Origin of the sequence: Dactylosporangium sp. NPDC049742 (assembly GCF_040674675.1) — a bacterium.
Taxonomy (GTDB): domain Bacteria; phylum Actinomycetota; class Actinomycetes; order Mycobacteriales; family Micromonosporaceae; genus Dactylosporangium; species Dactylosporangium maewongense.
The window spans coordinates 1-57,671 of record NZ_JBFANF010000046.1; the positions used below are offsets into that span (position 1 = coordinate 1).

At 74.1% G+C, this 57,671-nt stretch carries 47 protein-coding genes (1 of these 47 running past the window's edge); 30 read left to right on the top strand and 17 right to left on the bottom strand.

Features of this window, described 5'->3' with window-relative positions; all coding sequences use genetic code 11:
* The 5 genes from AB0J72_RS40245 to AB0J72_RS40265 all read left to right on the top strand — a co-directional run.
* A partial coding sequence (locus AB0J72_RS40245; RefSeq protein ID WP_363409020.1) for a lantibiotic dehydratase occupies positions 1 to 829 on the top strand: 829 nt, incomplete at its 5' end.
* Complete coding sequence (locus tag AB0J72_RS40250) at positions 826 to 1,767, top strand: lantibiotic dehydratase C-terminal domain-containing protein (protein WP_363409023.1); 942 nt, start codon at positions 826 to 828, stop codon at positions 1,765 to 1,767. The genes AB0J72_RS40245 and AB0J72_RS40250, both read left to right, overlap by 4 nt.
* Positions 1,764 to 4,304 (top strand): thiopeptide maturation pyridine synthase, encoded by a 2,541-nt coding sequence (locus AB0J72_RS40255; protein WP_363409026.1) that lies wholly within the window; start codon positions 1,764 to 1,766, stop codon positions 4,302 to 4,304. The genes AB0J72_RS40250 and AB0J72_RS40255 overlap by 4 nt, the downstream gene beginning before the upstream one ends.
* A complete protein-coding gene (locus tag AB0J72_RS40260; RefSeq protein WP_363409029.1) occupies positions 4,295 to 4,624 on the top strand; it encodes a hypothetical protein in 330 nt (109 codons plus the stop codon). The genes AB0J72_RS40255 and AB0J72_RS40260 overlap by 10 nt, the downstream gene beginning before the upstream one ends.
* A gap of 110 nt (positions 4,625 to 4,734) precedes the next feature.
* Positions 4,735 to 5,796 (top strand): tetratricopeptide repeat protein, encoded by a 1,062-nt coding sequence (locus AB0J72_RS40265; RefSeq protein WP_363409032.1) that lies wholly within the window; start codon positions 4,735 to 4,737, stop codon positions 5,794 to 5,796.
* A 37-nt stretch (positions 5,797 to 5,833) separates the two neighbouring features.
* Here the strand turns inward: AB0J72_RS40265 and AB0J72_RS40270 are convergent, their stop codons facing one another.
* Positions 5,834 to 6,628: an alpha/beta hydrolase gene (locus AB0J72_RS40270; RefSeq protein ID WP_363409035.1), complete on the bottom strand. Its 795-nt coding sequence runs from the start codon at positions 6,626 to 6,628 to the stop codon at positions 5,834 to 5,836.
* Between the two features lie 40 nt (positions 6,629 to 6,668).
* Positions 6,669 to 10,508 carry an MBG domain-containing protein gene (locus AB0J72_RS40275; RefSeq protein WP_363409037.1) on the bottom strand — a complete coding sequence of 1,280 codons (3,840 nt, stop codon included), beginning with the start codon at positions 10,506 to 10,508 and terminating at the stop codon, positions 6,669 to 6,671.
* Between the two features lie 254 nt (positions 10,509 to 10,762).
* On the opposite strand from AB0J72_RS40275, the gene AB0J72_RS40280 reads away from it, so the two are divergent.
* Both AB0J72_RS40280 and AB0J72_RS40285 read left to right on the top strand, forming a co-directional pair.
* Positions 10,763 to 11,440: a hypothetical protein gene (locus AB0J72_RS40280; RefSeq protein ID WP_363409040.1), complete on the top strand. Its 678-nt coding sequence runs from the start codon at positions 10,763 to 10,765 to the stop codon at positions 11,438 to 11,440.
* A gap of 76 nt (positions 11,441 to 11,516) precedes the next feature.
* The gene (locus AB0J72_RS40285) at positions 11,517 to 12,779 is read left to right on the top strand and encodes an ammonium transporter (RefSeq protein WP_363409043.1); all 1,263 of its coding nucleotides are present in this window, start codon (positions 11,517 to 11,519) and stop codon (positions 12,777 to 12,779) included.
* A gap of 77 nt (positions 12,780 to 12,856) precedes the next feature.
* Here AB0J72_RS40285 and AB0J72_RS40290 read toward each other — a convergent pair whose 3' ends face one another.
* Positions 12,857 to 13,558, bottom strand: a complete 702-nt coding sequence (locus AB0J72_RS40290) for a TetR/AcrR family transcriptional regulator (protein ID WP_363409046.1) — start codon at positions 13,556 to 13,558, stop codon at positions 12,857 to 12,859.
* A gap of 67 nt (positions 13,559 to 13,625) precedes the next feature.
* Here AB0J72_RS40290 and AB0J72_RS40295 point away from each other — a divergent pair, with 67 nt between their 5' ends.
* The 8 genes from AB0J72_RS40295 (at position 13,626) to AB0J72_RS40330 (ending at position 21,474) form a co-directional block, all read left to right on the top strand.
* Positions 13,626 to 14,816 (top strand): FAD-dependent monooxygenase, encoded by a 1,191-nt coding sequence (locus AB0J72_RS40295; protein ID WP_363409049.1) that lies wholly within the window; start codon positions 13,626 to 13,628, stop codon positions 14,814 to 14,816.
* A gap of 63 nt (positions 14,817 to 14,879) precedes the next feature.
* On the top strand, positions 14,880 to 16,709 hold the full coding sequence (locus AB0J72_RS40300; RefSeq protein ID WP_363409052.1) for a glycoside hydrolase family 15 protein: 1,830 nt from the start codon (positions 14,880 to 14,882) through the stop codon (positions 16,707 to 16,709).
* A complete protein-coding gene (locus AB0J72_RS40305; RefSeq protein WP_363409055.1) occupies positions 16,709 to 18,049 on the top strand; it encodes a glucose-6-phosphate dehydrogenase in 1,341 nt (446 codons plus the stop codon). The genes AB0J72_RS40300 and AB0J72_RS40305 overlap by 1 nt, the downstream gene beginning before the upstream one ends.
* A 2-nt stretch (positions 18,050 to 18,051) precedes the next feature.
* Complete coding sequence (locus tag AB0J72_RS40310) at positions 18,052 to 19,791, top strand: IlvD/Edd family dehydratase (RefSeq protein WP_363409058.1); 1,740 nt, start codon at positions 18,052 to 18,054, stop codon at positions 19,789 to 19,791.
* A complete protein-coding gene (locus AB0J72_RS40315; protein WP_363409061.1) occupies positions 19,778 to 20,806 on the top strand; it encodes a C-terminal binding protein in 1,029 nt (342 codons plus the stop codon). The genes AB0J72_RS40310 and AB0J72_RS40315 overlap by 14 nt, the downstream gene beginning before the upstream one ends.
* 50 nt (positions 20,807 to 20,856) lie before the next feature.
* A complete protein-coding gene (locus AB0J72_RS40320) occupies positions 20,857 to 21,003 on the top strand; it encodes a hypothetical protein (protein ID WP_363409064.1) in 147 nt (48 codons plus the stop codon).
* A 28-nt stretch (positions 21,004 to 21,031) separates the two neighbouring features.
* Positions 21,032 to 21,223, top strand: a complete 192-nt coding sequence (locus tag AB0J72_RS40325) for a hypothetical protein (protein ID WP_363409067.1) — start codon at positions 21,032 to 21,034, stop codon at positions 21,221 to 21,223.
* Positions 21,220 to 21,474, top strand: coding sequence for a hypothetical protein (locus AB0J72_RS40330; RefSeq protein WP_363409070.1), 255 nt, complete (start codon positions 21,220 to 21,222; stop codon positions 21,472 to 21,474). The genes AB0J72_RS40325 and AB0J72_RS40330 overlap by 4 nt, the downstream gene beginning before the upstream one ends.
* Positions 21,475 to 21,677: 203 nt before the next feature.
* Here the strand turns inward: AB0J72_RS40330 and AB0J72_RS40335 are convergent, their stop codons facing one another.
* From AB0J72_RS40335 to AB0J72_RS40350, 4 genes are all read right to left on the bottom strand, one after another.
* Positions 21,678 to 22,271 (bottom strand): hypothetical protein, encoded by a 594-nt coding sequence (locus AB0J72_RS40335; protein WP_363409073.1) that lies wholly within the window; start codon positions 22,269 to 22,271, stop codon positions 21,678 to 21,680.
* A 431-nt stretch (positions 22,272 to 22,702) separates the two neighbouring features.
* Positions 22,703 to 24,991, bottom strand: a complete 2,289-nt coding sequence (locus tag AB0J72_RS40340) for an EAL domain-containing protein (RefSeq protein WP_363409076.1) — start codon at positions 24,989 to 24,991, stop codon at positions 22,703 to 22,705.
* A 92-nt stretch (positions 24,992 to 25,083) separates the two neighbouring features.
* Positions 25,084 to 25,800 (bottom strand): DUF1963 domain-containing protein, encoded by a 717-nt coding sequence (locus tag AB0J72_RS40345; protein ID WP_363409079.1) that lies wholly within the window; start codon positions 25,798 to 25,800, stop codon positions 25,084 to 25,086.
* A 7-nt stretch (positions 25,801 to 25,807) separates the two neighbouring features.
* A complete protein-coding gene (locus AB0J72_RS40350; protein WP_363409082.1) occupies positions 25,808 to 29,449 on the bottom strand; it encodes a helix-turn-helix domain-containing protein in 3,642 nt (1,213 codons plus the stop codon).
* A gap of 565 nt (positions 29,450 to 30,014) precedes the next feature.
* Between AB0J72_RS40350 and AB0J72_RS40355 the strand changes: the two genes are divergently transcribed.
* Positions 30,015 to 31,709 carry a hypothetical protein gene (locus AB0J72_RS40355; protein ID WP_363409085.1) on the top strand — a complete coding sequence of 565 codons (1,695 nt, stop codon included), beginning with the start codon at positions 30,015 to 30,017 and terminating at the stop codon, positions 31,707 to 31,709.
* A gap of 67 nt (positions 31,710 to 31,776) precedes the next feature.
* On the opposite strand, the gene AB0J72_RS40360 is transcribed toward AB0J72_RS40355, so the two are convergent.
* The gene (locus tag AB0J72_RS40360) at positions 31,777 to 32,496 is read right to left on the bottom strand and encodes a lysozyme (protein WP_354897196.1); all 720 of its coding nucleotides are present in this window, start codon (positions 32,494 to 32,496) and stop codon (positions 31,777 to 31,779) included.
* Positions 32,497 to 32,709: 213 nt separating this feature from the next.
* Between AB0J72_RS40360 and AB0J72_RS40365 the strand changes: the two genes are divergently transcribed.
* From AB0J72_RS40365 to AB0J72_RS40380, 4 genes are all read left to right on the top strand, one after another.
* Positions 32,710 to 33,363 (top strand): peptidoglycan recognition family protein, encoded by a 654-nt coding sequence (locus AB0J72_RS40365; RefSeq protein WP_363409088.1) that lies wholly within the window; start codon positions 32,710 to 32,712, stop codon positions 33,361 to 33,363.
* 736 nt (positions 33,364 to 34,099) lie between these two features.
* On the top strand, positions 34,100 to 35,683 hold the full coding sequence (locus AB0J72_RS40370; protein WP_363409276.1) for an ABC transporter ATP-binding protein: 1,584 nt from the start codon (positions 34,100 to 34,102) through the stop codon (positions 35,681 to 35,683).
* Positions 35,680 to 37,386 (top strand): ABC transporter ATP-binding protein, encoded by a 1,707-nt coding sequence (locus AB0J72_RS40375; RefSeq protein ID WP_363409091.1) that lies wholly within the window; start codon positions 35,680 to 35,682, stop codon positions 37,384 to 37,386. Before AB0J72_RS40370 ends, AB0J72_RS40375 begins: the two co-directional genes overlap by 4 nt.
* 114 nt (positions 37,387 to 37,500) lie before the next feature.
* Positions 37,501 to 37,932 (top strand): PaaI family thioesterase, encoded by a 432-nt coding sequence (locus AB0J72_RS40380; protein WP_363409094.1) that lies wholly within the window; start codon positions 37,501 to 37,503, stop codon positions 37,930 to 37,932.
* Positions 37,933 to 37,935: 3 nt separating this feature from the next.
* Here AB0J72_RS40380 and AB0J72_RS40385 read toward each other — a convergent pair whose 3' ends face one another.
* The 4 genes from AB0J72_RS40385 to AB0J72_RS40400 form a co-directional block, all read right to left on the bottom strand.
* The gene (locus AB0J72_RS40385) at positions 37,936 to 38,898 is read right to left on the bottom strand and encodes a hypothetical protein (protein ID WP_363409097.1); all 963 of its coding nucleotides are present in this window, start codon (positions 38,896 to 38,898) and stop codon (positions 37,936 to 37,938) included.
* 85 nt (positions 38,899 to 38,983) lie between these two features.
* On the bottom strand, positions 38,984 to 40,060 hold the full coding sequence (locus tag AB0J72_RS40390) for a hypothetical protein (protein WP_363409100.1): 1,077 nt from the start codon (positions 40,058 to 40,060) through the stop codon (positions 38,984 to 38,986).
* Positions 40,057 to 40,509 carry a DUF4188 domain-containing protein gene (locus AB0J72_RS40395; protein ID WP_363409103.1) on the bottom strand — a complete coding sequence of 151 codons (453 nt, stop codon included), beginning with the start codon at positions 40,507 to 40,509 and terminating at the stop codon, positions 40,057 to 40,059. Before AB0J72_RS40395 ends, AB0J72_RS40390 begins: the two co-directional genes overlap by 4 nt.
* Positions 40,506 to 42,032 carry a phenylacetate--CoA ligase family protein gene (locus tag AB0J72_RS40400; protein ID WP_363409106.1) on the bottom strand — a complete coding sequence of 509 codons (1,527 nt, stop codon included), beginning with the start codon at positions 42,030 to 42,032 and terminating at the stop codon, positions 40,506 to 40,508. The genes AB0J72_RS40395 and AB0J72_RS40400 overlap by 4 nt, the downstream gene beginning before the upstream one ends.
* Positions 42,033 to 42,142: 110 nt before the next feature.
* On the opposite strand from AB0J72_RS40400, the gene AB0J72_RS40405 reads away from it, so the two are divergent.
* From AB0J72_RS40405 to AB0J72_RS40415, 3 genes are read left to right on the top strand one after another with little or no spacing between them, the layout of a single operon-like run.
* Positions 42,143 to 43,753: an amidohydrolase family protein gene (locus AB0J72_RS40405; protein ID WP_363409109.1), complete on the top strand. Its 1,611-nt coding sequence runs from the start codon at positions 42,143 to 42,145 to the stop codon at positions 43,751 to 43,753.
* A gap of 39 nt (positions 43,754 to 43,792) precedes the next feature.
* Positions 43,793 to 44,644 carry a hypothetical protein gene (locus AB0J72_RS40410; protein WP_363409112.1) on the top strand — a complete coding sequence of 284 codons (852 nt, stop codon included), beginning with the start codon at positions 43,793 to 43,795 and terminating at the stop codon, positions 44,642 to 44,644.
* The gene (locus AB0J72_RS40415) at positions 44,641 to 45,303 is read left to right on the top strand and encodes a tyrosine-protein phosphatase (protein ID WP_363409115.1); all 663 of its coding nucleotides are present in this window, start codon (positions 44,641 to 44,643) and stop codon (positions 45,301 to 45,303) included. Before AB0J72_RS40410 ends, AB0J72_RS40415 begins: the two co-directional genes overlap by 4 nt.
* On the opposite strand, the gene AB0J72_RS40420 is transcribed toward AB0J72_RS40415, so the two are convergent.
* A complete protein-coding gene (locus AB0J72_RS40420) occupies positions 45,259 to 45,801 on the bottom strand; it encodes a MarR family winged helix-turn-helix transcriptional regulator (RefSeq protein WP_363409118.1) in 543 nt (180 codons plus the stop codon). The two genes, AB0J72_RS40415 and AB0J72_RS40420, sit on opposite strands and share 45 nt — an antisense overlap.
* 60 nt (positions 45,802 to 45,861) lie before the next feature.
* Between AB0J72_RS40420 and AB0J72_RS40425 the strand changes: the two genes are divergently transcribed.
* Positions 45,862 to 46,677, top strand: a complete 816-nt coding sequence (locus tag AB0J72_RS40425; protein WP_363409121.1) for an LLM class flavin-dependent oxidoreductase — start codon at positions 45,862 to 45,864, stop codon at positions 46,675 to 46,677.
* Here AB0J72_RS40425 and AB0J72_RS40430 read toward each other — a convergent pair.
* Together AB0J72_RS40430 and AB0J72_RS40435 are read right to left on the bottom strand one after the other, a co-directional pair.
* Complete coding sequence (locus tag AB0J72_RS40430; RefSeq protein WP_363409124.1) at positions 46,674 to 47,471, bottom strand: SDR family oxidoreductase; 798 nt, start codon at positions 47,469 to 47,471, stop codon at positions 46,674 to 46,676. The genes AB0J72_RS40425 and AB0J72_RS40430 overlap by 4 nt on opposite strands.
* 18 nt (positions 47,472 to 47,489) lie before the next feature.
* Positions 47,490 to 48,326 carry an alpha/beta hydrolase gene (locus tag AB0J72_RS40435; protein ID WP_363409127.1) on the bottom strand — a complete coding sequence of 279 codons (837 nt, stop codon included), beginning with the start codon at positions 48,324 to 48,326 and terminating at the stop codon, positions 47,490 to 47,492.
* Between the two features lie 56 nt (positions 48,327 to 48,382).
* On the opposite strand from AB0J72_RS40435, the gene AB0J72_RS40440 reads away from it, so the two are divergent.
* The 3 genes from AB0J72_RS40440 to AB0J72_RS40450 are packed head-to-tail and all read left to right on the top strand — an operon-like array spanning position 48,383 to position 51,377.
* Entirely contained in the window at positions 48,383 to 48,985 is a 603-nt protein-coding gene (locus AB0J72_RS40440) for a TetR/AcrR family transcriptional regulator (RefSeq protein WP_363409130.1), read from the top strand.
* A 1-nt stretch (position 48,986) separates the two neighbouring features.
* The gene (locus AB0J72_RS40445) at positions 48,987 to 50,294 is read left to right on the top strand and encodes a lanthionine synthetase LanC family protein (protein WP_363409133.1); all 1,308 of its coding nucleotides are present in this window, start codon (positions 48,987 to 48,989) and stop codon (positions 50,292 to 50,294) included.
* A gap of 33 nt (positions 50,295 to 50,327) precedes the next feature.
* Entirely contained in the window at positions 50,328 to 51,377 is a 1,050-nt protein-coding gene (locus tag AB0J72_RS40450) for a CapA family protein (protein ID WP_363409136.1), read from the top strand.
* A gap of 26 nt (positions 51,378 to 51,403) precedes the next feature.
* Here the strand turns inward: AB0J72_RS40450 and AB0J72_RS40455 are convergent, their stop codons facing one another.
* A complete protein-coding gene (locus tag AB0J72_RS40455; RefSeq protein ID WP_363409139.1) occupies positions 51,404 to 52,459 on the bottom strand; it encodes a hypothetical protein in 1,056 nt (351 codons plus the stop codon).
* 164 nt (positions 52,460 to 52,623) lie between these two features.
* Here AB0J72_RS40455 and AB0J72_RS40460 point away from each other — a divergent pair, with 164 nt between their 5' ends.
* Entirely contained in the window at positions 52,624 to 53,850 is a 1,227-nt protein-coding gene (locus tag AB0J72_RS40460; protein WP_363409142.1) for an ROK family transcriptional regulator, read from the top strand.
* Positions 53,851 to 53,898: 48 nt separating this feature from the next.
* Entirely contained in the window at positions 53,899 to 55,311 is a 1,413-nt protein-coding gene (locus AB0J72_RS40465) for a hypothetical protein (protein WP_363409145.1), read from the top strand.
* Here the strand turns inward: AB0J72_RS40465 and AB0J72_RS40470 are convergent.
* A complete protein-coding gene (locus AB0J72_RS40470; protein WP_363409148.1) occupies positions 55,308 to 56,975 on the bottom strand; it encodes a right-handed parallel beta-helix repeat-containing protein in 1,668 nt (555 codons plus the stop codon). The genes AB0J72_RS40465 and AB0J72_RS40470 overlap by 4 nt on opposite strands.
* A 108-nt stretch (positions 56,976 to 57,083) precedes the next feature.
* Here AB0J72_RS40470 and AB0J72_RS40475 point away from each other — a divergent pair, with 108 nt between their 5' ends.
* Positions 57,084 to 57,671, top strand: the 5' portion of a protein-coding gene (locus AB0J72_RS40475) for a HAMP domain-containing protein (RefSeq protein WP_363409151.1). It continues 1,299 nt past the right edge of the window; only the first 588 of its 1,887 coding nucleotides appear in the window; it begins with the start codon at positions 57,084 to 57,086; its stop codon lies beyond the right edge, outside the window.

The window sequence follows — 57,671 nt, forward strand, 5'->3', positions numbered from 1 at the left end:
CCGGTGGACGCACCTCGCCGCCCGCGCGGGCGCCACGCCGATCACGCCGGCACCGGCGGCGCCCGCCATGGACCGGCGGGACGGGCCGATCGTCGCGGAACTGGCCGGGCTGTTCGGGTCGGCGCTCAACCTGCGCACCGCCCTGTCGACCCACGAGATCTCCTACCCCGGCGCGGCGGACACCCGCCCACCCGGGCAGCGGATCGCCCTCGGCGCGCTGCGGGTCCGCCTGGACCCGGGCACCGGGCTGCTGGAACTGTTCGACGCCGGCACCGGCCGCCGGGTGATCCCAGTCCACGCCGGCATGATGGCGGACCTGCTGCTGCCGCCCGCCGCGCGGCTGCTGCTCGCCGCGTTCGGCCCGGCGTACCTCGTCCACCCGGCCTGGCCGGTGCTGTGCCCGCTGCTGGACCCTGCGACGGTGACCACGCCGACGTTCCTGCCCCGGGTCGAGGTGGGCCGGGTCGTGCTGCAACGGGCCCGCTGGCTGGTGCCCGCCGCCGCGGTGCCCCGGCAACGCCCCGGCGACACCGGCGCCGGTCACCTGCGGCGGCTGCTGGCCTGGCAACGCGACATCGGCATCCCCCGCGCGTCCTTCGTGCGGCTGTGGGACCTGGAGCAGGCGTGGGGGCAGCGGGCGTTCACGAAGGCCCGCAAGCCCGTGTACGTCGACCTCGCCAACTGGTACGCCGTGCAGAACCTCGACCGGCTCCTCGCCGACTGGTCCGGGCTGGTCACGTTCGAAGAGCCGCTGCCGGCGCCGCAGGACACCGGCGGGCGGGTCACCGAGCTCATGTTCGAACTCACCGCGGCGGAGGGCACCGGATGAGCGGCCACGACTGGCTCAGCATCCACCTGTTCCAGCGCGGCGACCTCGACCCGCTGCTCACGGGTCTCGTGCCCGCGCTGCTGGACGAGCTGCGGGAGGAGAAGCTCGCCGAGGACGCGTTCTTCCTGCGGTACTGGGAAGGCGGCAACCACGTGCGGCTGCGCGTCCGTGCCCTGCCCGGCGGGTCGCGGCGCAGGCTCGCCGCCCACGTGGGCCGCCGGTGCCGCGACCACCTCGGCGGCTGCCCGGTCACCGGCGAGGACACCCAGGCCGCGTACGCGCACCGGGCGAGGCTCGCCGCCCGATGGGAGGGCCGCTCCAGCTACGCGCGCCGGCTGCGGCCGGAGAACACCGCCCACGTCGTGCCCTACCGGCGCGAGCATGAACGCTACGGCACGGGCGCGGCGATGGACGCCGTCGAGCGGCACTTCGTCGACTCCAGCCGGCTGGCGCTGCGGGTGCTGCCCAGAACACCGCCCGCCCAGCGGACCACGGTCGCCCTCTGCGCGATCCTGACCACCTGGCTGGTCTGCCAACCGGACCCGGCGGCGCTCGCGCCCCTGCTGCGGATCATGCCCGGCCCGGTGGATGGACCCGATGACGCGTTCGCGCGGCAACACGACCGGCTCATGGCGATCACCGGACAGGTGCGGCGGGTCATCGCGGACCCCGGCGCGCTGCCGGCAGGGCACGAGCTCGGCGGGTGGGCCACCTCGATGACCCGGCTGCGGGACAGCCTCACCGCGGAGCTGACGGCCGGCCGGTTCACGCCGCCCACCCGCGGCTGGGAAGGCACCGGCGCGAGCGGCAGCGGCGTGCTACCGGTCCTCGACATCTGCGCGCACCTGCTGTGCAACCGGCTCGGGCTCACCGTCGCGCAGGAGGCGTACGTGCGGCACCTGGCGGTGCGGGCCGTGTATCAGCTGGAGGCGGCGTGACCGGGTGGCACAGCGTCCACATCCACTACCACGACGACCCGCGCGACCTGCTGCTCGACGCCGTGCGGCCGCTCTTCGCGCAGCTCGCCCCGCACGCCGGCGCCTACTTCACGCCGCACTGGCGGCAGGGCCCGCACCTGCGGCTGCACCTGCACGCACCCGCCGACGTGTTCCGTGACGTGGTCTCCCCGCTGGTCCACGACCACATCGGCGGCTACCTGCGCGACCACCCGTCACCCACGGTCCTGGACCCGGCCACCGTGCTGGACAGCCACCGGCGCCTGGCCGAGCTCGAACAGGACCCCGGTCCGCTGCTGCCGTGGCCGGCGAACAACACCATCCTCGAGGCCCGCTACGACCGGCGGCTGCACATGCTCGGCAGCGTGCCGGCCGCCGACCTGCTCGCCGACTTCCACCTGCGTACCACCGGACTCGCCTTCGACGTGCTGCAGCTGCGCCGCCAGGGCCGCCAACTCCCGGCCGTCGCGTTCGACCTGCTGATCGCCACCGCCGAGGCGCTGTGCGGGGCCGACCTCAGCTGGAGCTTCGTGTCGTTCCGGTCCCACGCCGAGGCGTTCCTGTCCACCTGGCCCGAAGGCGCCGGGCTGCGCTCCGCGTGGGACGGCTACTTCGCGGCGAACGCGGACCGGCTCACCGCCCGTGCCGAGGCCGTCGCCGCCGCCGTCCACCGCGACGGCGACGCGCTGGCGCAACGCTGGGTCCGTGCCGTCGCCCCGTTCCGCGACCGGGCCGGCGCCCTCGTCGACGCCGGCATGATCGCCCTGGACCCGCCGCCGGAGGCCCGCGCCGAACACGCGGCGCTGAGCGCGCAGCTCGGCCAGGCCAGCGCCTTCCACGCGGCGACCGCCGACAGCCCCGAGTTCGAGGCGCACGTGCGCGACACCGTCTGGTTCGCCCAGCACCGCCTGATGCTCAACTACCTGTACCTGTTCCTCACCCGGGTCGGCCTGACCCCGTCGGAACGCTTCCTGCTGTGCCACGTGGCGGCGAACGCCGCCGAACGCCTGCACGGCGTGTCCGCCGTCGACACGGCCCGGCGCAGCCCGACCGGCGCCTCGATGGGGCGGCTCGTTCCCGGGCTGCGCCCGCCGTCCGGCGGGCCGGCCGAGCTCTCGGAGCGGCTCGCCCTGCGGCTCGGCGTGCACGGGGTCACCCGCGAAGACGGCCGGCACCACCTGGTGAGCTGGCCCCGGGCGGAGCCGCTCGGCGTGCTCGACGACGGCCAGCGGGCCGTGCTGTGGCGGCTGTCGGCCGGCGGCTGCGACCCGTCGGTGCTGCCCGAGATCGCCGCCGACCACGGCTCGCCCGCACCCGTCGACGGGCTCGTCGACCGGCTGCGCGAACGGGGCTGGCTGGCCGTCACGGTGCTGTCCGGCGGTGTCGCCCAGTACACGGTGGTCCCCAAGGGCAACTGGTGGCCGGTGCCGCCGGTGCAGCCGTCCGGGCCGCCGACCCTGTCCCGGTTCGCGGTGCTGCGCCGCGACCACAACGGCCTGCAGCTCACCTCACCGCGCTCGCCGGTCGTGATCCGGATCCACGCGCCGCAGGTCGCCGCCCTCCTCGCCGGCCCGCTCAACGCTGCCGGTGCCGGCGCTGCCGGCGACGCGCTGCCGGCCCGGCTCGTCGCCGACCTCGCCCGGGCGGGGCTGCTCGCCGGCGACACCGAGCGCTTCGCCGAGGCCCAGTGGAGCCCGCACGAGCTGTGGTTCCACGACAGCAGCCGCCAGTCGTACGAGCGCGCCGGCTCGACCCGGTTCTCCCACTTCGGCGCGACCCTGTGGGCCAAGGACCGGTTCCCGCCCCCGCCCGGCCGCCCGGCACCGCAGGGGACCCGCACCGTCGCGCTGCCGCGGCCCGACCTGACCCGGCTGCACGACAGCGACCCGACCCTCACCGCGGTCCTCGAGGGGCGCCGATCGATCCGCGTGTACGACGAATCCTCGCCGATCACCGTCGACCAGCTCGGCGAGCTGCTGTTCCGCTGCGCCCGGGTCCGCGCCACCGACGACAGTCAGGGCTGGGACACCTCCGACCGCCCGTACCCCGCCGGCGGCGCCATCCACGAGCTGGAGCTGTACCTCGTGGTCCGCGCCGCGGCCGGGCTGGAGCCGGGCATGTACCACTACGACGCCTACGAACACCAGCTCGAGACGCTCGACGCCACCGAAGCGCCCCGCCGGCGGCTGCTGCAGGCCGCCGCCCGCGCCATGGGCGCCGACCAGCCGCCCCAGGTGCTGATCGTCATCGCCGCCCGCTTCGGCCGGCTCATGTGGAAGTACGAGTCGATGGCCCTCGCCCTGACCCTGAAACACGTCGGCGTGCTCACCTCGACGCTGTACTCGGTCGCCACCGCGATGCGGCTGGCCCCGTGCGCCGTCGAGGCCGGTGACACCGACGCGTTCGCCCAGGCCACCGGCCACGACCGCCTGGTCGAGTCGAGCGTCGGCGAGTTCTGCCTGGGCTCCGCACCGTCCTCGCCGTCGTCATTGTCGTCTGAGGAGGCGCCGTGTACCTGATGATCGTCGCCTGGGACCTCGCCCGCTCCACACAGACAACCACGTCCCTGCGCGACTACCTGCGCGACTATGCCGTGGACGCGTTCACCGGCCTGGACGGCATGCTGGCCAAGTTCTGGTTCTCCAACGAACCCCGCCAGGTCTGGGGCGCCGTGTACCTGTGGACCTCCCTGGCCCACGCCGACCCGGCACACCTGCCGAGCCGTGCGGTCGAACTCATCGGCTACGAACCCACGTCGGTCAGCGTGTTCGCCCTGGAGGCCGTCGCACCCGGTGCCGACTGGTCGAAGCTCCTCGACGGTGGCGTCCTGCTCCCCTGACCCGACGGCCTGATCGCTGCCAACCTGCCCTCGGCCGAGTCACCGGCCCGGAGCGCGCTGAGTCGCCCGGATCCGACCTGCTGCGCCGGGAGGGCGACGTCGGCGCGGCGATGGCGATGCTGCGCCCGCTCGCCGAAGAGGGCCAGCTCGAGGCCGTGGAGCGGCTCGGAGCGTTGTTGGTCCGGCAGGGCGAGGCCGATGAGGTGCTCGCCATGGTGCGGCGTGCGCTGGCCGACCCCCTGTTCCACCCGATCGACGTGGCGGTCGAGTTGACCCGGGGAATGGGCCGCGACGAGGAGGTGATCGGCCTCCTGCGGCCGGTGGTCGACGCCGGGCGGGGGCTGGACTGTCTGCTGGCCTCCGTGCTGGAGCGCGACGGCCGCATGGCGGAGGCCGTCGCCGTGCAGTCGGCGTGCATTCGCCGCGGCCCGTACGCTGTCGAGGACGCTGAGCAGCTGGCCGACCTCCTTGCCCGCCACGACCCGGCGGCGCTCGCCGACCTCGCCGCGGGCGGTCGCGCGTTCGCCGTGCGTCGCTTGGCGCGGTGGCATGAGGAGCAGGGCCGGATCGACGACGCGGTGGCGGTGCTGGCGCCCCTCGCTGCGCGGCTGCGCCGGAAGAAGGAGCACGGCCTGGTCCACCATGCCGTGGCTTCGTGGCTCGGGCCCGTCACCGCCGCCGCGCTCAACCGGAACGCGGCGTGGCTGCTTGCCGACCTGCTGGCCCGGCACGGCCGGGTGGAGGAGGCGCTCGCGGTCCTGCGGCCGGCGGCCTCCGCCGACCCGGCCCTCGTCCGCCCGCTGTGCCTGATGCTGATCGGGCAGGGCCGGCCGGACGAGGCGCGGGCCGCCGTGGCCGAGATCGTCGCCGAGGGCCGGCCGGACCCGGTCACGCTGCGCCTGGAGTGGATCGAGGCGCTGGTCGCCTGCGGCCGCCACGAGCAGGCGATCGCCGAGCTGCGGGCGGACCCCGAGGCGGACGGCGGGTATGCCCGCGAGCGGCTTGCCGCTCTGCTGGCCTGTCACGGCGCTCCGGACGAGGCGATCGCCATGCTCGGCCCGGACCCGGTTGGAAACGACCGGTTGCTGCTCGCGAAGGCGTTGATCCGCGCGGGCCGGCCTCAGGACGCGATCGCGATGCTGCGCGCCAGGCCGGCGACGACCTGGGTGTGAGGCCGGGGCACCAGCACGGGGCCGGATGTGGCTGCCGTCAGCGCAGGACGTCGTCGAGGAAGTCGGCGCCGGCCTCGGTGAGGGTGCCGACCTCGACGGTGGCGCCGGTGAAGACGTGGCCGGCGCCGTCGACGGGGAGGACGTCGCAGCGGACGCCCTGGGCGCGCAGCGCCTCGGCGAAGCCGGTGGCCTCCTCGAACGGGACGGTCTCGTCGTCGGTGCCGTGGACGAGCAGGAACGGCGGCGCGGCGGGGTGGATGTTGTGCAGCGGGCTGGCGTGCCGGGCGAACGCCTGCCGCTCCGCCAGGGGGCCGCCGAGGAGGATCGCCGGGAACATGAACGGGTCGTCCTGGTCCGGGACCGTGGAGAGGTCGGCCGGGGCGTACCAGAGGATGACGGCCTGGATCGCGGTGTCGCCGGTGCCGGTGAGGGCCGCGACCGCGGCGATCTGGCCGCCGGCGGACTCGCCGAGCACGGCGAAGCGGGCCGGGTCGAGGCGCAGCGCGGCGGCGTGGTGGCGCAGCCAGCGGAGGGCAGCCTCGACGTCGGCCTGCTGCGCCGGGTAGGTGGCCTCGAGGGCGAGGCGGTAGTCGACGTCGGCGACGGCGTAGCCGCGGGCCACCATCCGCTCGTGGAACCGCTGGTCGACCGTCCACACGCGACTGCCGGTCATCCAGCCGCCGCCGTGGATCCACAGCACCACGGGAAACGGGCCGTCGCCGGGCGGCACGTGCAGGTCCAGGTGCAGCGGCCGGTACCCGAGCGGCGTGGAGACCACACAGTTGGCGTGGGTGAGCGTCTTGCGGGGTTCGGGCACGGGATGGAAGGTCACGGTGCCTACCCTACGAGAACGCGCGGCGGCGGCGCTGGCCCTACGAGAACACGCCGAGCGCCGCGGCGATGCCGACGGCGACGACCGCGCCGCCGGCGAGCTCGCGGCGCCAGGTCTGCTCGCGCTCCTCGCCCTCGCGGCCGAACAGCTCGGCGAGCGAGAACACCAGGCCCGGCAGGGACAGCAGGACGAAGCCGTTGACGATCCGCGCCGCCGGGTCGTCCAGCAGCCAGGCGAGGGCCAGGCCGGAGACGGTGCCGACGAGCATCATGAAGACCGTCTTGACGACGCGCTTCGGCAGGACGCGGAAGAGCCGCGGCTTGTTCGGGAACGCGTCCTCGTACACGCCGAGGACCTGCGGCACGAGGAACAGCGCGGCACCGGCCCACAGCTGCCACGGCATGCCCAGGAACGGGACGGCCACGAACACGAACAGCCCGGTGCGCAGCCCGATCGCGGCGAGCCGCTGCACCTTGCCGGGCTTCGGCAGCTTCTCCGGCCGGACGGCGCCGAGCCGCGCCGGATACGCCCAGCCGGCGACACCCTCCAGCACGATCCGCACGGCGATGGCGGCGAGCGCGGCGAGCGCGATCCGGTCCGCGGACCCGGCGATCGGCAGCTCGTGGCCGGCGAGGCCGTCCAGCGCGCCGATGCTCTTCTGCACGGCCCAGCCGCCGGTGAGCGACGCGATGAGCACGTCGCCGCCGCGGGTCCACCAGTCCAGCCCGCGCCGCGGCGGCGGCCGTCGGAAGGGGCGCACGACGCCGGCGAGCAGCGCGATCGCGAACCACAGCGCGGTCACGCCGAGCAGCAGGCGCAGCGTGTCGGTCGAGGTGACCCCGCCGGCGGCGACGACGACCGCGCCGAACGCGACGGCCGCGGCGAGCCCGGCGAACGCGTCGAAGCTGCCGAGCACGACGAGCGCCAGCATGAGCCCGGCGGACGGCAGCGGCGAGCCGTGGCCCTGCACGCCGGCGACGGCGCCGAGGACCGCGCCGGCCGCCGGCACCGCCCACCAGGCGCCGCCGAGCATCGCCCGCAGGTAGGAGCCGTCGGTGAGGATCCTGGCCAGCAGCGGCGACTTCGGCGCGACCCGCTGCGGCAGGTCCAGGCTGCGCCGGTCGAGCCAGCCGGTCGGCAGCAGCCGCCAGCTGGCCGACTTGTCGCCGCGGCCGCTGCCGTCCCACCGCTCCTTGAAGTGCTTGGACGAGCCGGAAGCGATCTTGCCTGCTTTGCGGGATTCGGCCTTGGTACGGACGGTGCCGCCGCCCGCGACGGCCACGCCGCCCGCGCCGGCGGTGATGGCGAGGAGCGTGAATCCGGCGACGGCGGTGTTGACGACCGCGTCCGCGTGCGCGGCGGGCAGGTACGCGGGGAACTGGGCAAGCACGTCGACGGCGGCCGGGAGGGCCGGCGCCGCGACCGCGGGCCGGTCGACGCCGGGCGGTGCGACGGGCGACGCCGTCGGCGCGGAGGGGGTGTCGGCGAGCAGCAGCCCGACGCTCAGCGACCGCTGCGCGCCACCGGCGGTGACGCCGTTGACCTGCAGCGCGTGCCGCCCCGTGGGCAGCGTCGCCGGCACCGGCAGCTCCGCCGACACTGTGCCGCGCTCGTCGGTGGTCACCTGCCCGATCAGCACCGGGTCGGAGAACAGCCACACGTCCGTGCGGGTCTTCGCGGCGAACCCCGTCATCGTCACCGACACGCGGTGCCCGCGGTCCACGACGAGGTTCCCGCCGGCGTCGAGCGGCTGCCGGGCGGAGTCCGCGCTGACCGCGGCGACGGAGGCGGTGAAGCCGCTGCCGGTGAGCGTGACGCCGCCCCCGGTCGCGGGCGCGAGCGTGACGGCCGCCGGTACACCATCCATTGTGGACATCGTGGCGTTGGGCCCGAGCGAGGGCCTGGATCCGGTCGCGGGGTCGGCCACCGGTGCCGGTGCGGGCTGGGTGACGGCCAGCGTCGCGACGACGGGTGCCGCGACCCAGTCGGGGTTGTCGAGCGTGGCCACGACCCGGTAGCTGCCCGGCGCCGCCGGAACCCGGGCGCGGGCGTCGTAGGTGACGGCGGTCCCGGTCAGCCCGGCCGGCGTCGTGCTCACCCGCACGGCCCGCGGGCCGCCGTCGGACACCTGCGAGAGCCCACCCACATGCAGCGTGGCGGTGCCGGGGGAGACCGGGACGGTGGCGGTCGCGGCGGTCGCCGGCAGGTGCGACTCGTCGCCCGGCTGGGCGGCGGTCACGGTGCAGGTGCCGGTGTGCGCGGGCGTCAGCGTGGTGCCGAGCGCGCAGGGGCCCGCGACGGTGACCTGGACGGGCAGCCCGGCGCTGGACGTGGCGGTGACGGCGCCGGCCGGGCCGCCGACGGTGAGCCGCCGCGGCGCGGTCAGGGTCACGGCCTGCACGGCGCGGGCGACCTCGACGGAGCGGACCACGGCGGGCGCCGCGAGCCGGTTCGCGTCGCCGTCCTGGTGCGCGGTGACGGCGCACCCGCCGCCCCGCACGAAGGCGAGCTCGCCGGCGCGCACCTCGCAGCCGCCGGTGGCGGTGAACCGGACCGGCAGCGCCGACGAGGCGGTGGCCCGCAGCGGGCGCGGCGCGTCGCCGAACGTCGCGGCGTCCAGGCCGGCGAAGTCGACGGTCTGCGCGGCCTTCGCGACCGTCAGCGTCGCGGTGAGCGTCCCCTGGTGGTGGGCGCCGTCGACGGTGGCGACGACCCGGTAGGTGCCGGCGGCGGTCGGCGGCGTCCTGGACCCGTCATAGGTGATGTCCACGGTACCGGCGGCGGACGGCTCGACGGTGGCGGTCACCGGCCGCGGCGCGCCGCTGTACACCTGCGACAACCCGCCGAGCGTGATCGTGGCGGCGCCCTTGGCCACGGCGAACGACCGCGTGACCGGCGCGGCGGCGAGGCGGTCGGCGTCGCCGGGCTGCGTCGCGGTGACCGTGCACTGGCCGGCGCCGGTGACCGACAGGGTCGCGCCGTCCACGGTGCAGGGGCCGCCGGTGTCGAACCGGACGGGCAGCCCGGCCCCGGTGGACGCGGTGAGGAGGACGGGGCCGGCGCCGTACCTGCGGCCGGTGAGCTCCGGGAACGCGATGGTCTGCGGCGCCTTGGCGACCACGAGCGTGCCCGAGGCGGTGCCGGTGTGCGTCGCCGACGTGTATGTCGCCCGCACCGCGTAGCTGCCGGCGTGCGCCGGGGCGGTGGCGGCGCCGTCGTAGGTGACGGACATCGTGCCGGTGCCGGGGTCAGGGTCGGCGGACGCGGTGACGGCGCGCCCGGTGCCGTCGTAGGTCTGGGCGAGCCCGGCGAGGGCCACCGACACGGGCGCCTTGGCCACCTGGAAGACCCGGGTCACGGGCGGCGCCGCGGTGTACGTGCCGTCGCCGGCCTGGCTCGCGGTGAGCGCGCAGGCGCCGGCGGCGGTGACGGTCACGGTGTCCCCCGACACGGTGCACGCGCCGGCGGCGGTGAGGGTGACGGGCAGCCCGGACGACGCGGCCGCGCCGGCGGCGAACGGCGCCACCCCGTAGACGACGTCGCCCGGTGCCGGGAAGTCGATGGTCTGCGCGCCGGGCGCGCTCGGCTGCCCGCCGCGGACCCGGTGCACGTACCGTCCGCCGGACCTGTGCACCAACCCGGTGCCGGTGTTGGCGTCGACCAGGGCGCCGGCGACCCCCGAGCCCGGGTACACGTACGTGAAGGTGCCGTTGGAGTAGCCGGCGGTCAGCCCGCCGGCCGGCTCGTACGCCAGCCGGTCGTAGTTCATGACGATGTCGAAGTTCCCGGCGCCGGTGTCGGACCGGTCGACGAGGATCAGCTGCGAGCTGTTGAGCCGGTCCGAGCCGTTGTTGTAGTAGCCGACGTCGACCCAGTTCACGCAGTAGGCGGGCCGCCCGGCCCCACCCCGAGGCCGATGCCGAGGAGCACCGCCTGCGTCGCGAGCAGGACCAGCGCCAGGAAACGGTCTCGACGGGTCATAGGCGCCGTATCGGCACGCTGCCCCGCCCGCTTGATCGCCGGCCGGTTGCGCTCCTGGTGCCGCGCGGTTGCCATCACCGGGCGACGATCCGCAGGACCCGCTCACCCGCGCGGGGTGATGATCATCGGCGGCCCGCATCCGACGCTGGCGCAGTGAGTCTGAGCGATTTCGAGCGGGAGCGCCTGTTGACGGATGCACTCATGTACGAGGGGCAACAGCACTGGCTGCACTACCGGCACATCGAGCAGGAGCGCAACCAGTTCCTGGGGTACTTCTTCACGCTGCTCGTCGCGATCGTCGGGTTCTTCGTGGCGATCAGCGCGCAGATGGCGAACTGGGAGGACGTCGCGGTCGGGGTTTCCTCCATGGCCTGGGCGCTGGGCCTGGTCAGCCTGCTGATCCTCGCCAGCGTGCGGAAGTTCGGCGCGGCGCTGCGGGCGTACGACCGGGACATCGCCCGCATCCGGGCGTCCCTGTTCGCCGCCGCCGACGGGAAGCGGACCCATCTGGCGACGGACCGGGTCACCGTGGGGGGCGGGGTACGGCCCACGACGCTGCACCGGATGTTCGATCCCCAGTTCACGGCGGAGGCGATCGTCGGCACGACCATCGCCGTGGCGTTCGGTGTGCAGGTCGTCGTGGCGGCCGGCACCCTGCTGTCCGACTCCTTCACGGTCACGCAGCAGGCGTTCGCGTGCGGCCTCGTGCTCGCCAGCGTCGCCGGCGCCGTGGCCGCGGTCCGGCTCTGGATGCAGCCCGCGGAGACCTACCAGGCAGGTCGGGGGTGTGACGGCGGAAACATGTTCGAAACGCGGACGTACAACGGGTGAAACGCATTGCCGCGACGCTGCATGCCACGCGATCAACGGCGATCACGGACCGCACCCGAAGAGAGAGGGTCCGTCGATGCCGGAGGGGTTCAGCTCGGGCGACACCGCCTGGTTGCTGGTGAGCGCGGCGCTGGTGCTGCTGATGGTGCCGGGCCTGGCGCTGTTCTACGGCGGCATGGTGCGCATCAAGAGCGCCCTCAACATGCTCATGATGTCGTTCGCCTGCCTCGCCGTCGTCACCGTCGTGTGGGTCGTCGCCGGCTACTCGCTCGCGTTCGGCAAGGACACCGCCGGCGGCCTCATCGGGTCCCTCGAGCACGTGGGCATGGCCGGGATCGGCCCCACCGACCTCACCGGCTCGGTGCCGACCATGGCGTTCGCCGGGTTCCAGCTGATGTTCGCCATCATCACCGCGGCACTGCTGAGCGGGGCGATCGCCGACCGCGCCAAGTTCGGCGCGTGGGTGGGGTTCGTCGCGCTGTGGGTGCTGCTGGTGTACGTCCCGATCGCGCACTGGGTGTTCGGCGGCGGCTGGATCGCCACCCACCTGCGCATCCTTGACCTGGCCGGCGGCACCGTCGTGGAGGTCAACTCCGGTGCGTCCGCGCTCGCCCTCGCCCTGGTGCTCGGGCCGCGGCTGGGCTTCCGCACCGAGGCGATGCGGCCGCACAGCCTCCCGCTGGTGATCCTCGGGGCCGGGCTGCTGTGGTTCGGCTGGTTCGGGTTCAACGCCGGCTCCGCGCTGACCACCGGCGGCGTCGCCTCGACCGCGTTCCTCAACACGCAGGTCGCCGGCGCCGCCGCGGTCGGCGGTTGGCTGATCGTCGAACGCTGGCGCGACGGGCACCCGACCACCCTCGGCGCGGCCTCGGGCGCGGTCGCCGGCCTGGTCGGGATCACGCCGTCGTGCGGCTCCGTCAACCCGCTCGGCGCCCTCGTCATCGGCGCCGTCGCCGGCGTGGCCTGCTGCTACGCCGTCGGTCTCAAGTACAAGCTGGGCTACGACGACTCGCTCGACGTCGTCGGGGTGCACGGCGTAGGCGGCCTCATCGGCACGGTGCTCATCGGGGTCCTCGCGACCGCGGTGGTCACCGGCGGCGAGGACGGCCTCGTGTTCGGCGGCGGCGCCGGTCTGCTCGGCCGGCAGGCGCTCGCGGTGCTGGTCGTCGCCGTCTACGCGTTCGGCGCCACCTGGCTCGTCGCGAAGGCCGTCGACCGCACCGTCGGCTTCCGGGTCGCCCCGGAGCACGAGCGTGGCGGTCTCGACCTGGTCATCCACGCCGAGAGCGCCTACGAGCAGCACCCCACCACCGGCGGTCGGATCAGCCACCTCGCGTAGCTGCGGGGTCCATCGCGCCGCGCGGAGCCCGCAAGCTCCGCGCGGCGTTGGCCGTCCACTGTGGATGGCCGGGCGGTTCAGCGGCCGCGGCTGTCGATGAGCATGCCGACGCCGTCGAGGATGCGGGCGAGGCCGAAGTCGAGCGCCTGATCCTGCCCCCCGGTCGTCCGGATCGAGGCGAGGGCGGCGGTCACCGCCGGGAACCGGTCCTCCCGCCCGGCGAGCACGGCCTGCATCGGCCCGCCCAGCTCGCTCTCCAGCCCGTCCGGCGCGGACGCCGCGGACATCTGCTGAGCCAGGTTGCGGACGTGGCCGCTGAGCGTGGCCGCCACGTCGAGCATCTCGCCGCCGTGCAGCCCGGTGCCGGTCAGGGCGGCGACCGCGCGCTCCAGCCAGGTCAGCTCGCAGGGGCCGAGCACGCGCGCGCCCACGGCGGCCTCCAGCGTCCACGGGTGCTCGCAGAACCGCGCGAACAGCGCCTTCGCCCAGGCGTCGAGGGTCTCCCGCCAGCCCGCGCCCGGCACCGGGTCCGGCGGCGCGCCGACGGCGGCGTCGAGCATCAGGGCCACCAGCTCGGTCTTGCCGGGGACGTACCGGTACAGCGCCATCTTCGTCACGCCCAGGCTCTCGGCGACGCGCTGCATCGTGGTCGCCGCCAGCCCGTCGGCGTCGGCGGCGGCGATCCCCGCACCGGCGATGGCCGCCAGCGTCAGCGTCGGCCGCGGCCCCCGCCGGGGCGGCTCCGCCGGCTCCCACAGCAGCGTCACCAGATCTCGCATGGTTGCCTTCCTCTCGAAACTGTGTCTAGCATACTCTGTATCCGACGGACACAGTTTGGAGAATGCCATGTCCACCACCGCACTTCGTTCTCTCCGTGTGCTCGTCAGCGGTGCCGGGGTCGCCGGGCCCGCCCTGGCGCTCCGCCTCGCCGAGCACGGCGCCCAGGTCACCGTCGTGGAGGTCGCACCCCGGCTGCGCAGCAGCGGCTTCGCCGTCGACTTCCGCGGCCCGACCCACCTGGCCGTCCTGGAGCGGCTCGGTGTCCTGGCCGAGCTGCGCGCACGCCAGACCCACGGCGGCGCCATGACCTGCGTCGACGAGGACAACCGGGAGATCTTCACGCTGCCCGCCGCGTTCGCCGGGGGTGACCTGGAGGTGTTCCGGCGAGACCTGTCGCGCGTCCTGCACGACCGCGCCGCGGACCGGGTCGAGTACCTGTTCGGCGACACCGTCACCGGCCTGGACGACACCGGATCGGAGGTGCGGGTCCAGTTCCGGGCGGCCGGCACCCGGGCCTTCGACCTCGTCGTCGGGGCCGACGGCATGCACTCGGCCGTGCGCCGGCTCGTGTTCGGTCCCGAGCAGGACTTCGTCCACCGGCTCGGCTACCACATCGCCGGATGGGAACTGCCGAACACGTTCGGGGCGCCGGCCGGCGCGAGCCGCTACTTCACCGTGCCCGGCCGGACGGCGAGCATCTCGGCCGACCCGCACGACCCCTCGCGCGCCACCGCCCTGGTCGTCTTCCGCACCGGCGACGAACGCGACGTCGACTGGCACGACCAGGACGCGCAGAAGAAGCTCGTCGCGCACGTGTTCGCCGGCCTGCCCTGGCACGTGCCGGCCCTGCTCGACACGCTGCCGGATGCTCCTGACCTGTACTTCGACGCGATCGCCCGGGTCAGTGTCCCGAGCTGGACGCGCGGGCGGGTCGCGCTGCTCGGCGACGCCGCCTGGGGTGTCACCCTCGGCGGCATGGGCGTGGGGACGGGCCTCGTCGGCGCCCACGTCCTCGCCGGTGAGCTCGCCGCCGCCCGGGGCGAGCACCGGACCGCGCTCGCCGCCTACGAGCAGCGCATGCGGGCATACGCGGGGCGGTGGCAGAAGGGCGCCAACCCCGGCCGGTTCCTGGCACCCGCCACCGGCTGGGGGCTCGCCCTGCGCAACCGGCTCTTCGCCACCAGACCGGTGCAGCGGTCCATGGTCGCCGGCACGAAACGCCTGGCCACCGACGCCGCCCTCCCCACCTACCCGTGACGTTACGGCTCGCCGCGGGCGGGTAGTGCGGCGCCGGAACCCACGCAGCCCTGGAGGCAGGACATGGTGGATGCTGAGCCGGCGTTCCGGCCGGTGCGCCCGCGGGACGGATTCCCGGCGCTGGAGGATCTCGGTCTGATCGGGGACGGCGCGACCGCCGCGCTCGTCGGGCTCGACGGCGGCGTCGTCTGGCTGTGCGTGCCCGGGTTCGACGCGGAGCCGCTGTTCTGCGGGCTGCTGGACCGCACCCGCGGCGGGCGCTTCGAGGTGGCGCCGGACGGTGTGGTCGAGGCGCGGCAGCGGTACCTGGGCGACACCGGCGTCCTCGTGACCGAGCTGCGGACCGCGACCGGGCTGGTGCGGCTGACCGACGCCCTCGCCCTGCGCTCCGGCGCGGACCTCGCCGACGACACCCCGGCCGACCGGGGTGAGCTGGTGCGGCTCGTCGAGGTGCTGGACGGCACCGCCGAGGTGCGGGTCGACCTGGAGCCGCACGGCGGCGCCATCGCCCGGGCCGCGCTCGGCGGGCTGGAGATCCAGGCGGCGCTGCTGCCCGGCGTGCGGCTGCATCTGCGGTCCAGCCACCCGCTCAACGGCGGGCTGCGCAACCGGTACACCATGCGCGGCGGCGACCGGATGGAGCTGGTGCTGTCGTGGGGGCGGGTCCACCGCCACCACCGCCTCGACGCCGGCGAGAGCCTCGAACAGACGGCCGCGGCGTGGCGGCGCTGGATGACCGGCTTCGACTACGCCGGGCCGCAGGAGGCGCTGGTCCGCCGGGCCGCCGTCACGCTCAAGCTCTGCGACCACTGGGTCAACGGCTCGATCGTGGCGGCGCCGACGTCCTCGCTGCCGGCGCCGGTCGGCGGCGTGCGCAACTGGGACTACCGGTACACCTGGATCCGCGACGCCGCGTTCGCCGTCTTCGCGATGCGCCGCATCGGCTTCGGCGGGGAGGCCGACGCGTTCCTCGGCTGGGTCCTGGACGCGTTCGAGCAGAGCCGCCGGCCGAGGATCATGTACACGCCGGCCGGCGGGCCCGTGCCCGACGAACGGGTCGACCCGGGCCTGCGCGGCTACCGCGACTCCGCGCCGGTCCGCTGGGGCAACGGCGCCGCCGACCAGCGCCAGCACGACGTCTACGGCGAGATCCTCGACTGCGCCGACCAGTGGTCCCGGGCCGGCGGCCGGGTCGAGCCCGGGCTCTGGGACGGGCTCGCCGGCCTCGCCGACGCCGCCGCACGCACGTGGCGGCAGCCCGACCAGGGCATCTGGGAGGTCCGCAGCCAAGGGCACGTCTTCACCTACTCCGCCGCCATGTGTCAGGTGGCGCTCGACCGGGCGGTCGCCATGGCCGAGCGGCTCGACCTGCCCGGACCGGCGCCGCGGTGGCGGGCGACCGCGAAGGAGATCCGCCGCGCGATCGTCGAGGACGCGTGGGACGACCGCGCGCAGACCCTCACCGAGCACCTCGGCGACGGCGGCGGAGTCGACGCGAGCCTGCTCGCCCTGCCGCTGCGGGGAGTGATCCCGGCCGATCACCCGCGGATGGTGGCGACCACCAAGGCCGTCGCCGAACGGCTCGGCGCCGGCGGTGGGCTGCTGCACCGGTACCGCCACGACGAGTCCCCCGACGGGATCCCCGGCGACGAGGGCGCGTTCCTGCTGTGCAGCTTCTGGCTCGTCGACAACCTCACCGGCCAGGGCCGCCTGGAGGAAGCCTCGGCGCTCTACGCGTCGCTGTGCGACCGGGCCAGCCCGCTCGGGCTGCTGCCCGAGCAGATCGACCCGGCGACCGGCGAGTTCGCCGGCAACTTCCCGCAGGCGTTCAGCCACATCGGCGTGATCGCCAGCGGGGTCAACCTTTCCCGAGCCATGGCGGGAGTCTCGTGATGCTAGGTGAGCTCGTGATCCTCGGCGCGACCGGCGACCTGACCGCGCGGTTCCTGCTGCCGGCCCTCGCCGCGCTGCGCGCCGGCGGGCACCTCGGCGACGGGTTCCGGGTCACCTGCGTCGGCCGGGAGGACTGGACCGGCGACGCCTTCCACGCGTGGGCGGCCGAGCAGCTCGACCGGCACGCCCCCGACATCCCGCCGGACCGCAGGCGCGAGGTGGTGGCCGCCTCCCGGTACCACCGGGCCGACGTCACCGACGCCCACGCCCTCGCCCCCGTGATCCCGCACGACCGGCCCGTCGCCGCGTACCTCGCGCTGCCGCCGTCCATCTTCGCGGCCACGGTGTCGGCGCTGCACGCGGCCGGGACCGCGAACGGCAGCACCGTCGTGCTGGAGAAGCCGTTCGGCGAGAGCCTCGACGACGCCATCGAGCTCAACCGGCTGTTGTCGCGGCTGTACCCCGAGCGCAGCATCTTCCGCGTCGACCACTTCCTGGCGATGGGCACGGTCCTCAACCTGCTCGGGGTCCGGCTCGCCAACCGGGTCCTCGAACCGCTCTGGAGCAGCGCCCACATCGAGCGCGTCGACATCGTCTGGGACGAGTCCCTCGCCCTGGAAGGCCGGGCCGGCTACTACGACGGCGTCGGCGCACTCAAGGACATGCTGCAGAACCACCTGCTGCAGCTGCTGTGCCTGGTCGCGATGGAGCCGCCGATCAGCCTCGGCGACCGGGACCTGCGCGACCGCAAGATGGACGTCCTGCGCTCGATCCGCCCGCTGACCCTGCACGACGCCGCCGAACGGTCGCGGCGGGCCCGGTACACCGCCGGCGGGGGAGTGCCCGCCTACGTCGACGAGCCGGGCGTCGACCCGATGCACCGCACCGAGACGTTCGCGGAGCTGCGGCTGGAGATCGACAACTGGCGGTGGCGCGACACGACCTTCCGGCTGCGGACCGGCAAGGCCATGCGCACCAACCGGCAGGAGGTCGCGGTCCACTTCCGGCCCGTGCCGCACCTGCCGTTCGCCGGCGACGTCCAGGCGGTGCCCAACGTGCTGCGCTTCGGCCTCGAGCCGGAGTCCGTGTCGCTGCACCTGACCGGCACCACGACCAGCGGCGACGTGCTCACCCCGCTCACGCTCGCCGCCACGCCCGCGCCCGCGCACCTGCCGCCGTACGGGCGGCTGCTGCTCGACGTGCTCAACCGCGACCCGGCGCTGTCGATCCGCGCCGACGAGGCCGAGCAGTCGTGGCGGGTGGTCACGCCCGTGCTGGAGGCCTGGGCCAAGGACCTCGTGCCGCTGTCGGAGTACCCGGCCTTCTCCGGGGAGGTGTGACCGTGGACCTGCGGAGCCGGCAGTGGTGGGACAACCCCGCCAACCCCGACATGACCGCGCTGTACCTGGAGCGGTACCTGAACTTCGGCCTCACCCGCGCCGAGCTCCAGTCCGGCCGGCCGGTCATCGGCATCGCGCAGACCGGCAGCGACCTGGTGCCCTGCAACCGGCACCACGTCGAGCTGGCCGACCGGGTCCGCGACGGGATCCGCGACGCCGGCGGCATCCCCCTGGAGTTTCCGGTGCACCCGCTGCAGGAGACCGGCAAACGCCCCACCGCCGCCCTCGACCGCAACCTCGCCTACCTGGGTCTGGTCGAGGTCCTGTACGGGTACCCGCTCGACGGGGTCGTGCTCACCACCGGCTGCGACAAGACGACCGGGGCGTGCCTCATGGCGGCCGCGACCGTCAACCTGCCCGCGATCGTGCTCTCGGGCGGGCCGATGCTCAACGGGTACATCGGCGGCGAACGCGCGGGGTCGGGCCTCGTCATCTGGCAGTCGCGCCGCCTCCTCGCCACCGGGAAGATCGACTACGCCGAGTTCATGGACCGGGTGGCGTGCTCCGCGCCGAGCGTCGGGCACTGCAACACGATGGGCACCGCCCTGTCGATGAACAGCATCGCCGAGGCGCTCGGCATGTCGCTGCCCGGCTGCGCGGCGATCCCGGCACCGCACCGGGAGCGGGGACAGATCGCGTACGACACCGGACGCCGCGCCGTGGACCTCGTCAGGGACGACGTCACGCCGCGCTCCATCATGACCCGGGAGGCGTTCGAGAACGCGATCGCCGTCACCGCCGCCATCGCGGGCTCCACGAACTGCCCCATCCACCTCAACGCGATCGCCCGCCACACCGGGGTCGACCTGACGAACGACGACTGGGAGGCCGTCGGCGGCGGCGTGCCGGTCCTCGTCAACTGCGCCCCGGCCGGGACGTACCTCGGCGAGGACTTCCACCGCGCCGGCGGCATCCCCGCGGTGATCCACACCCTGCTCGCCGCCGGGCGCCTGCACGCCGACGCTCTGTGTGTGAACGGCCGGACGATCGCCGAGAACGCCGTCCCTTCCTCGGACCCGTCCGTGATCGCCACCTCCGCGGACGACGCGTTCTCGCCGCGCGGCGGCTTCCTCGTGCTGCACGGCAACCTCTTCCGCTCGGCGATGATGAAGATGTCGGTGGCCTCGTCGGCCTTCCTGCCCGCACCCACGGTGACGTGGCGCGCGGTCGTCTTCGAGGGGCCCGAGGACTACCACCGGCGCATCGACGACCCGTCGCTGGACATCGACGAGGGCTGCCTGCTCGTCGTGCGCAACACCGGGCCGATCGGCTACCCCGGCTCCGCCGAGGTGGTGAACATGCAACCGCCCGCCGCCCTCATCATGCGGGGCGTCCAGGCGCTCGCGACGCTCGGCGACGGCCGGCAGAGCGGCACGTCCGACGCCCCGTCGATCCTCAACGCCAGCCCGGAGGCCGCGATCGGCGGCAACCTGGCGATCCTGCGCACCGGCGACCGGGTCACCCTCGACATGCCGGCCCGCAGGCTGGACGCCGAGCTCACCGACGAGGAGATCGACGAGCGGTGGAGCGCCTACGTGCCGCCGCCGCGCGTCGACCAGACACCCTGGCAGGAGCTGTTCCGGGCACACACCGGCCAGATGGACACCGGCAGCTGCCTGGACTTCGCCGTCGAGTACCAGGACATCGTGCACACGAAAGGACTGCCCCGTGACTCCCACTGACTTCGCCCCCGGCACCTCGGGTGCATCGGGCACGATCATGATCGCGGACTCCGACTTCGGCGACGTCTCGATCGAGCGCGACATCGCCTCCTCGGCCGGCTTCCGCCTGGAATCGCGCCAGTGCAAGACCGAGGAGGACGTCATCCGCTACGGCCGAGACGCCGACGGCATCCTCACGCAGTACGCCCACATCGGCGCGACCGCCATGCAGCACCTGCCCAACTGCCGCGTCATCGCCCGCTACGGCACCGGCGTCGACATCGTGGACGTCGACGCCGCGACCCGCCTCGGCATCCAGGTCACCAACGCCCCCAACGACTGGTGCGCCGACGAGGTCGCCGACCACGCCATCGCCCTGTGGCTGTCCGCTGTACGAAACATCGTCTCGTACTCGGAAGCGACCCGCGCCGGCACCTGGCAGTGGCAGTCCGGCGCCCCGATCTGGCGCCTGCGCGGCCGCGTCTTCGGCATTTTGGGCTTCGGCGCCATCGCCCAGCTGATCGCCGACCGTGCCCGCCCGTTCGGCGTCGAGCTCATCAGCCACGACCCGTTCGTGGAAGCCGAGGTCCTGCGCGCCGCCGGGGTCCGCCCGGTCGCATTCGACGAGCTCGTCGCCGACTCCGACTACCTCGTCATCCAGGCCCCGCTGACTCCCCACACCCACCACCTCTTCGACGAGGCGACCCTCGCCCGCATGAAGCCGACCGCCGTCCTCGTCAACACCGCCCGCGGCCCCATCGTCTCCGACACGGCCCTGGCCCACGCCCTCACCAACCACACCATCGCCGCGGCCGCCCTCGACGACCTGGAGGAGGAGCCGGCCAAGCAGCGCGACTGGCAACCCGACAACCCCCTCCTGCACCTGCCGAACGCCATCGTCACCCCGCACGCCGCCTACTACTCCGAACAGTCCATGCGCGCCGTCCGCACCTTGGCCACCGAGGAGGCCGTCCGCGTCCTGACCGGCCAGCGCCCGCACTCCCCGGTCAACACCCTGGGCCCCAACGAACTGTGAACCCGGCTCCGGCGCCAGCGCTTTGTGGTGCCGGGCCGTATGCTGCATCGGTGCCGATCAAGACGTTGCTGCCGGTCCAGTGGCTGCTCGTCGTCGCGTACCTGTACGCGGCCGTCGCCTACCTCACCACCGACGCGCCGTACTTCCCCGAGCAGTCCCCACCCGGCTGGGCCCTGTTCGACTGGTACGTCGACTGACTACCGGCCGTATGACATGGTGCGAGGCTTGATCGTGCGGTCGAGGCCCGCGGAGAAGCCCGGCCGCACGGTCCCCGCCGACCGCTACGAGCAGCCCGGGATCGCGGCCTTCCTGCCGCGCCCGGAGCGGATCCTGGAAACGGGCCTGTCGGTCCCGACCGTGGACCGCCGGGACAACTGGTACGCCGTCCCGGACGCCCGGCGGCTGTCGGCGCGGTGACGACCCCACCGACGGCGATCCTCGTGGCCGAGTCAGCGGCGGGTCTGGCCGCCCTGGAGTCGCGGGTCACGGCCGAGGGTGTGCGCGTCGTCGCCCGCCTGGTCCGACCGGGCCGGCTCCGCCTGACGCTCGCCTGCCGCCGGCTGCAGCCGGACTTGGTGGTGCTCGAACGGGCCTTGACGGCCGAAGACATCACCCGCCTGTCCACCCGGCTCCACTGCCCCGTCCTTGGCATCGACGACGGCCCCTAGACCCTTGCGGGTCAGCAAGCGATCGCCGTAGAGCTGGGCCGATCTGGTCCCCAGAACGCCAACTTGGGCCGATCCAAGAGGTGGATCAGCCGTCCGACCTGCGTCGGGACGGCGGGATTCGAACCCACGACCCCTTGACCCCCAGGACGTCGGCCAGCAAGCCTGCGCCAATCACCGCAGGCCGGCAGCTCCACCTCGGCAGACTAATGAGGAGGTGGCAGCGGTTGGACGGCTGCATCGGGAACCCACCAGCGGTCCTGAACTCCGTAGTAGATGAAGCCCGCCCAGTACTCCGGCGTCTCGTGATACGCGAGGTCCAGACCCACAATCCAGACCCGTGGCGTCCGGCCACCATCATCGATCCCGGACCACTGGCGGTTGACGCGCGCGACCGCCTCAGTCTCCGGGATCCCGTAGACGCGGACCATCTCCTGCGCAACCTCACGACAGAACGCCAACGCCTCGGCATCACCGGCACAAGGAAACTCCCCGTGCGAACGCAGCAGCGACACATGCACCAGATACTCGATCTCCACCCTGCCGCGCCCGGGCAACAATACCGAGCCGACCGGAACCTCCCGAGTCCTGACCAACCCATCCACCGCCGCGGCGCCCAAGCCGTACTCGGCAAGCAACCGCTCCAGGTACCCCGCCGGCCCCACCGCCACGAAACTCGCACTATCCGCCACCGCGACATCATGCACCCGAACCGCAAACGGTGGCGCCATCTCACCAGACGCCCAACCGGCGCCGTAAGGTAACCGACCTGCAAAGGTCAACCCAAGAACCTGGGCCACCTGTCCAGGGTGACCCCGGTTGCCATCCGTGGCCTGTGTCGTACCTTGCCCGACATACGTGCTGTGATGTCAGTCGGGGATTTCGTTGACCTCGCCGGGTCCTTCGGCTGGCGGCAACGGCGCGAGGTCGAAGGGGCGGACCACCCGCCGGTGCGCGATGCGCCAGAGTCCATCGTCGTAGTGGTATTCATCGTCTTGATCAGTGCTGTCACGGTGGATGCTTGACGTCGGCGTCCCAGTAGCTGCTTGATGACACGAAGGTCGCAGCCCTGTCACGCGATCCTGCGTGGCCTGTAGCCAAGAACGAGTCCGTCCATCGCTTGCGGCATGGAACCACAGGTCGCCAGCCAGTCACCGCGCCTCGACTGAGCCGACGTCGGTCAGCACAGTCTTGGTGCGGTGAGTGGTGGGCGCGGCCGATGTCGAGGGGGTCAGGAGGGGGAGACGAGGTCGCGCTGGGTGGACAGGAGCTGGGTCATCTCGGTGGCGGGCATGGGGCGGGCCAGGTGGTAGCCCTGGCCCAGGGAGTAGCCCAGCTCGATGAGGCGGTCCGCCTGGGCGGCGTTCTCGATGCCCTCGGCGACGGTGTCCAGGCCGAGGGCCAGGGCGAGCTGGACGACCGCGCGGGCGACGGCCTGTCTGGCGTCGGCTTCCGGGGAGCCTGGCGGGTCGAGTTCGATGCCGTCGACGAAGGACTTGTCGAGCTTGATGATGGCGGCGGGGAAGGCGCGGAGCAGGCTGAGGGACGACTCCCCGGTGCCGAAGTCGTCGAGGGCGAGGCGGACGCCGAGGGCGTGCAGGCGGAACAGGGCGCGGGAGACCTGCGGGCCGCGCAGCACCGCCGACTCGGTGAGTTCGAGGACCAGGCGGTTGGCGGGCAGCCCCGAGTCGGCGAGGGCGGACTGCACGTCGGACACGAAGTCGGGGTCGTGGAGCTGGCGGGCGGAGACGTTGGGGCCGAACTTCTGCAGGGCGTCGGGGCCGAACTCGGCCAGCCAGGCGGCCGCCTGGCGGCAGGTCTCGCGCAGGACCCAGCGGCCCAGGGGGACGATGAGGCCGGTGCTCTCCGCGGCGGGGATGAACTCGGCCGGCGAGATCATGCCGCGGGTGGGGTGCTGCCAGCGGGCGAGGGCCTCGACGCCGACGATGCGGCCGGTGCGGATGGCGATGATGGGCTGGTAGTGGACGGTGAACTCGCCGGCGTCGAGGGCGCGGCGCAGCTCGCCGCCGAGCTGGGCGTGGCTGGCGACGGGCTGGGCCATGCCGTCGTGGTAGCGGACCCAGTTGGCCTTGCCGCGTTGTTTGGCGGCGTACATGGCGACGTCGGCGTCGCGCAGGAGGCGGTCCAGCGGGGTGCCGGCGGGTGCGGTGGCGATGCCGACGCTGGCGTGCACGAGGAGCCGGTGCTCGCTCAGCGGGCCGGTGAAGGCGTCCAGGACGCGCTGCGCGATCGTCTCGCCGAGCGCGGTCGGGTCGGTGACGAGGACGGCGAACTCGTCGCCGCCGAGGCGGACGGGCAGGCCGTCGGTGCCGGTCTCGCGGCGCAGCACGGCGGCGACCGCGATGAGGAGGTGGTCGCCGACGTCGTGGCCGAGGGAGTCGTTGATCGTCTTGAAGTCGTCGAGGTCGACCAGCAGGACGGTGGCGTCGCCGCGGTCGAGCTGGGCGGCGAGCCGCCGCCGGAACAGGGCGCGGTTGGGCAGGCCGGTCAGGCCGTCGTGGGTGGCGTCGTGCTCGAGGCGTTCCTGGGAGGCGCGCTTGTCGGCGAGCAGCCGCGCGTTCTCCCGGAACGCGACGAACTGCCGGACGGTGACCAGGCCTGTCACCAGTACCGACGCCGCGATCACCAACCGGTCGGCCGTGGTCAGCTCGTCGGGAATGACGGCGATGAGCGGCACGTCGACGGCGGCGACGGCCAGGTAGGGCAGCCACGCGCCGGCGCGGCCACGTCCGGCGGCGGTGTGCTGCCACTGGCGGCGCACGGCGAGGGCGCCGAGGACCGCCGCGAACGGCATGACCACCGCCTGGTCCGCCACCGAGCCGGCGTCGCCGCCGTGGATGAGCAGCAGCGCGACGACGGCGCCGGTCAGGCCGGTCGAGCCGATCAGGCGCAGCGCGGACCGGTCGATCGGGCCGCCGCGGATGTAGGCGACCTTGGTGATGCCGCCGGCGGCGAGCGCGAGCGACAGCCCCAGCAGGACGACCGTCTGCGTGCTCCACGGGGTGGCGGCCGTCATCACCGGGGCGAGGCCGAAGTGGAACAGGACGGTGCCGCAGCCGAGGAAGGCGATCGCGCGATCCAGCCACTGCCGCCAGCGTTCGCCGGGGCTGGCGATGCCGAGCGGGACCCGCACCATCGCCCACATCGCGGCGAGGAAGCCGGCGCCGGCGAGGGCGGCCGCCGGGAGCGGCATCGGCGGCAGGATCGACGTGTCGCGGAACCCGGCGACGGCGAGGACCGTGTACCCGGCGCCGACGAGACCGAACGCGACCAGCATCAGCCGCCAGAACCGGACGGCCGGAGGGGTGAGCGGGGCGCGGCGCAGCAGGTCGAGGACCGCCGCGGCGGCGCCGGCCGCGGCGAGGGGCAGCGGCAGGTAGGACACGGTGGCCGGGCCGATGCCGGTGACCGTCCACAGCACGTACCAGAGCGTGCCCGCGGCCGTGACGCCGAAGGTGGCGACGACGTGGCGCAGCGGGGCGCGATGGTCGGCGGTCACGCCGGGCACGATCGGCGGTCCGGCCGGCACCTGAATGCGCGCACCCGAGTTGCGCCGCGATGGCAACCCGGCGCTGCAAGGCCGGCGAGCGGTCAGGCGACCTCGTAGGTCATCCGGACCCGGTCGAGCCGGCCCTGCCGCAGGTCGTCGTCGGGGACCACGAACGCGAGCCGGACCAGCTCGCCCCACGCGGTGCCGTCCTCGCCCTCCAGCTGGAGCAGCGGCCTGGTGCCGGGCCGCTGCGGGTGGTACCCGTCGCCGAGCCGGCCCAGGACCTGGTGCGGGGTGTGTTCCGGTGCGAGCGCCCGGAGCACGTCGATGAGCGCCGGGCCCGTCGCGTGCAGCAGGGTGCGCAGCGCCGGGTCGTCGAGCTCCGGCACGGACCGGACCGGCCACGCGCCCAGCGGCTGCGGCGGGACGACCTCCGCGTGCTTTGGCGCCCGCTGTACCGGCGCGGCATCAGGAACGTGGAGCACCCTGCCGGCGTCGGGCTCGTCGCGCCAGACCGCGGCGAAGAACAGCAGCAGGCCGTCGCGGGGCAGCGTCCACTCCTCGCCCAGCAGGCCGGCGAGGGCGTCGCAGCGCAGCTGGGCGAGGAGGGTGAGCGGCTCGCCGCCGACGGCCGGCCAGTCGACGCCGGGCGGAAGGTGCGGCAGTCCGCCGTAGCTGCCGGCGTACCGGCCGCCGTCGGCGATCTCGTCGTCCTCGTGCTCCCAGTCCTCGAGCACCGCCAGCTCCAGCGCGGGCCGGGTGAGGGCCAGGACCGCCGCGACGATCGACGGATCCAGCTCGGCGTCAGGGCCTGTCATCCGGTGCTCACCGGCCGCAGGTCGGGCGGAACGGGGCCGACGGCAGGTGCGTGGCCCACTCCTGCCGGGTCAGCGCGCGGCCGGCGCAGATGCGGTCCCGCGCGGCGGCGACGTCGAACGACCAGCTGACGATCCGGCCGTCCTCGGCGCCGGAGACGAGCGTGCCGGCGGCGGTGAACGCGAGCCCGCGGACCCGCGCGGTGTGGCCGGTCAGGGTGGCGAGGGGCCGCCGGCCGGCGACGTCCCAGACGATGACGGAGTGGTCGTCCCCCGCGGACGCGAGCCGGCGGCCGTCCCGGTCGAAGGCGAGCACCTGCACCGGCGCGGTGTGTCCACTGAGGACGGCGAGCTCCCGGCCGGTCGCGGTGTCCCACAGTTTGACGGTCCGGCTGTCGCCCGCCGTCGCCAGCAGACTGCCGTCCGGGCTGACGGCGATGTCCTGCACCGCGCTCTGCCCGGTGTTGACCCGGCTCAGCAGCCGGCCGGTCGCGGTGTCCCACGTGTTGACGTAGCCGCCGGCGCTCGCGCCGACCAGGCGGCGGCCGTCAGGGGTGAACACCAGCGACGTGACGATCCGCGGGTCGAGCGACGCGGTGCGGTCGACCGGCGCTCGGACGTCCCGCACGTCCCACATCGAGGGGCCGAGGGTCGCCGCGGCGAGGAGCCCGCCGGTGGCGTCGAAGGCGAGGTCGGTGGTGACCCCCGACCCGTTGGTGCGCAGCGGCGCCGTCACGGGTTTGCCCAGCCGGACGTCCCAGATGGTGACGGTGTTGGTACGGGTGACGGCGGCGAGAATCTGTCCGTCCGGGTGGAACGCGACGGCCTGGACCTCGTCGCCGTGTCCACTCAGGACGGTCGACGCCTTCCCGGCGGTGTCCCACAGCCGGACCGTCCCGTCGCTGCCGGCGGACGCGACGGTGGCGCCGTCGGGGCTGGCCTTGACGTCGTGGACCCGGGCGGTGAACCCGCCGAACGGCCGGGCGGCGAGGTCGTGCAGCACGATCGTGCCGTTGAAGCCGGCGGAGGCCAGGTACGTGCCGTCCCGGCTCAGCACGACGGTGACCGTCTCGGTGCGGCCGCGGTCCTGCAGCGTCTCGAGGGGTTCGCGGCTGCGCAGGTCCCAGACGGTGATGGCGCCGTTCTCGTCGGCGACGGCGAGCCGCCCGCCGGCCGGTGCGGAGATGGCCCACGAGTACCCGCCGTTGCCCGGCAGCGCCGGCAGGGCCGTGGCCCGCCCGCCGGTGACGTCCCACATGGTGACGCCCCGGTCCTCCGAGGAGGCGGCCAGGGTGGACCCCTCCTCGGCGAACGCGACGGAGAACACGTGCTGCACGGGGAGCTCTGCCACGACCGTGCCCGCGGCGACGTCCCACACCTTGGGCGCGTGACCGCCGGCGGCGGCGAGCAGCGACCCGTCGTGACTGAAGGTCAGCGACGCCACGGGGTGCCCCAGTCCGGTGAGGACAGTGGTGCCGCCGGTACCGACGTGGAACAGCGCGATGGTTGCGCCCTTGGCGACGGCGACGGTGCCGCCGTCGGGGCTGAACGCCATCGCCGAGCCGAGGCCGTCGGCGTCGAAGCGGTGCAGCTGCCGCCGGGTGGCGGTGTCCCAGACGATGACGGAGCCCTTGGCGCCGTCGATCCCGACCGACGCGAGGCGGGTGCCGTCGCCGCTGAACGCGACGCTCGCCGCCCGCCCGGTGTGCCCGGTCAGCGTGCCGGTGCGGGTGCCGCGGACGGGGTCCCACAGGCCGATCGTGCCGTCGCCGGCGGCGGAGGCGAGCAGCGTGCGGCCGGGGTCGAACGCGACGGCGTAGATCGACGGCCCGCCGACGTTGAGCTCGCGCCGGCGCGGTGCCACGGCGGCGCTGAGCACGGCGCCGCGGGACTCGGTGGTCGAGTGCAGGCGCTCCGCCTCGACCGCGAGCAGCCCGGCGAGCTCGGGGTCGGTGGCCAGCAGCGACCGGGAGCGCAGGGACACCTCCTCGGCCAGCGTCGCCACCTGCTGCCGGCGCGCGTCCTGGCGCTGCCGGGTGGCGACGGCGCCGCCGAGCACGGCGAGCACCAGGAGCACGGCCATCCCGGCGACGAGCCGCTTGAGCCGGCGCGCCTGCCGCCGGACCCCGGCCTGCTCGGCCTCGGCCAGGTCGTTGCTCTCCTTGAGGAACGCGGACTCCAGCTGGTTGAGCCCGGTCAGGCCCTGCGCGGCGGCGAGCTGCGCTCCCCGGTACAGGGCGCCGCTGTCACGGTGCAGCGTCCGCCACGTGTGGGCGGCGTCGGTGAGCCGCCGGTGCGCGACGAGAGCGGCGCGGTCGTCGGTGAGCCAGCGGTGCAGCCGCGGCCAGGCCCGGATCAGGGCCTCGTGCGCGACCTCGACGGTGCCGTCGCCGAGGACGACCAGGCGGGCGTCGGTGAGCTCGTCCAGGACCACGGCGGTGACGCCCGGGTCGGCGACGCCGTCGAGCTCGGCGCGGGCGATCGGCCGGCGGGTGTCCTCGGTGCCGTCGCCGAGGGCGGTGAGCCGCTGGAAGATCCGGCGGGCCGCCGCCTGCTCGGCCGGGTCGAGGCGGGCGTGGACCCGCTCCGCGGTCTGCGCGATCGCGCCGCGGACCCCGCCCCCGGCGTGGTACGCGGCGAGGGTCAGGGTGGCGCCGTCGCGGCGCTGCCAGGTCTCCAGCAGCGCGTGCGAGACGAGCGGCAGCGCGCCGGGCTCGTCGGCCGCGTCCGCGAGGACCGTGGTGACCAGGTCCGGCTCGACGGTCAGCCCGGCCAGCGCGGCCGGCCGGGTGATGATCTCCCGCAGGTCGCCGCCGGTCACGGGCCCGACGAGCAGCTGCGCCTCGTCGCGCAGCGCGTCGACGAGGTCCGCGTGCCGGCTCAGGTGTGCGAGGAAGTCGGCGCGCACGCCCAGCACGACCGTGGTGCGGCGGTCGTCGCCGTGGGCGGCGTCCAGCAGCGCGGCGATGAACGTGCGGCGCTCGTCCGGGTCGGCGCACAGCGTGAACACCTCCTCGAACTGGTCGACGACGAGCACCGCCCGGGCGTCCGGCGGCGCGGCCGCGAGCGCGCCGCGCACGGCGATGTCCAGGGCGGCCGGGTCGCTGCCGAGGTCCTCCCGGACGCGGTGCCGGTCGGCGCCGGACAACTTCGTGACCAGGTCGGACAATGCGTCGAGGGGGTGTTCGGTCGGGGTCATCAGCATCGTGCGCCACGTCTTCGGCTGGGTGCCGATCAGGCCGGCCCGCAGCAGGGAGGACTTGCCGCTGCCGGACGCCCCGAACACGCCGACGACCGGCCGGCGGCCGATCTTCGCCCGGAGCCGTTCGACCAGCTCGGCCCGGCCGAAGAACCACTCGGCCTGCTCCGGCTGGAAGGCGGCGAGTCCCCGGTACGGGCACTGCTCCTCGACCCGTTCGGCCCGCGCCGGCCGGTCCGCCTCGGCGGCCTCCCAGCGGGCGTTCCACTCGACGGGGTCGCCGCCGCACGCCTCGGCGTAGGCGACGGTGACCTCCCGCGACGGCAGCCGGTCGCCCTTCGCCGCCTCGGCGAGCGTGCTGGCCGAGTAGTGGGCCCGGCGGGCCAGGGCCCGGTAGCTCGGGCTGCCCGCCTGCTCGCGCAGCTGCCGCAACTGCCACGCGAGTCGCTGCACCGGACCGGCCTGAGGATCCACCGGCTTCTCGGGTCGGCCCACCATTGCACCTCCGCGATCTGGGGTCAGCACGATACCGCGGGTTGTCCGGCGTTGTTTGTCCGGCGCCCGGTGCACTGTCGGTCAATTCCCGCACCGTCCATGGTGGACGAGGCAAGGCAATCCGCTCACCAGGGCATTGCCGTCCACCGGCAGGGAAAGGTGTTGATGCTTCGACGGATCGCAGGAGGCGTGCGCCGCGGTGGCGGGGGTGCCACCGCGCACGCCGATCAGGGCTGGGACTGGTCCGTGCCATCCGCAGCAATACGGGGGCTGGTGTGAGGGCAACGGACCGGACCGGAAGTACCGCGGTGTCGAGGTCTGTCACAAGAACGTCCTGAAGGCAACCGATCCGTGAGGAGGAGCGTTCCTATGTGACGAGGCTCGGCACGCCGGCGGACGCCGCGCCGTCACCCAGGACGGCACGGGCGTCAGCCCCGGCTGAGGCATTACACCCCCTCCAGGCCGGTCTCCGCCCGCAGGTCCCGCGGGCGGGGGCCGGCCGCACCGTCCATCAGGGAGCATCATGCGGAACGTCGCGCGGCGGCTGGTGGCCGTCGTGCTCGCGGCGGCGCTGCTGTCGGGCTGCGACGCGGGCGGACCGCCGCCGGGGCCGGCGAGCGCACCGTCCAGGCTTTCCGCGGCGCTGCCCGAGCGTCCGGCGGCGCCGGCCGTGGCGGAGGTGCGGGCGCAGCTCGCCGACTCGTGGGTGACCGACGGGCGGCGCGGCTACTTCGTCGACGACGCCTGGAGCGACGCCCGGTCGCCGTTCTCGCTCTACGACACGTACTGGCAGCTGCGGCTCGCCCGGTCGGACCACCCGGACGCCGCCGTGCTGGACCGGGCCGCCGTCGCCCGCTGGCTGCCCGCGGCGCTGCGGGGAACCCACGACGGTGGTTCGCTGCCGGCCATGGCGCAGATCGGCTACGCCGTCGACATCGCCGCCATGCTGGGCCTCCCGGCCGGCGGGGCGGGCGGCGCGATCGAGGGGCTGCGGGCCGGCGACCGGTACCGCGCCGGCCCCGGCTCAGCGCCGGACTGGGGCAGCACCGCCCTCGCGGTGGAGGCGCTGACCACCGCCGGCCTGCCCGTCCCGGCCGCCGTCACCGCGGCGGTGCGGTCGGGCCTGACCACCGGCGCCGACGCTGAAGCTCTCCTGCCGCAGCTGCGGGCCGCGGCCGCGCTGGCCGGCGCGGGACTGCCACGGGAGCTGCTCGCCGCCCGGGTCGGTGCGGCGTTCGCCGGGCTCGGTGAGGTGCCCGACGAGGCGCCTGACGAGGCGCTTGACGTGGCGTGGCTGGACGCGCAGGCGCGGCTGCGGACCGCCGCCCGGCGGCTCGGCGTCGCGGTGCCGGCGTTTCCCGTGCGGGCGTGCGACGGCGTGCCGGGCGGGCCGGCACCCGACCCGCGGCTCACCTTCTACGCCCGCCACCTCGGCTGCGCGCGGACCGTCGTGCCGCCGGCCCCGCCCCACTCCCGCGCCGGCTGGCCGGCCCCGGACCAGATCCGGGTGGCGCAGGCGTCCAGCCTCGCCGGGCTGCGGCTGGCGCGGACCCTCGGCGCTCCCGATCCGGCGACCGCCGACCGGCTGCGCGCGACCCTGTTCGACGTGTGGCTGCCGGCCGTCGCCGGTACCGAAGGCGTCGCCGGTGCCGAGCGGACGCTGCTGGCGTCGCGGCTGCGGGCCCTGGCCGCGATGGTGGCACCGGCGGAACGGGCACGGGTCGACCTCGCCCTCGCCAGGGTCGCCCCCGACCGCTCCGACGACCTGCAGCGGCTGCTCGCCCTCGCGGACGCCGCGCTCCTGCCGGCCGGCCCGGACCGGCGGGCGGCCGTGCTGCGGGTCGCCGACGCCGGCTGGTCCGCGCCGCACACCGGGTCGATCTTCGCCGCCGCGTCCGACGAGCTCGCGTCGCGGCTGCTCGGCGGGGACACCGCCCTGCACCTGTCCGCGATGGCGACGGCCGACTCGTTGCGGCTGTCCGGCGGCCTGTACCGGGTGCGCGGCGACGGCGGCGGGTCGCTCACGGCGACCGTCCTGGCCGCCTGGATCGGCGGGACGAGCCTGCCGCCGGACTCGTGGGTGGCGCTCGGCCTGTGCCGGTCGGGCCGGTGCGGCGACGACGCGGACCCGCCGGACGGGACGTCACTGCGCGTCCTCGGGCTGATCTGGGCCTGCGCCGAGCCCCGCTGCGGCGAGGAGGTCCCTCTGCCGCTGTGACGCGGTGGCTCGGCGCAGGTCCGGTGCGGTCAGGCGTCGGCGTTCCTGCCGTGCGCGGGCGCTGGGCTCAGCAGGGGCCGTTGCAGGCCAGGACCTTGAGCCGGTCGAGGGCGCCGTTCCACTGGTTCGAGTCGCCGGCGAACGGGCCGGTGCTCGAGTACTGCCAGAACGACCACGTCGGCGCGCCGGCGGGCAGGGTGCCGGGGCTGCTGCTGTACCGGGCGAGCCACAGCGGCGAGTTGGCCCAGAAGCCGCTGTAGTTGCCGGTGCAGGTGACCCACCAGTCGGTCGTCGTGTAGATGGTCGCCCAGCGGCCGGTCCTGGTGTGGTACTGGTTGAGGAACGCGCGGATCCAGCTCACCATGCTCGCCTGCGACAGCCCGTAGCACGTTGCGCCGTAAGGGTTGTACTCGATGTCCAGCGCGCCGGGCAGCGTCTTGCCGTCCTTGGACCAGCCCCCGCCGTGCGCGACGAAGTAGTCGGCCTGCGCGGCCCCGCCGCCGCCGTTCGGGATCGCGAAGTGGTAGGCGCCCCGGATCATGCCGATGTTGTACGAGCCGTTGTACTGCTGGGCGAAGTACGGGTTCGTGTAGTAGGTGCCCTCGGTCGCCTTGACGTACGCGAACCGCGAGCCGGCGTTCCACTGCGCCGCCCAGTTGACGTTGCCCTGATGGCCCGACACGTCCTGGCCGTAGGTGACGGTGGCGGCAGAGGCCGGGCTGCCGGTGAGGACCGTGGTGACGAGGGCGGCCGCCAGGGACAGTGCCGCCAGGGCTCTCTTGGACACGATGTGCCTCCTTGCTCCGGGGGGTGTGGCAGATAGCTTCGCCGATTAGCTCACGATGGTGGGAAACTTTCAATAGGCATCCATCTAAATTTGTCGTGACAGACTTCGATGGACACAGCTCGCTGAGCAGGTGTAATGTGCCGCGATGCAGGAAGTTTACGAACTTCTATGGATCCGGTAAGTTAGCACCGACGTTCCCGGGAGGCTCGCGCCATGGCCCGTCTCACCCGTCGCGACGCCCTGCGCGGCGCCGTCCTGCTCGGCGGCGCCGCGGCGCTGCTGTCCGTCGCCGACCCTTCCGCCGGCGCGGCGCTGGCCGCGCCCGACCAGCCGTCGATCGACAGCTGCGGCGCCTGGAGCGCCCGCCCACCGGCCGGCCCGCTCACCATCGTCCAGCACCGCCCGAACAAGATCATCGTGCACCACACGGCGCTGGCCAACTCGACCGACACGTCCCGCGCGCATGCCTTCGCCGCCTCCCGCGAGATCCAGGACCTGCACATGGACGGCAACGGCTGGATCGACAGCGGCCAGCACTTCACCAACAGCCGCGGCGGCTGGCTCACCGAGGGCCGCCACGGCAGCCTGTACGCCCTGCTGCACAGCCAGACCATGGTCCAGGGCGCCCACTGCGTCGGCCAGAACGACCAGGCCATCGGCATCGAGAACGAAGGCACCTACCTCACCGAACAACCCCCGGCCGCGCTGTGGTCGAGTCTGATCGCCTTCTGTGCGTTCACCTGCCACCAGTACGGCATCCCCGCCACCGAGATCTACGGCCACAAGGACTTCAACAACACCCAGTGCCCAGGCCTGCTCCACGCCCGCCTCCCAGAACTCCGCACCGCCGTAGCCGCCCGCCTCTGACCCAAGCGTCCTGCCGAAGCCTGACGACAGCACGTCAACGGGTGATCGTGCTGGCGGGTCGACGCCGGGCAATCGCCCGAGCGGCTCGCCCGTCTGCTACTGATCCTCACGAACACCTGTCATGTGCTCGCAGAGGAGGCGATGCGCCGCTGGGCGGCTCAGCCGCCGACCGAGCCCGCCGACGCGTACGTCCAGGCGCTGCGCGACGCGAGCGAAGGCGGCTGGTTCGTCGACCACGAAGGCAACCGGCGGGACCTGTGCGGCACCGTCGCATACGAATGGATCCCGCACCCCTCCGAACAACCTGCTGACACGCCGGCCTGCCCGTGGTGCTCGTCGATGCTGTGGACGGTCGCCGACCTGGACACCGCCGATCCCGTGGTCGGTGCGGCGCTGGTGCACACCGGCTGGACCGGCCGCCTCGTGGTGCGAACTACCAGCAGAGCTGACCGCGGCACGCACGCCCAGACCAAGCGGCGCCCAGACTCCACAGGAACAACACCGCGACCAGCATTCGCTCGAAGAGGACCGTGCCGGCCTCGTGATGAGCCAGCTGCTCGGCGGGCGCGCGTCCACTGTGGGCGGGGGCGGTGGGCGGGATATCGCTGACCGCGAACGTCTCGGGCGGGCGGTGTACGGGGGCATGGGGCAGCATGGAGGGGTGGAGGTCGGGGGGTCCGCGGGGTTTCTGGTCCGGCTCGGGTGGCGGATCAGGGGCAGGGTCGCGCTCGGGGCGATGTTCGGGTCGCTGTGGTTCATGGGGCTGGCGTTCATGCCGTTCCTGATCTCGCAGGCGATCGACAGGGGGTTGCAGGAGCGGCGGCCGGTGGCGTTGGCGGGGTGGGCCGGGGCGGTGCTGGTGGTGGGGGTGGCGAGCGCGGGGCTGGGGATCATGCGGCACCGGAGCATGACGAAGCTGCGGATGGCGGCGGCGCTGCGGACGGCGGATCTGGTCATGACGCATGCGACGCGGCTGGGGGCGGCGCTGCCGCGTGGGGTCACGGCGGGGGAGGTCGTCACGATCGGCATCTCCGACGTGTGGACGATCGGGCGGGCGATGAACGTCGGTGGGGTCGGGGTGGCGTCGACGCTGGCGTACACGGTGGTGGCGGTGCTGCTGGCCCGGACGTCGGGGACGCTTGCCGTGGTGGTGCTCGCCGGGGTGCCGGTGCTCGTGCTGCTCGTCGGGCCGTTGCTGCGGCGCACGCAGCGGGCCGGGCTGCGGTACCGGGACCGGCAGGGCGAGCTCAACGCGCGGCTGGTCGACGTGCTGGGCGGGCTGCGGATCCTCAACGGCCTCGGCGGCAAGGACGTCTACCACGGGCGCTACCAGGTCGGGTCGGCGCGGCTGCGGGACCAGGGGTACCGGGTCGGCGGCCCGTCCAGCTGGATCGGGGCGCTCGGCGGCGGGCTGCCGGTGGTGTTCCTCGGGCTCGTCGTGTGGCTCGCCGCGCGGCAGGCCGCAGCCGGGGAGCTCACGGCCGGTGAGCTGGTCGCGGTCTACGGGTACACCGCCATGCTCGTGATCCCTGTCGATGTGATGATCTTCTGTGCGTTCGATGCGACGCGGGGGCTCGTCGCGGCGCGGCGGGTGGTGGACTTCCTGAAGCTGCCCGTCGACGACCCGGGCGGGAAGGCCGCGCCGGACGGGCCGGCCACGCTGCGGGACCCGGAGTCCGGGGTGGTCGTGGAGCCGGACCGGCTGACCGCGCTGGCCGGGGCGCGACCCGAGGAGTCGGCGGCGGTGATCGACCGGCTCGGGCGGTACGGGCCGACCGACGTCACCTGGGGCGACCGGCGGCTCGCCGAGATCGCGCAGGCCGAGGTGCGGGCCCGGATCCTGGTCGCCGAGCACGACGCGGACCTGTTCGCGGGGCCGCTGCGGGAGGTGGTCGCCGGGCCCGACGAGCCCGACGACGACCTGGTGAGCGCGGCGATCCGGACCGCGGTCGCGCATGACGTCGCCGCCGAGCTGGACCGCAGGGTCGAGTGGGGCGGCCGGAACCTGTCCGGCGGGCAGCGGCAGCGGGTGCGGCTCGCCCGCGCCGTCCACGCCGACCCCGAGCTGCTGCTGGTCGTCGAGCCGACGTCCGCGGTCGACGCGCACACCGAGGCGGCCATCGCGGAGCGGTTCACGGCCGCGCGGGCCGGGCGCGGCACCGTCGTGGCCACCACGTCGCCGGTGCTGCTGGACCACGCCGACGTGGTGCACTACCTCGTCGACGGCAGGGTCGCCGCATCCGGTACGCACCGCGCGCTCCTCGCGACCCAACCCGGCTACCACGCCCTGGTGACCCGCGCGTTCGGCGACGACGCATGACGACGACCCTGCCGATCGCGAGCCAGCGGATGGTCGGGCGGGCGGCGCTGCGGCTGCTCGCGGCCGACCGGCCGTCCGTCGTCGCGATCCTCGTGCTCAACTCCCTGGCGGCGGTCGCCGGGCTCGGCGCGCCGTGGCTGCTCGGCCGGATCGTCGACACGGTGACCGGCAAGGGCGGCGCCGTCGACCTGCTCGCGCTCGCGGTGCTGGCGTGTGCCGTCGCGCAGCTGCTGCTCACCCGGTTCGCGCTCGCGATCGCGTACCGGTTCGGCGAGCGTACGGCGTTTCGCATCCGGGAGGACTTCCTCCGGCGCGCCCTCGCCCTGCCGGCGGCGGTCGTCGAGCGGGTGCCGGCCGGTGACCTCGCCGCGCGGGGCACCACCGACATCGACGCCGTCGCGTCGACGCTGCGCGACGTGCTGCCGGGCATGGCCGTCGGCGCCGTGCAGATCGTGTTCATCTGCTCGGCGCTGCTGCTGATCGACCCGCTGCTCGGTGTCGTCGGCGTGCTCGGGCTGTCCGGGATCTGGTTCGTCACGAGGTGGTACCTGCGCCGGGCCCGCGCCGCGTACCTCGCGGAAGGGGCGGCCAACTCGGTGCTCGCCGACGAGCTGAGCGCCACCACGGCCGGCGCCCGCACGATCGAGGCGTTCGCGCTGCGGGAGCGCCGCCTCGCCGCCGGGCACGCCGCGATCGCCGAGACCCACCGGACCCGCCTGGCGACGCTCGGGCTGCGGACGGTGTTCTTCCCGCTCGTGGAGACGTCGTACGCGGTGCCGGTGGTCCTCGTGCTGCTGCTCGGCGGCATGCTGTCGATCGGGGGCCGGGTCAGCCTCGGCACGGTCGTCGCCGCGGTCCTCTACCTGCGGCAGCTCGTCGGCCCGCTGGACAGCATCCTCATCTGGATCGAGCAGCTGCAGAGCAGCAGCGCGTCGTTCGCCCGCGTCGAAGGCCTCGCCGCGGTCCCGGCGGCGGCCCCGGCCGCGACAGAGGCGCCCCGGGACGACCGGATCGAGCTGCGCGGCGTGCGGTACGCGTACGAGCCCGGACACGACGTCCTGCACGGCGTCGACCTCACCATCCGCCCCGGTGAGCGGCTCGCGATCGTCGGCCTGTCCGGCGCCGGGAAGTCGACGCTGGGCATGCTCGTCGCGGGCGTGGACCGCCCCACCGCCGGCACCGTCACCGTCGGCGGCGTCCCGATCGCCGACCTGCCACCGGACGAGCTGCGCCGGCAGGTCGTGCTCGTGACGCAGGAGCACCACGTGTTCCGCGAGTCGCTGCGTGACAACCTCATCGTGGCCGCCCCCGACGAGGAGCTGCACGAGGCGCTGAAGACCGTCGGCGCCGACTGGGCCGACGACCTCGACCGCGACCTGGCGCTGCACCCCCTCGACGGCGCCCAGGCGCAGCAGGTCGCGCTGGCGCGGGTGGTGCTGGCGGACCCGCACACCGTGATCCTCGACGAGGCGACCGCGCTGCTGGATCCGACGGCGGCCCGGACGGCGGAGCGGGCCCTCGCCGCGGTGCTGCACGAGCGGACCGTCATCGCGATCGCGCACCGCCTGCAGACGGCGCACGACGCCGACCGGGTCGCGGTGATGGACGACGGCCGGATCATCGAGCTCGGCACCCACGACGAGCTGGTCGCCGCCGGCGGCCCGTACGCCGCCCTGTGGCGCTCCTGGCACGACGGCGTGTGAGGCACGACGGCATGTGCGGCGCGACGGGGGTGTGCGGCGCGACGGGGTGTAAGGCGCGACGGCGTGTGAGGCGCGACAGTGTGTGCGGCACGGCGGCGTGTGATGCTGGGCGGCATGACCGTCAGCGACGACGTGCGGGACCGCGTCACGGCGAGCTTCGCCCGGCAGGGCCTGATGCGGCACCTGGGCGCGCGGCTGACGCTCGTCGAGCCGGGCCGCGTGCACATCGAGCTCGCCGCCCGGCCCGAGGTGACCCAGCAGCACGGCTACATCCACGCGGGGGCGACCAGCGCCGTCGCCGACAGTGCCGGCGGCTACGCGGGACTCACCCTGTTCCCGCCGGACGCGGATGTGCTCACGGTCGAGTACAAGCTCAACCTCCTGGCCCCCGCCAAGGACCGCATCGAGGCGGTGGGGACGGTGCTCAGGTCGGGCAGGACGCTGACCGTGTGCCGGCTCGAGGTGTACGACGCGGACCGCCGGCTCGTCGCGGCCGGCCAGCAGACCCTGATCCGGATCGCCGCCGCGCCCGGCGAGCCGGCCTAGCGTCTACGCCGACGGGATGCGGGCGGAGCGGACCGGCGGCTGGAGCGGGCGGCCGGTGCGGAACACGGCGAGGGGTGCCTCGTCGGGCGCGAGGCCGAGCCGCTCGGCGAGCCGGGTGCCGGTGGCCGTGCAGTCCAGGAGCTGGCTCAGCGGGTGGACGGCGAGGCCGCGCTCCGACAGCGCCAGCCACACCCGCACGAGGGCGCGCCCGTGCTCGATCACCTCTTCCGGGGTGACGGCGCTGCCGACGAGGACGAGGACACTGCCGTCGTACCGCAGCAGCCCCTTCGACGCGGCCGCCAGCAGCGCGGGGCCGCCGAGCCGGCGGGTGACCCGGTAGGCGCGCGGCCCGATCATCGCGGCCAGCCCGGACGCCTCGACGCGCGACAGCGCCATGGCGCGGTCCGTGAGGCCGTCGAGCCCGTACCGCGGATGCTTCGGCGACAGGCGCATCCACTCCCGCAGCTCGGCGACGACGGCGGGGGTGCCGAACATCCACCGGTCCGCCGCCGCGAGCGGCTTGACGAGCGAACGGCTGGGCAGCTGCCGCAGGTCGGCGCCGAGCCCGGCCAGGGCGGCGAGCGTCCCGGTGTCCAGAGTTCCTGGCGCGTACCCGCCCCGAGCGCAGCCGCGCTGCCGCACCGACGCGAGGGTGAAGGGCGTCTCGTACACGGCGGAATCCGGCATCAGGCGGGCGGCCCGCAGCGAGGCGCGGTCGACGGACACCGACGCCCGCACCGGCAGGCCCGCGTCGGCCGCGACGATCAGGCAGGTCTCGATGAACGCGCCGAGGGAGAGGAACAGGTCCCGGCGGGTCGGGTCCGAGTCGGGCAGCGCCCGCGAAGGGTCCCAGTGCACGTCGACGGCGTCGTCGCCGTACCGCAGAACCCACGGCTGCGTGTTGTGCGCGCTCGGCGCCCGCCGGCAGTCGTCCTCGAGCGCTCTCAAGTCCGAGACCCAGGTCATGCCGTCACCCCCGCTGCGCTCCGGCGCCGGCCTGACCGAAAGACTGCGCCCATGATTCGCAGCCCTCCGCTGCGCTCCGGCCCGCTCATGCCACCGCCCGTTCGTAGAAGGTGTAGCCGTGCAGCGGGCGGCCGCCCATCCGCCGGTACTGCGCCGCGGACGCCGGGTTGTCGCGCTCCACGTACGTGCTGCGCAGCGTGCGGTAACCGCCGGCGCGCAGCCCCCGGTACAGCTCGCGGGACAGCAGCGTCAGGTAGCCGCGGCCCTGCTCGTCGGGGACGGTGCCCTTGATGATGAGGACGGCGTCGCGGCGGTAGCGGTTGCGGGTGGCGAGCAGGCGCAGCTGGTTGAGCACGCCGAGCCGGCCGCCGACCTGCATGAAGAACTCCGACACGTCGGGCACGGTGACGATGAACGCGACGGGCCGGCCGGCCTTCTCCAGCCACAGCAGCAGCGCCTCGTCGAGCAGGAACGACAGGCCGTCGGTCTGCTTCGCCAGCTCGTCGGCGTCGATCTCGGTGTAGTAGCCGAGCTGCGCGAACGACGCGTTGAGCATCTCCCGCAGGATCGGCAGCTGCGCCTTGAACCGGCGGCGGGAGCCGTGCCGCACCACGAGGTCCTCGGCGGCGATCCGCGCGTCGTCGAAGGCGAACTCGCCGCCCGCACCGACGTCGCACAGCCACGTGTCGGCCTCGAAGCGGCGGGTGAAGCCGTGCCGCTCGTACGAGACCGGGTAGTGCGGCGGGTTCCAGGCGGAGTCGATGAAGCCGCGCTCGTCGAAGCCCGACGTGATGACGCCGCCGGTCTGGTTGGGCAGCAGCCCGACCGGCCCGAACAGCGCCTCGGCGTCGCGGCCGCGCTCGGCGACCAGATCGAACAGTGCCGAGGCCGCGGCATCGTCGGCGAACTCGGTGAGGCCGAAGAGCTGGTGCCGCCGGCCGAGCTTCGCGTCGAACTTCACGTTGCGGTGGACACAGGTGCGGCCGACCACGGCGCCCGAGTCGTCGCGGGCGAGGAACAGCTCGGCGCCGGCCGCGGTGAATCCGGCGATGACGGAGTCGGCCAGGGGCACGTACCGGTCCCGCGGGTGCAGCCGCAGCGGCAGGTCGCAGAACGCGCGCAGCCCGGCCCGGCCGGTCACGGGTTCGATGTGGACGGTCACGACGCCGGCCGGTGCACGGCCGGGCCGTCCGTCTCGCGGGACAGCGGCGTGTAGGTCTCGATGTGTGCCATCGTATTGCCTTCGGCGCGCCAGACGCCGTTGGTGTAGCCGCTCTCCTCGGCGTTGTAGAGCCGGATGTAGCCGCCGGTGGCGTTGCGGGTGCCGTTGTCGGTGATCCAGCACATGAGGTCGCGGTGGTGCTTGGTGCGCGCGAACTGCAGCAGCGCGTCCCGGTCGCGGAAGAACGCGATCGTGCCGAGCGTGAACGGCCACTGCCAGTAGACGGTGTGCCAGCAGTACCCGGGCAGCCGCTTCATCTGGCGCACCATCTTGAACCAGGTGAACGTGAGGATGAAGATCGAGTGCGGGCCGCGGTAGCGGGTGGCGCCGACGAACATCGCGGTCGCCTGCCCGACCGGCGGCACCTTCGAGAAGTCGCTGGTCCTCATGCGGCACTCCTGGCCAGGTAGACGTTTTTGATCTTGCCGTTGCTGGCGGCGAACGGGCCGGCGCCGTGCTCGTGGACGCGCACGCGCAGGTCCGCCGCGCTGGGATCCTCGGCGAGGGACTCGGCGAAGTCGCGGCTGACCTCGGCGAGATAGCGCACCACGCCGCGCCGGCACACGTCGGCCAGCTCCTCCTGTTGCTGCTGCGTCAGGTGTACTTCCTCGCGCAGCTGGATGTGGATCACCGGGCGGCTCTCGAGGTCGGTGTGCTCCTCGAGCGTGAGGCAGAAGCTCTGGATCTGGTGGGCGAGGGGGTTGTCCTGGTAGAGGCCGTTCTCGACGTCCTGCGGGTAGATGTTGGCGCCCATGTACGAGATCGTGCTGTCCTTGCGCCCGAACAGGAACAGCAGCGGCAGCTTCATCCGGTCACCCTCGAACGCCCGCTGCATCTCGGCGTCCTTGCCGACGATGCTGGTCAGCTCGGCGTAGGACATCAGCTTGCCCTCGTCGCCGATGTTGTAGCGCACCTTCGGGTTGAGCACCGCGGTCGTGTTGATGGTGCAGAGGATCTCGCCGTCCTCGGTCGTCTCCAGGTACGTCTCGAGCGGGTTGTACTGGAAGATCATCGGCAGCCGGTGCTCGTCGGCGCCGAGCAGCGCCTCGCGCAGCCGCTGGTCGGTGCGCAGGCGGCGGCGCAGCCACACCGTCAGGTCGGTCTCGCCGCCCATGCCGATCGTCAGGTCGCTGGCGCCGTAGCCGGAGCGCACCTTCGTGAACCGCTGCTCCAGGTAGTCGCGCAGCGCCTCGGTCATGCCCTCGCCGCCGACCAGCGCGGACAGCTTGTAGGGCGCCCAGTCGAAGCCGACCGCGTCCATCTTGTCCAGCAGGTGCTTCAGGAACGGCGGGTAGGCGGTGATGACGTAGTCGAAGCCGGGCCCGAAGTGCCGCAGCGTGTCGATGATCTTGTCGAGGTCGGGCCCGGTGTTCTTCACCATCGCGACGCGGGCCATCGCGATGCCGGTGTTGGTGCCGGTCGCCCACGCACCCATCGAGTAGGCGTTGATGACGAACCGCCGCTTCGACGGGAACACCAGCGTGGTGTAGCCGGCGAGGTTCTTGTGCACCGTCCCGAGCTCTTTCTTGCTGCGGATCCAGTTGTACGGCTGCCCGGACGACCCCGACGACTCGTCGACGACGCTGCCGGCGATCTCGATCCGGCCGTGCCAGCAGCGCTGCTCCTCCGGGTACGCCTTCACGTAGGTCAGCTTCGCGGTCGGCGGGTAGGACGTGAGGTCGAACCAGCGGAACCGCCAGTCGTTGCGGCGCAGGAAGTCGCCGTACGCCGGCACGTCGATCGCGGCGAACTGGCACGTCATCCACGCGTGCAGCCGGGCGAACCGGGCCATCCACGGCCGGTAGTTGCGGGCCATCAGCCGCCACACCGCCGGGTGCACCCGGTAGATCGCGTACAGCCAGGTCAGCCCGAAGCTGCTGATCCGAAGCACCCATTGCCGCACGAACGTCACGACCGTTCCCTTCCTCCCTGACCATCCACACGGACCGTCTACATCCTCGGCTGCCGGCCACCGTGGCGCCTGAGCCGTCCTACTCGCATCCGGGTAAGTATTGTTGCCGCATGGCCGGGACACTCATGACCGGAGCGACGATCTGGGCCGGCCCGACCTGCACCCCGCAGCCTGGCTGGCTGCTGGTCACCGGCGACCGGATCACCGCCACCGGAGCGCACGACACGCCGCCCCCGCCGGCGGACACCATGATCGACGTCGCAGGGTGTCACATTCTGCCCGGGTTCGTCGACACACACCTGCACGCCACCGTTGTCGGGTGGCAGACGCTCGGCGTCGACGGCTCCGCCTGGACCTCGCTGCCGGCGGCGCTCGCCGCGATCGGGGCGGCGGCCGCGGCCGACCCGCACGCGCCCTGGCTGCTGGTTTGGAACGCCCGGCCGTTCCGGTGGCCGCAGCGGCGCCTGCCGACCGCCGCCGAGTTCGACGCCGTCGCGCCCGGCCGTCAGATATTGGTCAGCGGCGTCGACGTCCACCGCGGCACCGTCTCCTCCCAGGCGATGCGGGCGCTCGGCATCACCACGCGGCGGGCCAAGGACGGCGACGTGAGCCTCGACCGCCGGGGCCGGCCGACCGGCGAGATCTGGGAGCAGGCCTACGGCGAGGCCCTCGCCCGCGCGCTCGCCTCCGCCCTTGGTGATCCGGTCGCGCTGACCCGCCTGGCCCTCGACCGGTGCGTGTCGCTGGGTATCACGCACGCGCACGAGGCGTACGTCCCGCCGCAGCACCACGAGCGGATGCTGGGCCTCGCGGCGGCCGGCTCGCCGCGGCTGTCGTGGGCGGTCGGTGCCGGCGAGGGGCTGCTCAGCCCCCTGGAAGGGCCGTCGGTCGCGCCGGACGGCGACTACGGGGCGAGCGGGCGCGAGGCGAAGCTGTTCCTCGACGGCGGCGACCGGTGCGCCGTCTGCATGCCGGCCCGCGCGCTCGGCCGGCTCACCTGGCAGGCCGTCAAGGAGACGGTCGCCGCCCGGCACCCGGGCCCGCTGCGCGACGCGATGCGCCGGCGGACCACCGTACAGCGGCGGATGCTGCGACTGGAGTACCTGCGGTACTCGGACCGGGAGCTCGCCGACCTGCTGTCCGCGTACCTGTCGGCGGGGCTGCGGCCACGGATGCACGCGCTCGGCAACCTCGCCGTGCGGCAGGCCGCGACCGCCCTGCGCGCCGTGGGAGCCCCCGCCGGCGCCGCCGTCATCGACCACCTGGTCCTCCTCGACCCGGCGGCCGTCGACCTGGTCGCGGCGAGCGGGGCGTGGGCGACGGTGCAGCCCGGCTTCCTCACCACGTTCGGCCCGCAGATCGTCGACGGCGGCACCGACCGCTTCCTGACGGTCGTCGGCGGGCGGTCGCTGCTGGACGCGGGCGTGCCGCTGACCCTCGCCTCCGACCACCCGGCGGGGCCGCTCGACCCGCTCGGCAACCTCAGGCTCGCGGTGCGGCGGCCGATCCAGCCGGCCCAGGCGCTGACCCCGTCGGAGGCGGTGCGGGCGCTGACGGTGACGGCGGCCGCGTCCCTCGGCGCGCCGGGCGCCGGCGGCCTCGCCGCGGGGGAGACCGCCGACCTGGCGATCTGCGACGGCGACCCGTTCGACCCCGCGACCCGCGTCACCCAGACCTGGATCTCCGGCCGCCGCGTTTGGCCCGCGGCCGCCACCGGGTAAGTTGCTCCGATCGACGGGTTCGCACTGGGAGACCACGGATTGACCGAGGCGCTGACGCCGCGCTGGCAGGAGGCCGACGAGGCGGTGCATTCGCTGGTCGCCGTCCTGGTGGCGGAGGCCGCCCGGACCGCGGACCGCAGCGCCCGGAAACGCCCCCGCGGCCGGACGCGGTCGAAGAGCACGCGCCGGCACATCGCCGAGGTCGTCCGCGCCCACAAGCTCGCGCCGGGGCTGCGGGTGGACCGGAACATGGTCGCGGCGCTGATGCTCGGCCACCGCGACCTCATCAGCAACCCGGTCCTCGTCGTGGCGGTCGCCCAGGCCTGCGGCATCATCACCGGCCGGAAGCTGGCGCCGAAGCGGGCCGCCCGGCTGCGGGCGGCCAGCGTCCGGGTCGGGAAGCTCATCGCCCGCGCGAACGCCGAGACGATCCGCGTGCCCGCACCCCGGCCCGCTCCGGTCCCGCCCGCCCCTCCGGTCCCGCCCGCCCCTTCGGTCCCGCTCACGCCTTCGGTCCCGCCGGCGTCCTCGGTCTCGCCGGCGCCTTCAGCTGAGGTTGCGCCTGCCCTCGACGTTTCGCCTGTACCTGACGCCGCCGTGCCCGTGCTGGGGGCGGCATCCGTTCCTGAGACCGCGCCCGTACCGCACGATGCGCCCGTGCCGCATGTCGTGCCGGTGCCGGAGGCCGTGCCCGTGCCCGTGCCCGGGGCCGCGCCGGTCAAGGTCAAGGTCGGGGCCCGGCCGTCCGCGAGGCGGGCGTCGCGAGCCGCGGCGAGGGCGGCGGCACGGAAGCGTCGCCACCGCCGCCAGCGGGCCCGGCGGCGGTGGCTCCTCGTGATCGCCGCGTTCCTGGTGCTGGTCGCGGCCGTCGTCGTCGGCCTGGCGTCATGAGGTTCACCCCACTCGCGTGGCCCGGGCTGCGCAACGCCCGGGACCTCGGCGGCCTGCCGACCGCGGACGGCGGGCAGGTCCGGCACGGCGCCGTGGTGCGCGCCGACTCGCCGCACCGGCTCACCCCCGACGGCGTGGCCGCGCTGCGGGCGCACGGCGTCACCCGCATCATCGACCTGCGCAGCGCCGACGAGGCGGAACTGCGGCCGAACGTCCTGGCCGCGGACCCGATGTACCGGCTGGTCCCGTTCACCGACCCCGACGACGACCCCGCCGACGAGCTGTCGGACCTGGCCGGCATCGACGAGCTGTACCGCTGCCGGATCGCGGGCGATGCCCGGCGCGTCACCACTGCGGTCGGCGCCGTCGCCGACGCCCCGCCCGGGGCGGTCCTCGTGCACTGCCAGGCGGGCCAGGACCGCACCGGCATGCTCGTCGCCCTGCTGCTCCGCGTCGCGGCCGTGCCCGACGACGTCATCGTCGCCGACTACACGTTCTCGTCGGTGTGCTGGGAGTCGCCGGGCGAGTGCGAGCCCGAGTCGATCCAGGCGGTGCTGGACCTCGTCGACGAGCGGTGGGGCGGCGCCGAGGGCTACCTCCTCGCCCACGGCCTGTCACCCGACCGTCTCGCCGCCCTCCGGGCCAGGCTCCGCGACTGACCCGCCGGCGGACCGGCGGCGGCGTGGGGGAGTGGGCGGCGTCGCGTCGGTGAGGTGGGCGAGGACCTTGTCGGCGATGCGGCCCAGCGCGGCGACGTCGGACTCGTCCAGGACGTCGATGAAGTGGCGGCGGACCGAGGCGACGTGGTGCACGGCGGCGGCCTGGACCGTGGCCCAGCCGTGGTCGGTGAGGATGACGGTGGCGCTGCGGCCGTCGGCGGTGGACGGGCCGCGGGCGACCAGGCCGCGCTGCTCCATGCGGGTGACCTGGTGGGACAGGCGGCTCGTCGACCAGCGGATCGAGGCGGCCAGCTCGCCGAGGGGGAGGCGCCGGTCGGGGGCGTCGGAGACCGCGGTCAGCACGTCGTAGTCGGCGTCGGACAGGCCCGAGTCGGCGCCGAGGTCGCGGGTCAGCTGGAGGTCGAGGAGGCCGCGCATGCGCCGGTACCCGCGCCAGGTGTGCATCTCGGCGTCGGTGAGCCAGCGCGGTTCCGTCATGGCGCCAAGCCTAGGTCATCTGCTTGACGTGTCAAACTCATCCGCGCTAGCGTGCATGACATGTCAAGCATCAGGGTTGGGGTCGACGTGCCCGCGTCGACGGCGGTGGACCCGGTCGCGGCGGCCCGCGCCGCCGAGGCGCTCGGGTTCGACTTCGTGTCCACGTCCGACCATCCGAGCGGCACCGATCCGAGCCACGAGAGCTGGACGATGCTCGCGTGGATGGCGGCGCACACCGAGCGGATCGGGGTCATGCCCAGGGTGCTCGGGGTGCCGTACCGACGGCCCGCCATGGTCGCCAAGATGGCCGAGACCCTCGACCGGCTCAGCGGCGGCCGGCTGATCCTGGGGCTCGGCGGCGGCTCGTCCGACGAGGAGTTCCGCGCGTTCGGCATCGACGTGCCGTCGCCACGCGACAAGGTCGACGGCCTCGCCGAGGCGATCGAGATCATCCGCGGCCTCTGGACCGGCCCCGCCACCACGTACACCGGCCGCATCCACCACGTCGCCGCCGCGCCGATGGAGCCGAAGCCGGACCGCCGGATCCCGATCTGGCTCGGGACGTTCGGGCCGCGCGCCCTCGACGTGACGGGACGGCTGGCCGACGGTTGGATGCCGTCGCTGGGGTACGCGTCCCTCGAGGCGCTCCCCGCGATGCGCGACCGGGTCCTGGCCGCGGCGGACCGGGCGGGGCGCTCGCCCGAGGACATCACCTGCGCCCTCAACGTCGAGGTGCGGGCCGGCGACGACACGGCGGACCGGCTGCGGGCGCTCGTCGCGATGGGCTTCACGGTGCTCAACCTGAAGGTGCCCGGCCCGGGCCGGGACGAGCAGGTGGAGCGCCTCGCCCTCGAGGTGCTGCCGCAGCTGCGCTAGCGGCGCAGGTCGTGGCGGCGGTGGGTGGCCTTCGACACGAGCGACGACGGCATGAGGCGGCGCAGCGGGAAGACGACCGGGGCGTTGCTGCCGACGGCGTAGAACGCCCTCGGCCGCGATGCCTCGACGGCCTTGACGATGGTGGCGGCGACCTGCGCGGCCGGCGCGCCCTTGCGCTCGTTGCGGTCGAGGGCGGCCAGCATCCGCTCGAAGTCCGCGCGGTGCGGGGAGTCGTCCGCGACGTACTTCGTGCGGCGCTCGCTGATGCCGGTGCTGATCGAGCCGGGCTCGACGGTCGTCAGCCAGACGTCGAACGGCGAGTACTCGTGCCGCGCCCCCTCCGCGAAGCCCTTCAGGGCGGCCTTCGACGCGACGTACGACGACCGGTACGCCAGCGGGAAGGACGCGAGCATCGACCCGACCATCACGACCCGGCCGTACCGGCGCGCCCGCATGCCGGGCAGGAGCAGCTGGGCGAGCCGGACGGGCCCGAGGACGTTGACCTGGAACAGCCGGCGCAGCGCGTCGCCGGGGAGGTCCTCGAACGGGCCGTTCTGACTCTCCCCGGCGTTGTTGACCAGCACGTCGACCTGGCCGGCGGCCGCGGCGAGGGCCTCGATCGACGCGTCGTCCTCGAGGTCGAGCGGCAGGAGCTCGACGCCCTCGGGCGGGTCCTGCACGGACGCGGGGTGGCGGCTGGTGCCTATGACTCGGTAGCCGCGCGCGGCGAGGGCGGCGGCGGTCGCCTTGCCGATGCCCGACGATGCCCCGGTGACCAGCGCGGTGCGATGCATCGCTGCACCATATCGCCGTCAGGCGGCGAGGGCGATCTCGGCCGCGACCCGGTCCGGCTCGTCCAGGGGCAGGAACGTGCGACCGCCCGGGACCTCGACGAGGGCGGCGTCGGGGAACGCGTCGCGCAGCCGCCGGGCGAGGCTCAGCTTGAAGAACAGGTCGGCGTCACCCCAGACGAGGCGGACCGGCTTCGTGAAGGTGTGCAGCCGGGTCGAGACGTCGAGCAGCTCCGCGGGCGAGATCCCGCGCAGGAACGCGGCGGTGTCGCGACGGATCGCCGCGTCGGCGCGCAGCGGCGCGACCCAGCGGGCGGTCAGGGCGGCGTCGAGGGGGTCCCGGGCCAGCCCGCCGTAGCCGGCGATGGAGTGGCGCAGGGCCTTCGCCCGTACCGACGCCGCCAACATGCGCAGCCGAGCGGGCCGCCGACCGGCCTTCACGAGCAGGCCGATGGGCGCCGGGGGGAACTGGTCGAACGCGTCGCAGTTGGTCAGGACCAGCCGCCCGATGCGCTCGTGCCCGGCGTCGATGAGGAACTGGCAGATCGCGCCACCGGTGTCGTTGCCGACGAGCGTGACACCGGTGAGGTCGAGCGCGGCGATGAAGTCGCCGAGGAGCGCCGCGATGCCCCGGGGGCTGAGGTCGGTCCCGGGCGGCCACGGCACGCGGTGCGATCCGAGCGGCAGGTCCGGCGCGTAGCTGCGGATGCCGCGGGCGGCGAGCGCGTCGGCGGTGCGGGTCCACAGTTCGGCGTTGACGAGCAGGCCGTGGACGAGCACGACCGGCGGCAGCGCGCTGTCCTCCGGGCCGGTCACGCGGTATTCGATGCGCCCCTGCGGGATGTCGACGGCGGGCACGGCGCCTCCTCGCGATATGTTCAGTGCATGGCACAAGAAACATACGTACTGTCTGTATGAAAAGCAACCGCCGAACCCAGGAGCAGCGTTCGGAGGCGACCCGGGCCGCCCTCATCCAGGCGGCCAGGCCGCTCTTCGCCGCGTCCGGCTTCGCCGCCGTGGGCACCGAGGCGATCGTCCGCGCCGCCGGCGTCACGCGCGGCGCGATGTACCACCAGTTCGCCGACAAGACCGACCTCTTCGCCGCGGTGTTCGAGGCGGTCGAGGCGGACCTGACCCGCCGGATCGACGACGCGGTGGGCGGCAGCGGGCTGACCGACCCGATCGCCCTCATGCGCCTCGGCGCGGCGACCTGGCTGGACGCGTGCGCCGAGCCGGAGGTGCAGCGCATCGTGCTGATCGAGGCGCCGTCGGTCCTCGGCTGGGTCCGCTGGCGGGAGATCAGCCTCCGGTACGGCATGGGCCTCGTGCAGAGCCTGGTCAGCTACGCGATCTCGGTCGGGCGGATCGCCGAGCAGCCACCGGAGCCGCTGTCGCACGTGCTCATCGGCGCCATCGACGAGGCGGCGCTCTACCTGTCGCAGGCCGAAGACCCGGTGCGGGCCCGCGCGGACATCGGCGCGGTCCTCGACCGCCTCATCGACTCCCTGGCGGTGTGACGTGACCACCAACCCGACCTCCTATCAGGAGCTCGGCGAGGCCGCCTGGGCGTGGACGCTCGCCCAGGTCGGCGCCGACGACGACGGCCCGGTGCTGCCCGGGCCGGACCGCGACCGCGAGACGGTGTACGCGGGCGTGCCCGGGCTGGCGCCGGTCCTCGCCGAGCTGCGCCTGCACCGTCCGCTGACCGGCGCCGAGGCGGCGCTCGCGGACGGGATCGTCGCGCGCGTGACGGCGGGCGTCCCGGACCGGGTCGAGCCGTCGCTGTACGACGGCCTCGCCGGCGACGTCACCGTGCTGCGCCTGCTCGCGCCCGGCGCGGAGCGGATCGCGCTGGAACGGCTCGCGCACCTGAGCACCCCGGACGGGTGGGAGACGACGTTCGACATCAGGCCCGGCAGCCGCGCGCCGCTCACCGACGTCGTCATGGGCACCGCCGGGATCGTGCACGCCGCCGTGTGGGCCGGCGGCGACCTCGCCGCCGGCACCATGACCACGGGCGGCGAGGCCCTGTTGCGGGCCGCGGAGCCGACGGCGCACGGGCTCGACTGGCGGATGTGGCCGGGGTACCGCTCCAGCACCCCGAACTTCTCGCACGGCACCGCCGGCGTCGCCGCCGCCCTCGCGGTGGCCGGCCGGGCGCTGGACCGGGCCGACTTCGTCGACGCGGCGCGGCGCGGCGGCGAGCACCTGGCCGCGATCGCGGACCTGTCCGGCGACGGGTTCGCCGTCGAGCACACGATCCCGCGGTCGCAGCGGGAGGTGGAGCCCGTCACGTACAACTGGTGCCACGGCCCGGCGGGCACCTCACAGCTCTTCCCGGCCCTCGCCCTCGCCGGCCTGTCCGAGGTCGCCGGCTTCCCGGTCGGCGACCTGCGCCGCCGCTGCCTGCACTCCGTCCTCACCTCCGGCGTCCCGGCCCGCCTGCGCCCCGGCTTCTGGGACAACGACGGCCGCTGCTGCGGCACCGCCGGCGTCGGCGACATCCTCCTCGACGCCGCCCAGTCCACTTCGGACGCTGCGCTGCTCGCCGCGGCCCGCACGATGGCCGACGCGTTGGTGGAGCGCGCGCTGTTCGACGAGGCGGGCGCGCACTGGCGGTTCGTCGAGCACCGCCAGGACCCGCCGCTGCTACCGCCGAACGCCACCTGGATGCAGGGCTCGGCCGGCATCGCCGCGTTCCTGCTCCGCCTCGCCCGCGTCGACCGCGACGGCCTCACCGCCCCCGTCGTCGACCGCCCCGACCAGTGGTGGACCGTCCCGCCGGCGGTGCGGACGAACGCCGCCGATGCCACAGGAGCGGGCTGACGGGTCGGGCGCCGGGCTCGTACGCTGGGCGCCGTGAAGGCAGTCGTCGTGGTGGCCGCGCTGGTGCTCGCGGGGTGTAGCGCGGCACCGCCACCCGCGACCGCCCCGTCCCCGTCGCTGTCCCAGTCGCCGTCTGGGTCGCCGACGGCGTCCGCGGCGCCGGTGGAGCTGACGCTCGCGTTCGGTGGGGACGTGCACTTCACCGAGCGGACCGCCGGGCTGCTGAAGGACCCGGCGACCGCGGTCGGGCCGATGGCCGAGGTGCTGTCGGCGGCCGACCTCGCCGTGGTCAACCTCGAAACGGCGGTCACCACGCGGGGGACGCCGGAGCCGAAGGAGTTCCACTTCAGGGCGCCCGTCACGGCGTACGACGCGGTCAAGGCAGCCGGGATCGACGCCGTCTCGGTCGCGAACAACCACGCGCTCGACTACGGCCGGGTCGGGTTCGCCGACACGCTGGACGGCGCGGCCGCGAAGGGGATGCCGGTGTTCGGGGGCGGGCGGACGATCGACGAGGCGTACGCGCCGCTCATCCTGACGGCGCGCAGGGTGCGGGTGGCGATCGTCGGCTTCAGCCAGATCCACACCCTCGCGGAGAGCTGGAAGGCCGGGCCCGCGACGCCCGGGATCGCCCTCGCGTGGGACGTGCCGCGAGCCGTCGCCGCGGTGAAGGCCGCGCGCGAGCGGGCCGACGTCGTGGTCGTGTTCAACCACTGGGGCACGGAGCGCGAGTCGTGCCCGAACGACAACCAGAAGACCTTCGCCGCAGCGCTCGCCGAGGCCGGCGCCGACATGATCATCGGGGCGCACGCGCACGTGCTGCAGGGCGACGGGTGGCTCGGGCGGACCTACGTCGCCTACGGGCTCGGCAACTTCGTCTGGTACGTGGGGTCCGCCGACACCGGGGTGCTCAAGGTGCGGGTGCGTGGCCGGGACGTGGTCGGGGCGGAGCTGGTCCCGGCCGTCGTCTCCGGCACGGGGCAGCCGAAGGCGCTCACCGGTACATCGGCCGCCGTCGCGACCAAGCGCTTCACCGACCTGCGGCGCTGCACCGGGCTGGCGCCCGCCCCGCCCGCGGCCTGAACGACGACCGGGGCGGGCACCAGGGTTTACACCGCTGCGTTCGCGCTGACGAGGAAGCCGGTGTTCACCAGGGCGCCGCCGCTGTTGTAGCAGGCGACGTCGCGCACGATCGTGTCCGTGGCGCTGTGCACCCACGGCGCGAGCAGGTTGCAGAACTCCGACGAGCTGCCGGACGCGGTCACCTGGACGGTGTCCGGCAGTCCGACCAGCCGCGGGAACGTGACGAGCGACAGCCCGACGCCGCCGCTCAGGAGCGTGTTGACGCCGAAGCCGGCCTGCGAGTTGAAGTTCGTCGACGGCGGGCCGACCGGCGGGCGGAACCACAGGTAGCCGAAGTAGCGCGGCGGCCAGCCCGCGCCCCACAGCGACTGGTTGTACTGGTAGGACAGCGTGAACCGGGTCTTGAACGGCGCGCCGGTCGACGTGAAGCAGGCGACGTACGCGACCTGGCCGGCGGGGCTCGACGTCCAGTTGCGCACCTTGCACCGCGCCGGGGTGCTGTTGACGGCCGTCACCTGCAGGCTGCCGTCGATCGGGCCGGCGGTGCTGAGGCCGGGCAGCTTGACCTCGTAGACGCCGCCGAGCGGGGTGACGCCGTTGACGGCGCCGGAGGAGTTGAACTGGTCGACCATGGTGCCGGTCGCGTCGTTCCAGTCCACGTAGCCGAACCGGCCGTTGATCGCGCTGCTGATGGGGGCGGAGCTGCTGTCGAACAGGGCGGTGAAGGCCGTCGCCACGAGCAGGCCGCCGGGCTGGGAGCACTGCACGACGACGATCTCGTCGGTGCCGGACGGGCCCCACTTGACCGCCTGGCAGAAGCGCGGCCCGGAGTTGATCGCGGTGACGTGCACGACGCCGCCCTTGGCGGCCTGACCCGGGAACTTGATCGTGTAGATGCCGGCCGGACCGGGGGAGACGCTGGTCGCCGCCGGCCAGGTGCCCGACGGGACGGTGGCGGCGCCGTTCCACAGCACGAACCCGACCGCGTCGGGCAGTGCCGCGGCGGCGGGCGAAGCGGTGCCGAAGGCGGCGGCGAGCGTGGTGACCAGGGCGATGAGCAGGGCGGGAAGCTTCCTGCGCATGTGGACCCTCCTCCTGGCGGAAAGGAGTGGACAGGACACCGCGAACGCAATCACATCTATCAATATCTTGGGAGTGATCAGACGCTATACCGACAGTGCCGTTCCGGCGGCTCCGACCCGACCCGAGGAGCCGGGTCGCGGCCCGTGGGGGCACGATGGTGGCCATGGACCTTGGGGGCGTGGGGCCGGCGTATGAGACGACGGACCAGCTGGCGGTGCGCCGCGCCAACCTGAGCCGGACGCTGCGCCACATCCGCGCCAACGGGCCGAGGTCGCGGGCGGCGATCGCCGCGGCCACCGGGCTGCACAAGACGACCGTGTCGAGCCTCGTGGAGGAGCTGCTCAGCCGGCGGCTGGTGCGCGAGACCGGGCTCGAACGCTCGGGCACCGCCGGCCGGCCGGGCCGGGTGGTGGCGCTGTCACCGGAGCTCGGCGCGGTCGGCATCGAGATCAACGTCGACTACCTCGCGGTCCACGCCTGCGACCTCACCGGCCGGACCCTCGTCGAGCGGCGGGTCGGGTTCGACGCGCGGCGCCGCGACGTCGAGGGGTGCCTGGACGACCTGGCGGCGGCGGCCGACCGTACCCTGGCCGAGCTCGCCGACCACGGCGTGACCCCGGTCGGCCTGACCGTCGCGGTCCCCGGCCTGGTCGACGTCGCGCGCGGCGTGGTGGTCGTGGCGCCGAACCTCGGCTGGCACGACGTGCCCGTGGTGTCCCGGCTCGCCGCCGGCCTCGACCCCGCGCTGCAGGTGGGGGTCGACAACGACGCGAACCTGGCGGCCCTGGCCGAGTTCACGTGGGGGGTCGCCGCCGGCACCGCCGACCTCGTCTACCTGACCGGCTCGGTCGGCGTCGGCGGCGGCGCGATCGTCGACGGCCGGCTGCTGCGCGGCGCGGACGGGTTCTCCGGCGAGATCGGCCACCTGCCCGTCGAGCCCGTCGGCGACCCGTGCGGCTGCGGCCGGACCGGCTGCTGGGAGACCAAGGTCGGCCTCGCCGAGCTGGTCCGCCGGATCACGCCCGAGTTCGCGTACGGCCTCGGCGACGGCCCCGTCCCCGACCCGCGCGAACGCATCGCCGAGGTGCGCCGCCGGCTCGACGCCCGCGACCCGGCGGCCCTGGAGGCGGTCGCCGGGATCGGCCGCTGGCTCGGCCACGGCGGCGCAATCCTGGTCAACCTGTTCAACCCGCGGGTGGTCGTGCTCGGCGGCTACTTCGCCGACCTGGCCGACCACCTGATCCCCGCCGCGCAGGCCCAGCTCACCCGCCTCGCCATGGCCTCCCCGGCCGCCCGCTGCCACTTCGTCGCGTCCAACCTCGGCTTCACCGCCGCCGCCCGCGGCGGCGCCGGCGCCGTCATCGAGCGAATGATCGAAGCCCCCAGTTGAGCCGTTCGTCGGTCCTCCGCCGGCGCGGCCTGCTGGCACACTGTCCGGATGACGGACCTCTCCGGCGGCCAGGGCGTCCTGAGCGGCAACCACCACGTCCAGTGGAACGTCTGGTTCGGCGGCCGGCGCATCGACGCGGCGATGCTGGAGGCGCTGTCCGCGACGGCGGCCGCGGATCTGGTCGCCAAGCTGCCGCAGTCCGAAGCGGCGCAGGCACTCGCCGCGATGCGGGTCCCGCCCGCCGCCAAGGCGGCGTGGGTCCTGCTCCACCGGGACGAAGCGTTGGCGGTGTCGCTGCTGGGCACCATGAACCCGGACCATTCGCGGTCCGTCGTCGCCGAGCTGACCGCCACGTTCGACTGGCTCGAAGGGCTGCCGGACGCCGCCGCCGCGATCGAACAGGTCGACGTCGTGCACGCGACCGCGCTCGGCGCCTCTGCGGGTCCCCTGACCCCTGTCTCCTCGTGGGCCATCCACGGTTTCCGCCGCCGGTACGAGCACGGCGAGATCCGCTGGAGTCCGAAGGGCAGCGCGCAGATCATTCCGGCGTCGTACCTGGCGCTCCACGAAGACCGGCTCGGGTTCCCTCTGTCGCCGGTCACGCCCGCGAAGGTTCCGGACGGATCCGTGACGACGGGCGAATTCCAGCGCTACCAGGGCGGCATCGTGGTCTCCAGCGCCGCACACGGCACGCACGCCGTGTGGGGCGGCATCGGTGAGCACTACGACCAGGTCGGCGGCACCGCGAGCCGGCTCGGGTTCCCGGTCTCGGGCGAGGCGACGGCCGGTCCGTCCCGGGCGGGCGGCGGCATCACCGGCTGGTGTCAGCGGTTCGAGGGCGGCGCCGTCTACTGGTCGGAGCGGACCGGCGCCGTCGAGGTCCGCCCCGACATCGGCGGATACCACGACGGTCGCGGTGGTGTCACCGGCGCGCTCGGGTTCCCGGCCGGCGCCACGTTGGCGGCGGGGGCGTCGCCCTTCGGGACCACCGGCGAGTTCCAGCGGTTCGAGGGCACGTACGACTATCCGAGCGAGATCCTCGACCGCTGGACCCCCGAGGAAGGCGTCGGCGGGTGCACCGTCTACGTCAGCGAGCACGGCATCCACGCCGTCGGGGCCGGGATCGGCGAGCTGTACGAGGGGATCAACGGCACCTCCAGCTGGCTGGGCTTCCCGACGTCCGGCGAGATCGACGCCCGGGCGGAGCCGGACGAGGAGTGGTGCTGCTACGCCACGTTCGAGGGCGGGGCGATCTACTGGAAGGACGCCCACGGCGCTGTCGCGGTGTCGAGGGTCGTGGCGGACCTGCTGGCGGGTGATGCCGGACTGACCCGGAGGCTCGGCTTCCCGGTCACCGCCGAGCGGCCGATGCTGCACGACGTCGACGACGGGGTGCAGTACTTCGAGCACGGGGTGGTGACGGTCCGGGACGGTGTCGCCGAGGCGTGGGTCCGGCCCTAAGGGGGCGGGTCGAGGCCGAGGTTGCGGTACCAGACGCCGCCCGCGGGCCGGGTCGTGAAGGCGGTTGCGGCGACGGTGTTGCCTTCGAGGTCGTTGTCGTGGACGCGGGGTGACGTGCAGGTGCCGTGGGCGGTGGTGCGCAGGCCGTGCGTCTGGGTGCGGTGCCCGCCGCGGTCCCACACCCGGTTGTCCCGGATCGTCGGCGTGTCGGTGCGGGCCCCGAGGGTGATGCCGGCCCGCACCGGCGGCGCGTCCGGCAGCCGGTACGCGGTGCCCTGCCGCGGCGTGCCCTCCGGCCAGGCGGTGGCCGCGCCTGGGCGGACCGGCGCGAGGACGAGCTCGGTCGCGGTGTTGGCCACGACCACGGCCCGTTGCGAGCCCGCGGCGACCATCTTGCCGGCCTGCCCGTCCGGGACCCAGCCGGCCGACGCGTCGCGTACCGACAGCCGCTCGTACACGACGGATGAGCCGCCGCCGGTGGACGCGGGCGACATCTGGCGGCCGTTGCCGCGGACCCGGTTCCCGGCGATGCAGGCGTCCACGACGGGGGAGTCGACGAACACGCCGTCGAGGGCGTTGCCCCAGATGTCGTTGCCGGTGACGGTGATGTCCGCGCACGAGTCGTCGGCGTCGCCGGGCAGAGGGGGGACGCCGCGGACCGACGGTCCGAGGTTGTGCTGCCAGTAGCCGTAGCGGCCGTTGCGACTGATGCGGTTGCCTTCCACGGTGTACGGGCCGGGCGTGTTGCCGATCGCGACGCCGTCCCACACGTTGCCGTCGATGACGCAGCCGGTGGCGATGCCGCCGCGTCCGGCGACGGACGACGTGCCGAGCGCCGACACGTCGAAGCCCGCCTGATGGTTGCCGGTCATCGTGCACGCCGAGACGACGAGCCCGTCGGCGCCCCAGTCGGAGATGCCGAAGCGGTTGCCTTCCGCGTGGCAGCCGACGACGCGGATGCCGCGCGGCGGGGTCCAGTGCCACTTCTGCAGCTCGAAGAAGATGCCGCTGGTGCCGTTGCCGACGGTCGTGCACGCGGTGACGGCGAGCCGCTCGGTGTCGCCCCAGCCGCCGATCCCGATGCCGATGCCGGCGCCGCCTTCCTCCTCGCCGTTGTTCAGCCGGCCGCAGCGCACGGCGCGGACGGCGTCCACGACGGTGTCCTGCAGGAAGTCGCAGCCGAACCCGGTCGCGCCGGTGTCGTGGATGTACAGGTCGTGGAATCGGCTCCGCAGCACGTACTGCAGGAACAGCCCCTTGGCGGCCACGTCGTAGGCGGGCAGGCTGACGCCCGAGCCGTCGATCTCGAAGTGCGCGAAGGTGCAGTCGGCGAGGTGGTTGTCGCGGCCCGCGCCGTGCTCCCGGGTGGTGAAGACGGCGAGTGGGGTCGGCCCCGCCGGCCGGGACGGGTTGGCCAGCAGGAACCGGGTGGCGCCCGGCCCCGCACCGATGAGCGACACGCCGCTGCGCCACCTGATGCCTTCGTCATGGATGGCGTACGCCCCTGCCGGGCAGACGATGGTGCGGGGCTGGCCGTCCTCGGCGTAGGCGGCGCCGAGGCTGTCGACGAGCGCGGCGAGCGCCGGCCGGTCGTCGGTGGTCCCGTCCCCGGCGAGTCCGTGCGCCCTGGCGTCGGCGACGAGCGGTTCGGCGATCCGTGTCACCGCGGTCGCCTACCCACCTGACCGTGCGCAAACGTGGTCGGCCCACCCAGGCGTGAGCGGCACCGCAACGGGCATGGAGTGAGGGCATCGCGGCGGGCAGGAGTGGGCATGAGTGGGGCGAAGGGTGGGCTCATCCGCCGGATGGTGCTGGCGACGTGCGTGCTGGTGGTGTTCGTCGGCGGAGCGTTCGCGACGCTGCTGGTGTCGATCAGCGAGAACCGGGAGACGGCCCGCCTGTCCCAGCGCTCGCACGCGCTGTTCGCCGCCGCCGACCAGGTGAACCGGCACACCATCGAGCTCCGCGCGGCCCAGGAGTCCTACGCGCTGTCCGGCGACAAGGAGTTCCTCACCAGGTGGCAGACGGCGCACACTGCCCTGGTCGAGTCGAACCAGCACCTCGAGGCCCTCGCCACCACCGACAGCCAGCGGCAGCAGACGGCGCAGATCGCGCAGACCAGCACGGCGTTCGCCGACGAGGTCTCGCGGCCCGCGGTGGAGGCGGCGCAGCGCGGCGACGCCGGCGCCAAGTCGGCATCGGTGCTGCTGGAAGGGGACCGCCGCATCGACCAGCTGCACGCCGACCTCAGCGTGCTGCGGTCGACGGAGCGGGACGTCATCCAGGCCCGCGACACGGAGACCGCGGCGACGGCCAACCGGGAGATGATCGCGATCATCGCGGGGATCGCCGGGTCGGCG

Coding starts and splice junctions, on each gene's coding strand:
- AB0J72_RS40300 (WP_363409052.1), top strand. CDS start 14,880: ATGGTGGATGCTGAGCCGGCGTTCCGGCCGGTGCGCCCGCGGGACGGA.
- AB0J72_RS40355 (WP_363409085.1), top strand. CDS start 30,015: ATGCGGAACGTCGCGCGGCGGCTGGTGGCCGTCGTGCTCGCGGCGGCG.
- AB0J72_RS40290 (WP_363409046.1), bottom strand. CDS start 13,558: ATGCGAGATCTGGTGACGCTGCTGTGGGAGCCGGCGGAGCCGCCCCGG.
- AB0J72_RS40425 (WP_363409121.1), top strand. CDS start 45,862: ATGTCAAGCATCAGGGTTGGGGTCGACGTGCCCGCGTCGACGGCGGTG.
- AB0J72_RS40455 (WP_363409139.1), bottom strand. CDS start 52,459: ATGCGCAGGAAGCTTCCCGCCCTGCTCATCGCCCTGGTCACCACGCTC.
- AB0J72_RS40385 (WP_363409097.1), bottom strand. CDS start 38,898: ATGACCTGGGTCTCGGACTTGAGAGCGCTCGAGGACGACTGCCGGCGG.
- AB0J72_RS40345 (WP_363409079.1), bottom strand. CDS start 25,800: ATGACAGGCCCTGACGCCGAGCTGGATCCGTCGATCGTCGCGGCGGTC.
- AB0J72_RS40430 (WP_363409124.1), bottom strand. CDS start 47,471: ATGCATCGCACCGCGCTGGTCACCGGGGCATCGTCGGGCATCGGCAAG.
- AB0J72_RS40460 (WP_363409142.1), top strand. CDS start 52,624: ATGGACCTTGGGGGCGTGGGGCCGGCGTATGAGACGACGGACCAGCTG.
- AB0J72_RS40420 (WP_363409118.1), bottom strand. CDS start 45,801: ATGACGGAACCGCGCTGGCTCACCGACGCCGAGATGCACACCTGGCGC.
- AB0J72_RS40440 (WP_363409130.1), top strand. CDS start 48,383: ATGAAAAGCAACCGCCGAACCCAGGAGCAGCGTTCGGAGGCGACCCGG.
- AB0J72_RS40370 (WP_363409276.1), top strand. CDS start 34,100: ATGTTCGGGTCGCTGTGGTTCATGGGGCTGGCGTTCATGCCGTTCCTG.
- AB0J72_RS40415 (WP_363409115.1), top strand. CDS start 44,641: ATGAGGTTCACCCCACTCGCGTGGCCCGGGCTGCGCAACGCCCGGGAC.
- AB0J72_RS40375 (WP_363409091.1), top strand. CDS start 35,680: ATGACGACGACCCTGCCGATCGCGAGCCAGCGGATGGTCGGGCGGGCG.
- AB0J72_RS40405 (WP_363409109.1), top strand. CDS start 42,143: ATGGCCGGGACACTCATGACCGGAGCGACGATCTGGGCCGGCCCGACC.
- AB0J72_RS40365 (WP_363409088.1), top strand. CDS start 32,710: ATGGCCCGTCTCACCCGTCGCGACGCCCTGCGCGGCGCCGTCCTGCTC.
- AB0J72_RS40305 (WP_363409055.1), top strand. CDS start 16,709: ATGCTAGGTGAGCTCGTGATCCTCGGCGCGACCGGCGACCTGACCGCG.
- AB0J72_RS40285 (WP_363409043.1), top strand. CDS start 11,517: ATGCCGGAGGGGTTCAGCTCGGGCGACACCGCCTGGTTGCTGGTGAGC.
- AB0J72_RS40265 (WP_363409032.1), top strand. CDS start 4,735: ATGGCGATGCTGCGCCCGCTCGCCGAAGAGGGCCAGCTCGAGGCCGTG.
- AB0J72_RS40295 (WP_363409049.1), top strand. CDS start 13,626: ATGTCCACCACCGCACTTCGTTCTCTCCGTGTGCTCGTCAGCGGTGCC.
- AB0J72_RS40250 (WP_363409023.1), top strand. CDS start 826: ATGAGCGGCCACGACTGGCTCAGCATCCACCTGTTCCAGCGCGGCGAC.
- AB0J72_RS40465 (WP_363409145.1), top strand. CDS start 53,899: ATGACGGACCTCTCCGGCGGCCAGGGCGTCCTGAGCGGCAACCACCAC.
- AB0J72_RS40395 (WP_363409103.1), bottom strand. CDS start 40,509: ATGAGGACCAGCGACTTCTCGAAGGTGCCGCCGGTCGGGCAGGCGACC.
- AB0J72_RS40380 (WP_363409094.1), top strand. CDS start 37,501: ATGACCGTCAGCGACGACGTGCGGGACCGCGTCACGGCGAGCTTCGCC.